Origin of the sequence: Marinobacter caseinilyticus, assembly GCF_011074955.1 — a bacterium.
GTDB classification, from domain to species: domain Bacteria; phylum Pseudomonadota; class Gammaproteobacteria; order Pseudomonadales; family Oleiphilaceae; genus Marinobacter; species Marinobacter caseinilyticus.
Genome location: NZ_WUQJ01000024.1, coordinates 1 through 56700, shown reverse-complemented (window position 1 = coordinate 56700; position 56700 = coordinate 1). Strand labels below are relative to the sequence as shown.

General features: G+C 57.7%; 54 protein-coding genes (1 of these 54 only partly in view). 25 read left to right on the top strand and 29 right to left on the bottom strand.

The features are described from left to right. The 6 genes from GRX64_RS13225 to GRX64_RS13200 all read right to left on the bottom strand — a co-directional run. Positions 1 to 756 carry the 5' portion of a substrate-binding protein gene (locus tag GRX64_RS13225; protein ID WP_166267982.1) on the bottom strand. It extends 588 nt beyond the left edge of the window, so only the first 756 of its 1344 coding nucleotides appear in the window; its start codon is at positions 754 to 756; its stop codon lies beyond the left edge, outside the window. 452 nt (positions 757 to 1208) lie between these two features. Next, entirely contained in the window at positions 1209 to 2321 is a 1113-nt protein-coding gene (gene ada / locus GRX64_RS13220; protein WP_207308805.1) for a bifunctional DNA-binding transcriptional regulator/O6-methylguanine-DNA methyltransferase Ada, read from the bottom strand. A 34-nt stretch (positions 2322 to 2355) separates the two neighbouring features. Next, positions 2356 to 2880: an O-acetyl-ADP-ribose deacetylase gene (locus GRX64_RS13215; protein ID WP_166267980.1), complete on the bottom strand. Its 525-nt coding sequence runs from the start codon at positions 2878 to 2880 to the stop codon at positions 2356 to 2358. A 185-nt stretch (positions 2881 to 3065) separates the two neighbouring features. Then, positions 3066 to 4088 carry a class I fructose-bisphosphate aldolase gene (locus GRX64_RS13210; protein WP_166267978.1) on the bottom strand — a complete coding sequence of 341 codons (1023 nt, stop codon included), beginning with the start codon at positions 4086 to 4088 and terminating at the stop codon, positions 3066 to 3068. A gap of 219 nt (positions 4089 to 4307) precedes the next feature. Continuing rightward, complete coding sequence (locus tag GRX64_RS13205) at positions 4308 to 5012, bottom strand: aspartate/glutamate racemase family protein (RefSeq protein WP_166267976.1); 705 nt, start codon at positions 5010 to 5012, stop codon at positions 4308 to 4310. A gap of 131 nt (positions 5013 to 5143) precedes the next feature. Next, a complete protein-coding gene (locus GRX64_RS13200) occupies positions 5144 to 6049 on the bottom strand; it encodes a LysR substrate-binding domain-containing protein (RefSeq protein ID WP_166267974.1) in 906 nt (301 codons plus the stop codon). A gap of 111 nt (positions 6050 to 6160) precedes the next feature. Here GRX64_RS13200 and GRX64_RS13195 point away from each other — a divergent pair, with 111 nt between their 5' ends. Continuing rightward, positions 6161 to 7030 (top strand): sterol desaturase family protein, encoded by an 870-nt coding sequence (locus GRX64_RS13195; protein ID WP_235937679.1) that lies wholly within the window; start codon positions 6161 to 6163, stop codon positions 7028 to 7030. A 194-nt stretch (positions 7031 to 7224) separates the two neighbouring features. On the opposite strand, the gene GRX64_RS13190 is transcribed toward GRX64_RS13195, so the two are convergent. Further along, a complete protein-coding gene (locus GRX64_RS13190) occupies positions 7225 to 8328 on the bottom strand; it encodes a mandelate racemase/muconate lactonizing enzyme family protein (protein ID WP_166267972.1) in 1104 nt (367 codons plus the stop codon). A 179-nt stretch (positions 8329 to 8507) separates the two neighbouring features. On the opposite strand from GRX64_RS13190, the gene GRX64_RS13185 reads away from it, so the two are divergent. Continuing rightward, positions 8508 to 9200, top strand: coding sequence for a pseudouridine synthase (locus tag GRX64_RS13185; RefSeq protein ID WP_166267970.1), 693 nt, complete (start codon positions 8508 to 8510; stop codon positions 9198 to 9200). A gap of 179 nt (positions 9201 to 9379) precedes the next feature. Here GRX64_RS13185 and GRX64_RS13180 read toward each other — a convergent pair whose 3' ends face one another. Further along, entirely contained in the window at positions 9380 to 9808 is a 429-nt protein-coding gene (locus GRX64_RS13180; protein WP_166267968.1) for a hypothetical protein, read from the bottom strand. 225 nt (positions 9809 to 10033) lie between these two features. Between GRX64_RS13180 and GRX64_RS13175 the strand changes: the two genes are divergently transcribed. Then, entirely contained in the window at positions 10034 to 10279 is a 246-nt protein-coding gene (locus GRX64_RS13175) for a hypothetical protein (protein WP_166267966.1), read from the top strand. 83 nt (positions 10280 to 10362) lie between these two features. Here GRX64_RS13175 and GRX64_RS13170 read toward each other — a convergent pair whose 3' ends face one another. Next, entirely contained in the window at positions 10363 to 11601 is a 1239-nt protein-coding gene (locus GRX64_RS13170; protein WP_166267964.1) for a cation:proton antiporter, read from the bottom strand. 120 nt (positions 11602 to 11721) lie between these two features. On the opposite strand from GRX64_RS13170, the gene GRX64_RS13165 reads away from it, so the two are divergent. The 4 genes from GRX64_RS13165 (at position 11722) to GRX64_RS13150 (ending at position 16684) form a co-directional block, all read left to right on the top strand. Next, the gene (locus GRX64_RS13165) at positions 11722 to 11901 is read left to right on the top strand and encodes a hypothetical protein (RefSeq protein WP_166267962.1); all 180 of its coding nucleotides are present in this window, start codon (positions 11722 to 11724) and stop codon (positions 11899 to 11901) included. An 83-nt stretch (positions 11902 to 11984) separates the two neighbouring features. After that, positions 11985 to 13553, top strand: a complete 1569-nt coding sequence (locus tag GRX64_RS13160) for a GNAT family N-acetyltransferase (RefSeq protein WP_166267960.1) — start codon at positions 11985 to 11987, stop codon at positions 13551 to 13553. Positions 13554 to 13682: 129 nt separating this feature from the next. Further along, positions 13683 to 14435 carry a TVP38/TMEM64 family protein gene (locus GRX64_RS13155; RefSeq protein ID WP_166267958.1) on the top strand — a complete coding sequence of 251 codons (753 nt, stop codon included), beginning with the start codon at positions 13683 to 13685 and terminating at the stop codon, positions 14433 to 14435. 5 nt (positions 14436 to 14440) lie between these two features. Continuing rightward, a complete protein-coding gene (locus tag GRX64_RS13150; protein ID WP_207308809.1) occupies positions 14441 to 16684 on the top strand; it encodes a glycoside hydrolase family 15 protein in 2244 nt (747 codons plus the stop codon). Between the two features lie 106 nt (positions 16685 to 16790). Here GRX64_RS13150 and GRX64_RS13145 read toward each other — a convergent pair whose 3' ends face one another. Then, positions 16791 to 19031 carry a YgiQ family radical SAM protein gene (locus tag GRX64_RS13145; RefSeq protein WP_166267954.1) on the bottom strand — a complete coding sequence of 747 codons (2241 nt, stop codon included), beginning with the start codon at positions 19029 to 19031 and terminating at the stop codon, positions 16791 to 16793. 340 nt (positions 19032 to 19371) lie between these two features. Here GRX64_RS13145 and GRX64_RS13140 point away from each other — a divergent pair, with 340 nt between their 5' ends. The 3 genes from GRX64_RS13140 (at position 19372) to GRX64_RS13130 (ending at position 22201) form a co-directional block, all read left to right on the top strand. Then, positions 19372 to 19770 (top strand): DUF2721 domain-containing protein, encoded by a 399-nt coding sequence (locus GRX64_RS13140; RefSeq protein WP_166267952.1) that lies wholly within the window; start codon positions 19372 to 19374, stop codon positions 19768 to 19770. A gap of 219 nt (positions 19771 to 19989) precedes the next feature. Then, positions 19990 to 21276, top strand: coding sequence for an NTP/NDP exchange transporter (locus GRX64_RS13135; protein WP_166267950.1), 1287 nt, complete (start codon positions 19990 to 19992; stop codon positions 21274 to 21276). Beyond that, on the top strand, positions 21245 to 22201 hold the full coding sequence (locus GRX64_RS13130) for an aldo/keto reductase (RefSeq protein WP_207308804.1): 957 nt from the start codon (positions 21245 to 21247) through the stop codon (positions 22199 to 22201). The genes GRX64_RS13135 and GRX64_RS13130 overlap by 32 nt, the downstream gene beginning before the upstream one ends. Positions 22202 to 22301: 100 nt before the next feature. Here the strand turns inward: GRX64_RS13130 and gabT are convergent, their stop codons facing one another. Both gabT and GRX64_RS13120 read right to left on the bottom strand, forming a co-directional pair. After that, the gene (gabT, locus tag GRX64_RS13125; protein WP_166267949.1) at positions 22302 to 23576 is read right to left on the bottom strand and encodes a 4-aminobutyrate--2-oxoglutarate transaminase; all 1275 of its coding nucleotides are present in this window, start codon (positions 23574 to 23576) and stop codon (positions 22302 to 22304) included. A 275-nt stretch (positions 23577 to 23851) separates the two neighbouring features. Then, a complete protein-coding gene (locus GRX64_RS13120; protein ID WP_166267947.1) occupies positions 23852 to 24280 on the bottom strand; it encodes an Lrp/AsnC family transcriptional regulator in 429 nt (142 codons plus the stop codon). Positions 24281 to 24443: 163 nt separating this feature from the next. On the opposite strand from GRX64_RS13120, the gene GRX64_RS13115 reads away from it, so the two are divergent. From GRX64_RS13115 to GRX64_RS13085, 7 genes are all read left to right on the top strand, one after another. After that, a complete protein-coding gene (locus tag GRX64_RS13115) occupies positions 24444 to 25664 on the top strand; it encodes an aspartate aminotransferase family protein (protein WP_166267945.1) in 1221 nt (406 codons plus the stop codon). 24 nt (positions 25665 to 25688) lie between these two features. After that, positions 25689 to 26819, top strand: coding sequence for an arginine N-succinyltransferase (gene astA / locus GRX64_RS13110; protein WP_166267943.1), 1131 nt, complete (start codon positions 25689 to 25691; stop codon positions 26817 to 26819). Continuing rightward, entirely contained in the window at positions 26806 to 27612 is an 807-nt protein-coding gene (locus tag GRX64_RS13105; protein WP_166267941.1) for a DUF1338 domain-containing protein, read from the top strand. Before astA ends, GRX64_RS13105 begins: the two co-directional genes overlap by 14 nt. A gap of 101 nt (positions 27613 to 27713) precedes the next feature. Next, positions 27714 to 28313, top strand: a complete 600-nt coding sequence (locus GRX64_RS13100; RefSeq protein ID WP_166267939.1) for a paraquat-inducible protein A — start codon at positions 27714 to 27716, stop codon at positions 28311 to 28313. Then, on the top strand, positions 28310 to 28930 hold the full coding sequence (locus tag GRX64_RS13095; protein ID WP_166267937.1) for a paraquat-inducible protein A: 621 nt from the start codon (positions 28310 to 28312) through the stop codon (positions 28928 to 28930). Before GRX64_RS13100 ends, GRX64_RS13095 begins: the two co-directional genes overlap by 4 nt. Further along, positions 28920 to 30584, top strand: a complete 1665-nt coding sequence (locus GRX64_RS13090) for a PqiB family protein (RefSeq protein WP_166267935.1) — start codon at positions 28920 to 28922, stop codon at positions 30582 to 30584. Before GRX64_RS13095 ends, GRX64_RS13090 begins: the two co-directional genes overlap by 11 nt. Then, positions 30581 to 31186, top strand: coding sequence for a PqiC family protein (locus GRX64_RS13085; RefSeq protein WP_166267933.1), 606 nt, complete (start codon positions 30581 to 30583; stop codon positions 31184 to 31186). Before GRX64_RS13090 ends, GRX64_RS13085 begins: the two co-directional genes overlap by 4 nt. 51 nt (positions 31187 to 31237) lie before the next feature. Here GRX64_RS13085 and GRX64_RS13080 read toward each other — a convergent pair whose 3' ends face one another. The 4 genes from GRX64_RS13080 to GRX64_RS13065 all read right to left on the bottom strand — a co-directional run bounded on the left by GRX64_RS13080 (position 31238) and on the right by GRX64_RS13065 (position 34781). Continuing rightward, positions 31238 to 31912, bottom strand: coding sequence for a spermidine synthase (locus GRX64_RS13080; protein ID WP_166267931.1), 675 nt, complete (start codon positions 31910 to 31912; stop codon positions 31238 to 31240). Between the two features lie 100 nt (positions 31913 to 32012). Then, the gene (locus tag GRX64_RS13075) at positions 32013 to 32672 is read right to left on the bottom strand and encodes an AbiTii domain-containing protein (protein ID WP_166267929.1); all 660 of its coding nucleotides are present in this window, start codon (positions 32670 to 32672) and stop codon (positions 32013 to 32015) included. A gap of 290 nt (positions 32673 to 32962) precedes the next feature. Further along, the gene (locus GRX64_RS13070) at positions 32963 to 33718 is read right to left on the bottom strand and encodes a sulfite exporter TauE/SafE family protein (protein WP_166267927.1); all 756 of its coding nucleotides are present in this window, start codon (positions 33716 to 33718) and stop codon (positions 32963 to 32965) included. A gap of 163 nt (positions 33719 to 33881) precedes the next feature. Then, on the bottom strand, positions 33882 to 34781 hold the full coding sequence (locus GRX64_RS13065) for a LysR family transcriptional regulator (RefSeq protein ID WP_166267925.1): 900 nt from the start codon (positions 34779 to 34781) through the stop codon (positions 33882 to 33884). A 413-nt stretch (positions 34782 to 35194) separates the two neighbouring features. Between GRX64_RS13065 and GRX64_RS13060 the strand changes: the two genes are divergently transcribed. Continuing rightward, positions 35195 to 37927: a mechanosensitive ion channel domain-containing protein gene (locus GRX64_RS13060; RefSeq protein ID WP_207308803.1), complete on the top strand. Its 2733-nt coding sequence runs from the start codon at positions 35195 to 35197 to the stop codon at positions 37925 to 37927. A 367-nt stretch (positions 37928 to 38294) separates the two neighbouring features. Here GRX64_RS13060 and GRX64_RS13055 read toward each other — a convergent pair whose 3' ends face one another. Then, on the bottom strand, positions 38295 to 38669 hold the full coding sequence (locus GRX64_RS13055) for a YajD family HNH nuclease (protein WP_166267923.1): 375 nt from the start codon (positions 38667 to 38669) through the stop codon (positions 38295 to 38297). Between the two features lie 210 nt (positions 38670 to 38879). On the opposite strand from GRX64_RS13055, the gene GRX64_RS13050 reads away from it, so the two are divergent. Then, complete coding sequence (locus GRX64_RS13050; RefSeq protein ID WP_166267921.1) at positions 38880 to 39509, top strand: LysE family translocator; 630 nt, start codon at positions 38880 to 38882, stop codon at positions 39507 to 39509. A 45-nt stretch (positions 39510 to 39554) separates the two neighbouring features. Here GRX64_RS13050 and dgt read toward each other — a convergent pair whose 3' ends face one another. The 5 genes from dgt to GRX64_RS13025 form a co-directional block, all read right to left on the bottom strand. Next, a complete protein-coding gene (gene dgt, locus GRX64_RS13045; RefSeq protein ID WP_235937678.1) occupies positions 39555 to 41105 on the bottom strand; it encodes a dGTPase in 1551 nt (516 codons plus the stop codon). Between the two features lie 127 nt (positions 41106 to 41232). Then, positions 41233 to 42033 carry an ABC transporter permease gene (locus GRX64_RS13040; protein ID WP_166267919.1) on the bottom strand — a complete coding sequence of 267 codons (801 nt, stop codon included), beginning with the start codon at positions 42031 to 42033 and terminating at the stop codon, positions 41233 to 41235. Next, on the bottom strand, positions 42033 to 42641 hold the full coding sequence (locus GRX64_RS13035) for an ABC transporter ATP-binding protein (protein WP_166267917.1): 609 nt from the start codon (positions 42639 to 42641) through the stop codon (positions 42033 to 42035). The genes GRX64_RS13040 and GRX64_RS13035 overlap by 1 nt, the downstream gene beginning before the upstream one ends. 133 nt (positions 42642 to 42774) lie before the next feature. Next, the gene (locus tag GRX64_RS13030; protein ID WP_166267915.1) at positions 42775 to 43668 is read right to left on the bottom strand and encodes a chemotaxis protein; all 894 of its coding nucleotides are present in this window, start codon (positions 43666 to 43668) and stop codon (positions 42775 to 42777) included. 177 nt (positions 43669 to 43845) lie between these two features. Continuing rightward, entirely contained in the window at positions 43846 to 44469 is a 624-nt protein-coding gene (locus GRX64_RS13025) for a flavin reductase family protein (RefSeq protein ID WP_166267913.1), read from the bottom strand. Positions 44470 to 44809: 340 nt separating this feature from the next. Between GRX64_RS13025 and GRX64_RS13020 the strand changes: the two genes are divergently transcribed. Continuing rightward, positions 44810 to 45412 carry a cysteine hydrolase family protein gene (locus tag GRX64_RS13020; RefSeq protein WP_166267911.1) on the top strand — a complete coding sequence of 201 codons (603 nt, stop codon included), beginning with the start codon at positions 44810 to 44812 and terminating at the stop codon, positions 45410 to 45412. A gap of 167 nt (positions 45413 to 45579) precedes the next feature. On the opposite strand, the gene GRX64_RS13015 is transcribed toward GRX64_RS13020, so the two are convergent. Both GRX64_RS13015 and GRX64_RS13010 read right to left on the bottom strand, forming a co-directional pair. Beyond that, positions 45580 to 45972: a DUF1499 domain-containing protein gene (locus GRX64_RS13015; protein ID WP_166267909.1), complete on the bottom strand. Its 393-nt coding sequence runs from the start codon at positions 45970 to 45972 to the stop codon at positions 45580 to 45582. A gap of 27 nt (positions 45973 to 45999) precedes the next feature. Then, on the bottom strand, positions 46000 to 46845 hold the full coding sequence (locus GRX64_RS13010) for a putative RNA methyltransferase (protein WP_166267907.1): 846 nt from the start codon (positions 46843 to 46845) through the stop codon (positions 46000 to 46002). A gap of 240 nt (positions 46846 to 47085) precedes the next feature. On the opposite strand from GRX64_RS13010, the gene GRX64_RS13005 reads away from it, so the two are divergent. Continuing rightward, positions 47086 to 47793 (top strand): crotonase/enoyl-CoA hydratase family protein, encoded by a 708-nt coding sequence (locus GRX64_RS13005; RefSeq protein ID WP_166267905.1) that lies wholly within the window; start codon positions 47086 to 47088, stop codon positions 47791 to 47793. 29 nt (positions 47794 to 47822) lie between these two features. Here GRX64_RS13005 and GRX64_RS13000 read toward each other — a convergent pair whose 3' ends face one another. From GRX64_RS13000 to GRX64_RS12990, 3 genes are all read right to left on the bottom strand, one after another. Beyond that, positions 47823 to 48716, bottom strand: coding sequence for a DMT family transporter (locus GRX64_RS13000; protein ID WP_166267903.1), 894 nt, complete (start codon positions 48714 to 48716; stop codon positions 47823 to 47825). A gap of 192 nt (positions 48717 to 48908) precedes the next feature. After that, entirely contained in the window at positions 48909 to 49826 is a 918-nt protein-coding gene (gene rarD / locus GRX64_RS12995) for an EamA family transporter RarD (RefSeq protein WP_166267901.1), read from the bottom strand. Between the two features lie 142 nt (positions 49827 to 49968). Beyond that, positions 49969 to 50112 carry a DUF3096 domain-containing protein gene (locus tag GRX64_RS12990; protein ID WP_166267899.1) on the bottom strand — a complete coding sequence of 48 codons (144 nt, stop codon included), beginning with the start codon at positions 50110 to 50112 and terminating at the stop codon, positions 49969 to 49971. Between the two features lie 552 nt (positions 50113 to 50664). Here GRX64_RS12990 and GRX64_RS12985 point away from each other — a divergent pair. After that, a complete protein-coding gene (locus tag GRX64_RS12985) occupies positions 50665 to 50961 on the top strand; it encodes a hypothetical protein (protein WP_166267897.1) in 297 nt (98 codons plus the stop codon). Positions 50962 to 51219: 258 nt separating this feature from the next. Here the strand turns inward: GRX64_RS12985 and GRX64_RS12980 are convergent, their stop codons facing one another. Next, the gene (locus GRX64_RS12980) at positions 51220 to 51990 is read right to left on the bottom strand and encodes a spermidine synthase (RefSeq protein ID WP_166267895.1); all 771 of its coding nucleotides are present in this window, start codon (positions 51988 to 51990) and stop codon (positions 51220 to 51222) included. A gap of 79 nt (positions 51991 to 52069) precedes the next feature. Next, positions 52070 to 53440 carry a diguanylate cyclase domain-containing protein gene (locus GRX64_RS12975; RefSeq protein WP_166267893.1) on the bottom strand — a complete coding sequence of 457 codons (1371 nt, stop codon included), beginning with the start codon at positions 53438 to 53440 and terminating at the stop codon, positions 52070 to 52072. A 416-nt stretch (positions 53441 to 53856) separates the two neighbouring features. On the opposite strand from GRX64_RS12975, the gene GRX64_RS12970 reads away from it, so the two are divergent. From GRX64_RS12970 to GRX64_RS12960, 3 genes are all read left to right on the top strand, one after another. Further along, positions 53857 to 54021, top strand: coding sequence for a hypothetical protein (locus GRX64_RS12970; RefSeq protein WP_166267892.1), 165 nt, complete (start codon positions 53857 to 53859; stop codon positions 54019 to 54021). Positions 54022 to 54062: 41 nt separating this feature from the next. After that, positions 54063 to 54902 (top strand): formate/nitrite transporter family protein, encoded by an 840-nt coding sequence (locus GRX64_RS12965; RefSeq protein WP_166267890.1) that lies wholly within the window; start codon positions 54063 to 54065, stop codon positions 54900 to 54902. A gap of 62 nt (positions 54903 to 54964) precedes the next feature. Continuing rightward, positions 54965 to 56686, top strand: coding sequence for a bifunctional protein-serine/threonine kinase/phosphatase (locus tag GRX64_RS12960; RefSeq protein WP_166267888.1), 1722 nt, complete (start codon positions 54965 to 54967; stop codon positions 56684 to 56686). Positions 56687 to 56700 lie beyond the last annotated feature (14 nt).

Here is a 56700-nt window from a genome sequence, read left to right as displayed (position 1 = left end):
GGAATTGGTGACGGGTGCAATGTAGGACGAGAAGTCGGTCGCTGACAACGGCGTCCGAACGGCGTTCACCGTTTCCCACCCAAGCTCTTCAGTGGCGGCAATCATGGACTGCTCCTGAGTCCAGCCCCAGGTATAGTCTGCTGTCAAATGATAGGCTTTGCGGTCGTTGCCATAGTGTTCCGACAATACCGGCGCCAGCGCCGCGGCCGACATGTAAGCGTTGAAGAAGTGTCGGAAACCGTTGGCTTTTTTATCTTTACCGGTAGTGTCGTTGGAATGGGTCAGACCTGCCATGAAGATGACACCGGCGTCCTGGCACAGAGACTGAACGGCAACCGCCACCCCGGAGGAGGAACCGCCGGTGATCATGATGGCACCGTCTTTCTCGATCATCGCTCGGGCCGACGCACGGGCGGCATCGGATTTGGTTTGGGTATCACCGGTGACGTATTCAACCTTGCGGCCCAGAATGCCGGTGCCTTTGAGCATTTGCGACGAGAACGTGCCCAGCATACCGCCGTCGCCTTCGCCATTGAGATGCTTAACGGCCAGTTTATAGGCGCGCAATTCATCGGCGCCCTCATCCGCGTAAGGGCCCGATTGAGGGACGTTGAAACCCAGTACCACGCTGCCTTTGCCAGGTTCATTGGTGAAGGCACCGGCGGTTCTGGAAAAGATGGTCGGTGCGACTAGCCCTGCCCCTAAAACAGCGCTGCCTTGCAGGAACTTTCGTCGATTCAAATAATAATTAGACATGTGCTTCTCCCGGAATTGTTCTTGTTGTTTGGTAGCTGAACACCCTTGATTATTTTTTGCCCAGATGTCACCACAACTCTAACTTTCCAGAGGTCTGACAATTTAGCAATGAAAGTTCATCGAAGTTACAATTAATGTCTAATGATTGGTGAGGATCAGGCCTCTGGAGGGTACTTAACGCCCGGAATGAGCATTTTTCGCAGTCGGATGCCCACACGGAGTGCCGGGGCCACCACCCGACAGTCAGGCCGTGATGCCCGTTTTGAGAGTATTAAAGGTTTAAAGTCTCGATCGCAGTGGCGAGAAGGCCGACCGCAGGACGCCAACGACACGGAGTAGCACCGCAGTTGACAGGGCCATAATGCGAGCAGATCCATTCCCTTGGTAGCCGCCAAAGCGCGCGTTGGCGCAGCCACGCAGGGACACCCCCAAATTGCTCACATCGGCCCGTTTTAACTCGCCTCCGCTGACGCCTTGCGCTCCCGTTCCAGCAGCATTCGTTTGCGCTCAACGCCCCAGCGGTAACCGCCCAACCCGCCGTCGCCACGAATCACCCGATGGCAGGGAATCGCCAGCGCGACCCGATTCGCGGCGCAGACATTGGCGACAGCCCGCACGGCTTTGGGCTGACCGATGGCTTCAGCCACCGCCTTGTAGGTTCTGGTTTCGCCTTTCGGTATCCGGCACAGATAATTCCATACCTTCATTTGAAACACGGTTCCCCGAATATCAGTCGGTAAATCAAGTTCAAGATCAGCATCCCTGAGATGATCGCAAAGCGCCTGCATCCAGACCCAGAACGTTTCAGATCCGCCCGCGGGCATCCTGGAGACTTCGGCGGCAGGGTATTCAGCCACCAGCCGGGTAAGCATCTCCGCCTCATCGTCACCCAACTCAACAAAGCACAAACCACGATCGGTGGCAGCCATCAACAACACGCCCAGAGGCGTCGGCGCAGTGGCATAGGAAATAGCCATATCCCGCCCGCCCGACTGGTACTGGGCCGGTGTCATACCCATATGGGTGGGGACTCGCTCATACGCCCGACTGACCGAACCAAAACCGGCATCATAAATTGCGTCGGTGACGGTGCCCGGAGACTTTAAACCCTGTTTGAACGTGCGCAACCGGCAGCCTTCGGCGTATTGCTTGGGGGTCACCCCGACAATCGACTTGAAACGACGCTGCAAGTGGTACGAACTCATGTGGGCCTGACGACCCAAATGCTCCAGCGTCAGTGACTGGCCCACGTTGGCTTCAATATACCGACACAACGCGTGCATCCGCTGCCGGAGCTCCTCGTTGGTTGAGCGCTGCTCCGGGTGACACCGCTTGCAGGGCCGCATACCGGCTTGTTCAGCTTCGGCCGGGGTGCGGTAAATCCGGATATCCTGCCGACACGGTTTACGCGCAGCGCATGATGGCCGGCAGTAGATACCGGTGGACATCACACCGTAGACGAACTGGTCATCCCAACGACGGTCCCGGTCTTGTATCGCTTGCCACTGCTGCTCTTCATTCATGCTTTGCTCGCCATTGCGGTTCGAATGTGCCCAGTATGTCATCCCGACGACCCGGCACTATCCGTTTCTTGCGGAATTATCCAAAGCGCTGGCACTGGGCCAACAGACCACGGTAAATCTTAAGATCGGCGGCTGAAAAACAGCAAAAAACAACCTCGCTCAAAGGGCTGCGATCCGTAACATGCAGCGCCACTGCGTCAATCGCAATACCGGCAGCCAGCGCGACTGGGTAGCCATAGATACCAGTACTGATGCTTGGAAAGGCAATGCTCCGGACGCCATGCTGCTCGGCAATCGTCAGGGCACGCCGGTAGCAGGACGCCAATTGGGCCGGTTCACCGCGGTTTCCACCGTGCCATACCGGACCGACGGCATGGATGATCCAGTGAGCCGGCAATCCGAAGCCCGGGGTCAGCTTGGCGTCGCCCACCTCGCATCCGCCCAGCTGCCGGCAGGCTTCAAGCAGCTCCGGGCCGGCGGCCCGATGAATGGCACCGTCCACACCACCGCCGCCCAGCAGGGATGTGTTCGCGGCATTCACCACCGCGTCGACGGCGAGGCCGGTGATATCAGCGTGTATGGCATGGACTAGGACTGACATAGGTCATGCGCTCCCTGGCCCGTTGCGGTGACTACTCCAGCGGCACCGTCGGCAGCCAGGTAGCGGACCTTTCAACACCACTTTACAGCACCACATTCAGTACGACATTCAGGATTACGCTCACCGCTGCACTTAGCGCGGACACTGGCACAATGACGCCCATAACCCTGGCGGCCGGCAACGGTTCAGGCCGTCATTTCCTGATCATCGCTGTAGGCGCCGCGTCTGGCCAGGCTGTTAAGCCGGGCGCGCTTCAGGAAGGCTTGCTGGGCTTGCTCCCGGCGCTGCGGATTACCGGCCCAAGCACTCATGGCCGGTTCCTGCAAGGCCCGGCCAAAAGACATACTCAATTGCCAGGGCGTCCGGTCACGCCTGCTATTGAGCGCATTCAGGTTGGCTGTCGCCTCCTCAGGCGTCTGGCCACCGGACAGAAAATTGATGCTGGGCACCGCGGCCGGCACGGTGCGGCGGAGAACCTGCAACGTGCGGTCCGCCACGTCGTCCGGAGACGCTTTGCCAGCCTCTTTGCCTGGTGTGACCATACTGGGTTTCAGGATCATGTGCTCTAACGCAACCCCGTGCCGGTGCAGGGCGTGAAACACCGCGTGCCACACCTGCTCGTTAACCTCGGCGGCCCGGTCCATACTGTGGCTACCGTCGATCAACACTTCCGGTTCCACAATGGGCACGATGCCCATGTCCTGACATACGGCTGCATAGCGCGCCAGCATTTCAGCGTTGGCGGTGAGCCCGAGAAGGGTTGGGTTATGGTCACTGATGGGATAGACCTCCCGCCACTTGGCAAACCGGGCGCCCTGGCTCTTATAACGCGCCAACCGATCACCGAGCCCGTCCAGACCATAGGTAATCATATCCCCCGGTGCCCCGGGCAACGGTCCTTTACCCTGGTCCACCTTGATGCCGGGAATCACCCCCTGCGAAGCCGCCAACTCACTGAGCAGCGTCCCACGGTCATCCCGCTGGCCCAGGGTTTCTTCATAAAAAATGACGCCACAGATATACTTGCCCAGCTCCGGTGTCGACAACAGCATTGACCGATACCAACGTCGATTTTCTTCCGTTGATTCAACTCCGACTGCTTCCAGCCGTTTGGTCATGGTTCCTGTGCTTTCATCGGCCGCCAAAATGCCCCGCTCGGCGTCGATCATGTCTGCGATGGTTTGCTGAAGTTCCGCATCGGTCGACATAGTCTATCCTCCCTGTTGATAAAAAAACCTCGATGACTGCTGCGTTGAACGCGATGTACAAGAACCCGTGGGGGCCAGTTTGCCGATATCAGCCTATCCCGACAGCAGGGGCGAGCCCCCGCCATGGACGGTCGGGCTCAAGGAAAAGTATAGGTAAAAGTCCGGCCATCGGCTAAGCCCTTGGTCGGACTCTCATCGTATCGCGACATAATGACAAGGTCATAGACCACCCACATCCAATGCCTGGGCAACCGCAGCGTGGGCGTGAATTCTGGTGGTATCGTACAGCGGCACATCGATGTCGCTTGGCTGCACGAGCAACGCGATTTCCGTGCACCCCAGGATCACGGCCTCTGCGCCCTGAACCCTCTGCCCCTCAATGATACTGACAATGCGCTGTCGCGATTCCTGCCGCAGGATGCCCTGACACAACTCCGAATAAATGACCTCATGGACAGTTTTCTGATCGTCCGCCGCGGGCACCGTTACCTCGATGCCATACCGTTGCTGCAGGCGGTCCTTGAAAAAGGGTTGTTCCATGGTAAACCGTGTGCCCAACAGCCCTACCCGAGTAACACCTGCTTGCTTGAGCGCCGCCGCAGTGGCGTCGACAATGTGAACGACGGGGATCTCAATGGCCGCCTGAACCTGATCGGCCACCTGGTGCATGGTGTTGGTGCAAATTAACAACAGATCCGCCCCAGCCTGTTGGACCGAGCGTGCATGCCCGGCGAGCAATTCAGCCATGCGCTGCCAGTCACCCTGGCGCTGCAGTGCCTCAATGTCGGCAAAATCCACGCTGACCATGGCGATTGGGGCCGAATGAAAGCCACCCCGATTCGCTTTTACGGCCTCATTGATAATCCGATAGTAACTCGCTGTGGACTCCCAGCTCATTCCCCCAAGTAACCCTATGGTTTTCATCGCTGCTGTCTTCCCCCTCTGTGTTGTCGTAATGCCAGTCGCTGGGTTCGATCGACACAGGCGGCCAGACCGGTGGCTCTGGGCCCGGGGCAGACGATCCTTTGCAATGAGCATAGCCGCTTCCCTGCTTGCTAGGCCAACAGCTGCATCTCGAGAAACTCTCGAAACCACAAATGCGCCCGGTCCTGCTCCAGGGCCTTGGGCCAAATAAGGTATATCGGTACTTTTGGCGTCGGTACCGGAAATGGCAGCACCTGCAGCTTCAGGCCAGGGGCCAGATGCTGGGCCAACCGCAAGGGCACGGTAGCGATTAGGTCACTGGCGCTGGCCACCGACAACAGGTTGCTGTACTGCACCACCTGGGCACCCACTTTGCGATGCCATCCGGGTCGGCCAAGGATTTGATCCAGCGGCAGGGTTCGGCGCTCATTCAGCGGCAATACCACATGCTCCGCGGCCAGAAATTCCTCCAGCGAAAGGCTGTCGCTAATCACTGGATGCGACTGACGCACAACCACCGCGAGCGATTCCTCCCCGACGACCTTCGCCTGCAGGCGATCATCCTCAGGTACCTGCGTATCCAGTGCGAAATCCGCCTCTGCATTCAGCAGGGTGCGAACCCAGCCAGCCTGCTGGGCCAGTATATGGATGCCGATGGTGGCGCTTTGGCTGCGCAAGGCCGCCATCAATGGGCCCAGCGCCAGGGTTTCAAAATAGTCCACGGCCAACAGCCGAAACGTCCGGGCCGCGGTGGCAGGATGAAAATGCTGACCGGGGTCCAGGGCGTCCGCCAATGTATGCAGGCCGGCACTGACACTCTGGTAGAGTGCCTGGGCACGAGGCGTCGGTGACAATCCGGCCCGGGATCGGGTAAACAGCGGATCACCCACTGTCAGACGCAGCCGCTGGAGTGCCGCGCTGACGGCTGGCTGGCTCATTCCCAGCCTCACCGCCGCACGAGACAGCTGGCCTTCGTCAACAACCGCGACAAAGACTGGCAACAGATTAAGGTCGACCGATCGTAAATTCAGCTTCATGGATATTATTTATACAGAACATTGATTGGTCAGAAAACCAAAACATCAGCGATCCTCTAACCCTCAGCCATCGATCCACAATTTACCCAGAATAATAAGAGGGGAACTGTCATGACATTGAACGACTTGGTCGCACTGTCGGTATTGGGCTTTATCCTGATCGCTGCCAGCTTTGAATTTCTCAGCGGCCGGAGCGCCAACGGCGCCCGCACCGCCCAGGACTGGAAAGTCGCGGGCCTGACCACCGTCTTGATGATCGCGGTCCAGCGTCCCTTGGTCCTACTCATCATCGGTGCAACGCTGAGCGTGGCGGTACCCGGGAGCGCCGGGGCTCTGGCCTGGCTTGAAGCCGAGTATTTCTGGCCAACCCTGATTGTCTTCTTCTGCCTTGAAGAGCTGATCCATGGCGCTGGTCATTACTTCGCCCACTGCCGACGCCCCGGACTCCGTTGGCTGCAGTCGGTGCAAGCCGTGTTCAAGCTCTCCCACCGCCCACACCATTTCAGTGGTGACGATGACCGGGGCCAACTCACCGTCACCCAGACCTTCACCAACGGCTGGCTGTGGTGGCTGATCATGCCGAACTTCTGGTTCCAACTGCTGGGGCTGTACCTGGGGCTGGTCGAAGTCTTTCTTTGGGCAACGGTGGCCAAAGGCCTATGGTCGGCCCATACCCACACCAATTGGAACTACGACCTGTATTTCCACAATCACCGTTGGGCATGGGTCCGCAAAACGATGTGGGCCCTGGCGCACGTTTTCACGTTTCCCACCCAGCATCACCATCACCACGCGCGGGGTCGAAACTCCGCGAAAAATGTCTGCGGCTCACTGGCACTGTTTGACTGGTTGATATTCGACACACTGGCCATCGAAACCCATCGCCCCGCGACCTACGGCTGGAAGCAGTCCGAACGCGAACAAAAAAGTGTGCTGTTCCGTTACTTCAATACCGATGTTGGCAAGTATTTGAAATCGTAGCCAAAACTCGCCATCAGACCACAAAGCACGGGCATGTCAGCGTCACCGAGGCATGACTTCCTGGTTGCCGGGCTTCCCCCCCTAGCGGCCGATTTAAAGACCCCGCCCTATTCAGCCGGATGCCGACCAATAGACCATACCAGGCGACCAATCGGGTCGGCTGTTGTGAGTCACGTCTGCCACCATGGCGCCCCCTAAACCAACACCAACACAGGGTCCCCGAGCTGGTCAAAGTCTGGCTCGACCCCCAACCCGGGACGGTCGCTTACGGCCATAGTGCCATGGGCCGTCTTCGGTGCGCCGTGGGCCAGTTGAACCGTGTTGTAATTATGCAGGTCCGTGGTGTTGAGCAGCCATTGTGGTGGGGTACTGGCGGCCAGATGCGTGTAGGCCGCCGTCGCAATGCCACTGCCCCAGGCGTCCTCGATCGTAAGGGCTACTCCGGCCGAGACACAAAGATCCCGGATCAGTCGCGACGTTGTTAAACCTCCGAATTTGCTGACTTTGAGCGCCATTGCGTCCATGGCATCGTCACGCAGGGCTCGCTGCACATCCCCAAGGTTGTTCAGGCATTCGTCCAGTTTGACTGGGTGCGCCACCCGTTGCCGGACCGACAGGCACTCCTCGTAGGTTCGGCAGGGTTGCTCCAGATAGAGATCGATGTCCGCAACCGCCCTGGAGATGGCAACCGCCTGATCCCGACGCCAGGCACCATTGGCATCGCCCATCCAGACTTCGCCAGCCTGAAAGGCAGGGGCAAGCGTCCGAAGCAATTCAATGTCCTGTTCCTCAGTCTGGCCGAGTTTGATCTGAAAATGGCGAAATCCGTTGCGCCGATGCGCCGCCACCACCTGCAATGTATCTTGCGGCGCAGCCAGCGGTACCACCCGATGCAACGGCAGGGTCGCGGTCAGCAACCCCCCCAGCAAAACATGGACCGGCAGGCCCGAGGCCTTACCAAGCAAATCCCAGCACGCAATATCAATCGCAGCCTTGGCATACGCCTGGCCATTGAGCACCTGGTCCATTTTCATCATCAGCCGGGCGGTGTGCCGGGGATCCTCGCCCAGGATCGCCGGGGCCAGTTCTCGCAAACAAGGCACCACGCCGCCAGCAAAGGCCGGCATGTAACTTGGCCCACAGGGGCAAATTTCACCATAGCCCTCAAGACCGGCATCGGTCCTGACCACGACCACCGTGCTGGTAAACAAGTGGTAAGACCTCCCGCCCGCAAAGGCATAGGCCTGGCCCACGTAGGGCAACTCAGCGGCATACACATCCAGTCCGACGATACGCATACGCTTTGCACCTCCATTTGCAGGTAGACGACACCCAATCTTGCGTTACAGCTCAACCATAGGCGCAAGGCCGCGAGAATTCACGCGCCTGCCACCACGTGGTATCGGCTTAACAACTGATTGAGTGCCCGCGATTGAGCGATACCCACGTCCCCATGCTTCTGCGATAATCGGACGCCATGAGACTCGACCGCTTCATCAGTAAACATACCGAACACAGTCATCAGACCGCCAGACTCCTGGTGGCCAGAGGTCGCGTTCGTGTCAATCAACAACAGGTGCACGACCTCCGTGCCGATATCGACCGCTTTGCAACCGTGACCCTCGACGGTGAGGTGCTGCAGGAAAACACCGCTCACTACCTGATGCTGCACAAGCCGGTGGGCTATCTCAGTGCCACCCGCGATCCTTGCCACCCCACCGTGCTGGAGCTGGTGGCCCCGGAACTTCGCCCCTGCCTGCATATTGGCGGGCGTCTGGACCGCAGCACCTCTGGCCTTTTGATCCTCACCAACGATGGTCTCTGGTCGCGCCGGCTGACTGAGCCCAAGCTCAAGGTTCCGAAGGTATACCACTTGCGAACTGCGGCTCCGATCAGTGCCGAGACCGCCCATCGCTTTGCAGAAGGTATTTATCTCAGCTACGAAGACCTCACCACCTCACCGGCACAGTTGCAGCAACTCGGCGAGCGGGAAGCTCGGCTGACCATTTATGAAGGCCGCTACCATCAGGTCAAACGCATGTTCACTGCCGTGGGAAATCGCATTGTGGCACTGCATCGGGAGCGTATGGGAAGCATTGATCTGGGTGAAGACTTATCTTCAGGCGCTTACCGTGCCTTAACGCCAATTGAGATTGCATCGGTGGGTTAAATCTTTCCGGCCAGGAAGAGCCATGTCTTCTAAACTTTTACATAACTGCACCGGCTGACAGCCGGTCGTTACTCTGGCAGTGCTTTCCTGACGTCAGGGCCCAAAGGACGAAAACACCAATGCCCTGACACTCGGTTCCCTTTCAACGTTCGGGAACCGTGTGTCAGGCCGATGGCAATTTACCAGGTTTGGCGATACTCCACGCCGCCACGGGGGCCGAGGATCACACCGAAGTACAAATCCCTGCGATCGCGGTCATGGTCCCGGTAGCGAGGCTTATCATAGCGTGTCCGCCAGTCGGAGTGGCCGTGGCGATGGCCATGGCCATGTCTGGCAGCATGTTTGCCATGTTTATAGCCGCCCTTGTGTTTATTCCCATGGCGCCACTTGCCATGATGACCCTTGCCCTGATGACCACCACGATTATCGTTGTAGCCATGCCTGGCTTGCTGCAATCGTCCTTTACCCTCATGCCCGGCGGCATGATCACGACCAGCGTTTCGCTCATACTGTGCGGTTATTTTATCGAAGGCTTTGGATTCGGCCAGTACACCGCCTGAAAGACTCAAAAGCGTAATGGCAACACCTGTCATCAGTAGGTTTTTCATAAGGCAGTCCTTGTGTGAGTACCTACCGACAAGCGTAACCGCGTGAGTGTCAACTGCTGTCTGGACCCTGTAAATTTTGTGCAAAGGCGACTCAGCCAACCACCGGAAAAGTTGTTGTAATCCAGAGCGTTTTCTTTAGAAAGTTTAATTCCCCCAAATACCGCAATTGCGACAGAGGAGGACTACACTAGAAAGTGTTACTACCCCACTCACGGAGGAACCACCATGCGCTACATTATCGCACTCGTTGTCAGTTTATTTCTGGTCGGCACGGTACAGGCCAACCAGTGCCCAGCCTTGGTTCACAAAATTGACAGCGAATTGGACAGCAGGCAGTTACCTGCGGATGCGGTCAGTGAGATAAGAGCATTGCGGGATCAGGGTGAAAAGTTGCACCAGCAAGGGAAGCACGGCGAATCCGTAGCGGTGCTCAAGCAAGCAATGGAACGCCTTGATGAGGCCTCGCAGTAGACCATCACCCGCGCAAGACCGTTCAATCGGGCAGCCTTTTCGATAGCGCTGCCCGATTGACTTATTTCGCCGGCACCGGCCAGTCAGCCCGCTGTCGAGCGCCCTAAAACCTGCTTCACCGTCAGGCCTTGAAACAGGATAGAAAACACCACCACCGCGTAGGCCATCGGCAGAATCAGATCCCGTTCCGGCCCGGCGGGCAGCGCCAAAGCCAGTGCAACTGAAATACCGCCTTTCAGGCCGCCCCAGGTTAACGCCAGAATGGAGCTGGTGGTGTGCTCCTGAAACGGCTTTAACGCCATTACCGGTAAACCTACCGCCACCAGACGCGCCAGAAGCACCAACGGGATTGCCGAAAGTCCGGCCCAGAGCACCGGCAGTTCAAAGGTGACGATCAGAACCTCGAGGCCAATCAACAAAAACAGGACAGCGTTCAGCACCTCATCAATCAACTCCCAAAAGGTGTCCAGGTGTCGCTCGGTTTTTTCGGACATCGCATAGCGCCGGCCATGGTTGCCGATCATCAGCCCTGCGACCACCACCGCCAACGGACCGGACATGTGCATCCGGCTGGCCAACGCGTAACCGCCGGCCACCAGAGCAATGGTAACCAGTATTTCGACCTGGTAATTATCAAGCCCACGCAGCAGGTGGTACCCCACCCACCCCAAAACAAACCCCAATACCAACCCGCCCACTGCCTCCTCCAGAAACAGCAGGCCGATGCTTTGGAACGTGGCCTCCCTGTCCCCCTGCGCAATGCCCAGAATGGCGATAAACATCACCACTGCGACACCGTCGTTGAACAGGGACTCACCGGCAATCTTGGTGGACAATGTTTTCGGCGCGTCGACTGATTTCAGAATGGCCAGTACCGCCACCGGGTCGGTTGGCGCCACTACAGCCCCGAACAAAAGACAATAAATAAACGGCAGCGGTATGGTAAGCCAGCCCAGCACCAGCCACATGGCGCATCCCACCAATAAGGTGGTGACCACCACACCCAGCGTTGCCAGCAATGCCACCAGCCATTTCTGATCGGCCAGATCATCGAGGTTGACGTGCAGGGCGCCGGCAAACAGCAAAAAGCTCAACAGCCCGTTCAGCAACGTCTCACCCAGATCAACCTGCGCAATCAACTGCTCCGCCCAGCGGGTCAGGTCCTGCCCGCCCAGGTAGTTGATGCCGACCAGCACCAGCGAAAATGCCAGCGAAAACGCCATCACGGCGATACTCGTTGGTAGACCGATAAACCGGGCGTTGATATAACTGAACAACGCAGAGAGGCTCAGCAAGATGGCGACGATTTCAAACAGTGTCATGTGTTCCTTCACTCAGCGGGCAGGATCGAGCCCATGATTGGACCAGATACGCCCGCCGACTTCCACCACCACAATACGCAGGGCCGGCGGGCCCCTTGATTCAGATACAGGTGATGATCCATGGCCGAGATTTTGCCGTTCCAGCGCCCTCCAAAGAAAACGCCCCGCAAGGGGCTCTGTCAACACGACTTCCACAAATGGGAGGTCTGCAAAGCCAAACAATTCGACGTCCAGCAGGGCCGTTTGGTCACGGTGTACCGCTGCCAGCGATGCCAAAAACAAAAGGTGAAGGCTCACTGAAGACCGACGCTGAAAGGCCTTGACGAGAACCGCCGTTTGCCCGAATGATCAGAGTGGCAAACCGTCACTTTGTTGAGGTCTGTATGAGCAACCCTTTCGCCAGCACCAGTGATCGTCTTATTGTCCGCAATGCCACCTTGCAGGATATCCCTGCCATCATTGCCATGAGCCTTCGGGTCTACGCCGGCACCGGCATGTACGGGTACACCGAGGGCCCGTTGATCGGCCAGATCAACACCTTTCCACAAGGCCAGTTTGTTGCCGTGTTCGGGGACAAGGTCGTGGGTTACTGCGCCACCTTCCGAATCGCCGGTTCGATTGCCCTGGCACCCCACACCTGGACCTCCATCACCGGCAACGGTTATGCCTCCCGCCATGACGTGGAAGGCGATTGGCTCTATGGCATGGAGGTGTGCGTCGATCCGGATTTTCGCGGTTACCGCATTGGCCAGCGCCTGTACAACGAGCGCAAACGGTTGTGCGAATCCCTTGACCTGCAGGGTGTGGTCTTTGCCGGGCGCCTGCCTACGCTCAGCCGACGGCTGAAAAAGTTCGAATCGGTCGACGCCTACGTCGAGGCAGTGAAGGCGAAAAAGCTACGCGACCCGGTGCTGTCGTTTCAGCTTGATAACGGCTTTGAAGTACACGACATCATTCCCCACTATCTGGACGCTGACCATGCCTCTCTCGGTTACGGCATTCATCTGGTCTGGCGCAATCCCAAGGTGCAGCAGAACGGACTCGATGACAAACGGAAGCGATACGGCAAGCGTCTCCCGGACACCGTTCGGATCGGGACCGTGCAATATCAGCAGCGACCAGTCGCCTCGTTTCAGGAATTCAGCGACATAGTGACCTATTTTGTCGACGTGGTGTCGACCTACAAAGGTGACTTTGTGGTGTTCCCGGAGCTGTTCACCTTGCAGTTGCTCTCCATCGAAGCCCCCACCGCGACACCGGCCGAGGCCATTGAGGCGGTCACCGTGTACGCAGAACCCTACAAGGCGTTGATGCGGGACCTTGCCCTGCGGCACAACATCAACATCATCGGCGGCTCGACACCGGTCCGTGACCCGGCCGGAGGCATCAATAACATGGGGTATGTGTTTCTTCGCGACGGACAGGTCTACCAGCAGGCCAAGATTCACCCGACCCCGAACGAGGCCTACTGGTGGAATATTCGCGGGGGTAACCGGGTAACGGCGATAGAAACCGATTGCGGGCCGATCGGCGTGTTGATTTGCTACGACGCCGAGTTCCCCGAATTGACCCGTCACCTGGTGGATCAGGGTACGCAAATCCTGTTCGTGCCGTTTTGTACAGATGAGCGTCAAAGTTATCTGCGCGTTCGTTACTGCTGCCAGGCCCGGGCCGTGGAGAACCAGATGTATGTGGTGCTGTCCGGCAATGTGGGCAATCTTCCGAACGTGCCGAATATGGAACTGCAATATGGTCAGAGCTGCATTCTGACGCCGTGCGATTTCCCCTTTGCCCGGGATGGCATCGCGGCGGATACCACACCGAATGTCGAGACCGTAGCCTTTGCCGATCTCCGCCCCGGCACATTGATGACCGCACGCAACAGCGGAACGGTGAAGAACCTCCACGACCGGCGACACGATTTGTACAACGTGCAGTGGCGAGGTCACTAATCCCAGCAACTCACCTTCATCGGCACCGGTCATTGAGTAAACAGCCGGGGCTGGACTACGCTGATATTACGCGTGTGACAACGTTCCCGACTGGATAAACGTCTGCGGATGTGGAGGCAGTTGATCCCGATGGCAACCAACGAGCAGGAGCAACGCTTCGACTGGAAGCACTCACCCACGCTTGCCCTTCTGGGCAGTGTGCTCGTGGTCGGCGTCATTCTCGCGATTCTCTACAGCCTGGGGATGCATCAGCAGGTGGTGAGCCTGCTGCAGTGGTTTGACGACCAGGGCGCCTGGGCGGCTGTGCTGTTCGTGCTGGTTATGGCGGCCGTGATGCTGTTGCTCCTGCCAGGCGTGCTGTTTACCACCGGCGCCGGCTTTGTTTTTGGCGTTCTGGAGGGCACCGCCTATGTCGTTGCAGGGACCGTACTCGGTGCCTCGCTGGCCTTTCTGACCGCCCGCCATGCCTTGGGTGACCGTGCCAGAACTTACCTGCTGTCCCACGCCCGGCTCAGGCTGATGAATGAGGAACTGGCTCCCCATGGCTGGAAAGTCGTGCTGCTCACACGCCTGATACCGTTTTTCCCCAGCAAAGTGTCGAACTTTGTCTTCGGCCTGACTCGTGTGTCGTTTGGTGGCTTTTTCATGGGCTGTCTGATCGGCTACATTCCATTTTCGCTGCACAATGTTTACCTGGGTTCCATTGCCGCTGACATTACCACGATGGGAGTGCGTCACACGGCCCGCACCCCTCTTGAATGGACCATTTATGGATTGGGCTTTGTGGCGACGGTGGTTGCGATCTTCTACCTCAACCGGCTTGCCAAGCGGGCACTGGCAAAATACACCCGCCACAAGACACTGTCGGAGGATCCGCCGTGAGCTGGATGAAATGGCTGCCGTGGCGGTTTGTGCTCCGCTATGCCGCCCGCAAGCACGGTTTTCTCGACCCCATTACCCTGCTGGGCCGGCTGCACAGCTTTGCACAACCCTCCGAGGTGGGGGAACCTATAGAGCTGTTACGGGCCGGCGTGGTGTTTCATGCCAGGGGATTGATCAACAGCCGGGTGATACAGCACAACCTGGACTGGGTATGGCCTTACTGGATCGAGCGTCAGTTTGACCCGGCGGATCCGTCATTTATCCCCCGGGCCTTTTCCATCACCCACGTCAATCTCAGCCACCGGAACTGGACCGCCATTGGCCACCCCGATTGCGACGAACTCCCGATTGTGGACCCGCGTGGACTGCTGACGCCGTTTTTTGACGGCTGGTCGCTGGATAGCTGGCTGCTCGCGAAAGATGGCCGCTGCCTGCTGCCCTCACGCACCGAAAACTGCAATCAACGCGCGGATTTATCCGCGGCGGCAGCCGTGATCACCGAGTCCGGGATGGACGGGCTTGAACTCAGCAGCCGGGCCTGGGTAGCGCTGGAGCACGGCCTGCCCGTTTGCAAGCTGCTGGTTCAAGCCCGTTCGGACCTGGACGCCTCTCTGGTGCTGGCGCTGCGTCCGTGCAATCCGGAGGGCATCAGTTTCATTCATCGTGTGGGTTTGTCCCCCAGCCGGGATGCGTGGGTGGTGGATGGCAAACACACCGTTGCCTTCAGTGCCCCCGCGCACCGTCACCACATGTCCGACTATCGGCATGGCGATGTCCATATTCACCTGAGCGACCGCGACGATCAGACCGACGGCGTGTGTGATGTCGGAATGGTCACCGCCGCTGCGCTGTTCAGGGTCGAACCCGGCAAAACCACCGAGCTCACCGCCACGGTGCCACTGACGGACATGCCCGCCCGGCTCAACTGTGCTGACGCGTGGCAGCAAGAGCGCCAGGGCCATGCCCGACTGGTCTGCCCCGATGCCCGATACCAGATGCTTTATGACGCCGCGGTCGCTTCCCTGATTCTGCACTCCCCGGACGACGTTTACCCCGGTCCTTTTACCTACAAACGGTTCTGGTTCCGGGATGCTGCCTTTATCATCAACGCCTTGCTGGCGACCGGCCTCACCCAACGCGCCGAACGGGCACTGGCCCGGTTCCCGGAGCGGCAAACGGCGTTCGGCTACTTTCGGTCCCAGGAGGGCGAGTGGGACGCCAACGGTGAAGTGCTTTGGGTGTTGCAACGCTATTATGAGCTGACCGGCAAGCGCCCGGACACGTTCTGGCTCGGCCCCATAAAACGGGGGGCCAACTGGATCCTGCGCAAGCGTCTGAAGAGCACGACGGACTTACCTCATGCCGGACTGTTGCCGCCAGGCTTCAGCGCCGAGCACCTGGGACCCAACGATTACTACTACTGGGACGATTTCTGGGGCATTGCCGGACTCAAAGCCGCGTCCCGATTGCTCAGCCACTCCAGTGCGAAGGACAGTCGCGCCTTTGCCGACGGAGCCGAGGATTTTACCCGGGCGGTGGACCGCAGCCTGGAACGCAGCGAGCAACGGCTAGGGCGGCTGGCGATGCCGGCCTCTCCGTACCGAAGGCTCGATGCGGGCGCGATCGGCTCACTGGCATTGGGCTACCCGGTGCAATTGTGCGAGCCGGACGATCCGCGGTTGCTTGACAGTGTCGAGTTCTTACTGGAGCGGTGTTTTGTGAAAGGCGCGTTCTATCAGGACATGATCCATTCGGGACTCAATGCCTACCTGACCCTGCACGTGGCGCAAGTGCTGTTGCGGGCGGGCGACCCAAGATACCTCGACCTGATGGACGCAGTCGCCAGGCTCGCCTCGCCGACGGGGCAATGGCCTGAAGCCATACATCCCGGCACAGGCGGCGGCTGTATGGGCGACGGCCACCATGTCTGGGCTTCGGCGGAATGGGTGATGATAATCCGCAACGGCTTTGTGCGGGAGGAAGAGGACCGCCTGGTGTTATGCAGCGGGCTGCCCGGCCGCTGGCTGGAGCAGCCCGAACCAATCCGGTATGGGCCCGCTCCCACCTGTTTTGGCCCCGTTTCCATCACCGTTACAGCCAACCAGGAGGATGGCTCAGTGCTGGTCACCTGGCAGGCAGACTGGCATCGCGAGTCGCCCCGAATCGACATACAGCTGCCCGGGTTTGACCCGGTCCGGGCTACCGACCATCAGCAAACCATCCGGTTACGGCGCCGCCCCGAGGCCTGACGGCCAAAGATTCCAACGCCTCAGGTAACGCCTGGACCACTACCAAAACCCCGGACACACCGGGGCTGTCGCACATGCGTCATTACAAGCGTCTGCGGAGCGTGGGCTAACGTGCCCGGACAGGCGGGCGGCCAGCGGACTTTGGCTTGCCACTGGCCGATGAGCGAGCTTTTGCCGGCTTGCTGCCGTCGGTTGACCTTGGCGGTAACCCCGTGTGCTGAGTCAGCAGCGGTTTGCCGCCCTTACGGCTGCCCAGCGGGGTCGAGTTCTTGCGACGTGCGCTGTGATAGCCATCGGTCTTGGGCTGCTCTTTGGGGATCAGTTGGTGTTTACCCGGACCAATCAGGTCGGCCCGCCCCATGTTCATCAAGGCGTCCTTGAGCAGTGACCAGTTCCTGGGATCATGGTAACGCAGGAACGCTTTGTGCAGGCGGCGCTGCATCGGGTCTTTGACGGTACCGACCTTTTCGGTTTTGTAAGTCACCTTGCGCAATGGGTTCCGGGCGGTGTGATACATGGTCGTGGCGGTTGCCATCGGCGACGGATAGAAGGCTTGCACCTGGTCGGCCTTGAAGCCATTACGCTTGAGCCAGAGCGCCAGGTTCAACATGTCGTCATCGGTGGTGCCGGGGTGAGCCGCGATGAAGTAGGGAATCAGGTACTGCTCCTTACCCGCTTCCTTGGTGAATTTTTCGAACATCCGCTTGAACCGGTCATAACTGCCGATACCCGGCTTCATCATCTTGCTGAGCGGGCCTTCCTCCGTATGTTCCGGGGCGATCTTCAGATAGCCACCGACATGGTGGGTCACCAGTTCGCGAACGTATTCCGGCGATTCCACGGCCAGGTCGTATCGGAGACCGGAGGCAATCAGCACCTTTTTCACACCCGGCAATTCACGAGCGGTGCGATAGAGTTCGATCAAGGCCGAGTGATCGGTGTTCAGGTTTTCACAAATGCCCGGATACACGCAGGACGGTTTGCGACAGGCAGACTCGATTTCCGGCGACTTGCAGGCAATGCGGTACATGTTCGCGGTCGGCCCGCCCAGATCCGACACCACACCGGTAAAACCGGGCACTTTGTCCCGCATCGCTTCTATCTCACGGATGATCGAATCCTGCGAGCGGTTCTGGATAATCCGGCCCTCATGCTCGGTGATTGAGCAAAAGGTACAGCCACCGAAGCAGCCACGCATGATGTTTACCGAGAATCGAATCATCTCATAAGCGGGAATACGGGCATCGCCGTAAGACGGGTGTGGCACTCGCGCGAAGGGCTGGTCAAACACATAGTCCATTTCTTCCGTGGTCAGTGGAATCGGTGGAGGTGTGAACCAGACATCGTGATCGCCGTGCTTTTGCACCAGCGCCCGAGCATTACCGGGGTTGGTTTCCTGATGCAGTACTCGGTTGGCGTGGGCATAGAGGACCGGGTCATTACGCACCTTTTCAAACGACGGCAACCGGATAACGGTGTTTTCCCGATTGACCCGGGAACTGGGCAACAACTGCACCACCACCGCTTCGTCCAGGTCAGCCGCCTGCTCGGGGCCGGCCGCCTGAGTGCTGGAGCAACTCTCAAGTTCCTGGGTGTTGACGTAGGGACTGATGATTTTGTCGACCCGCCCCGGGCGATCCACCCGGGTGGAATCCAGCTCATAGTAGCCTTCGGCGGTGTCACGACGAACAAAGGCAGTGCCGCGAATGTCGGTCAGAGTCTCCACCGCTTCACCACGGGACAGGCGTGATGCTACCTCGGCAATGGCCCGCTCAGCATTGCCGTACAGCAGGATGTCGGCACCGGCGTCGATCAGGATGGACTTGCGAACCTTGTCCTGCCAGTAGTCGTAGTGTGCAATCCGTCGCAGCGATGCCTCGATGCCCCCGAGCACTATGGGCACGTCGCCGTAGGCTTCTTTGCACCGGTGACTGTATACCAGGCTGGCTCGATCTGGCCGCTTGCCGCCCACGTCGCCCGGCGTGTAGGCATCGTCCGAGCGCACTTTGCGGTCCGCAGTGTAGCGATTGATCATCGAATCCATATTGCCGGCGGCCACCCCAAAAAACAGGTTGGGTTTGCCGAGTTTCATGAAATCCTCTTTCGAGTGCCAATCCGGTTGGGCGATGATGCCGACCCGAAACCCCTGGCCCTCAAGCAGGCGCCCGATCACTGCCATGCCAAACGACGGATGATCAACGTAGGCGTCACCGGTCACGATAATGATGTCGCAGGCGTCCCAACCCAACTGGTCCATTTCTTCCCGGCACATGGGCAAAAATGGCGATGGTCCGAAGCATTCGGCCCAGTATTTCGGGTGGTCAAAAAGGGGTTTGGCGGATTGCATAAAGGCGGCCGGAGCTCCTGATCAAAACTGAATCGGATGGGTCTTGTCGCTAGACCTTATCGATAGACCTTATTGACGGGTCTTAGTGTGAAATGGCGGCGAAGATAGCACATTTTTTAATCAAGCCGCATCTACTTTTCACCCCGCCTCTCTTGGACTGGCCACCAGAGGGGACTGATCCGAGCGTCGATCCCCCGGCCAATATTACTAACCCGGGCACAGCCCGGTCGATGTTGGTCCGTTGCCTCACGACGAACTGGCTACTGTCTGGTCCTGACCGCATCAATGGCCGTATGATGCAACGTTATTACCCCTAAACGATCACATTAAGGACGGACCTGTGACCCTAACCACGCCAGCGCTGCTGTTTCCTGCCATCTCCCTGCTCTTACTGGCCTACACCAACCGATTTCTGGTACTCGCCCAACTGATCCGACGGCTCAAACAAATGGAGCGGGAAAAGGATTACACCATCATCGCCCGCCAGATTGGCATGCTGCGCAAACGTATCATGCTGACCAAGCGCATGCAGGCCTTCGGTGTGCTCAGCTTTTTCGTGTGCACCCTGTCGATGTTTGCACTTTTCCTGGGCTGGCAATTGATGGGTGTCCTGTGCTTCGGCGCAAGCCTGATACTGCTGTCACTCTCGCTGCTGTTTTCCCTCTACGAAATTGTTATCTCCACCAATGCGATCAATGTTGAGCTGGAAGACTTTGAGCAGCGGCACCGGGCGGACTAGACCGCTCTTGCGTCTCCCTACCAGGATGGGGTTGGGCCAGCATTATATGACGAGCCGGTTGGCCGACCCGCATCAAACTGGTTAGAATGTAGCCAGCTGTTGTCCGGGTTCCACCAGCGAGCAAAACTTGAACCAATGAGCCAGTCCAGGGACGCTTTCGAGTCACAGGCTGCCACCTCCGGGCCCTCCCCGCGTGGGGATCGATGGTCACGCCTTGTGATGATTAACCGCGATGAATGGCCAGCGCTGCTGGCCAGCTTTGGCTATTTTTTCTTCTTGCTGTTCAGCTACTACATCCTGCGCCCGGTCCGCGACGAGATGGGCGTCCGTGGCGGCGTTGACAACCTCCAGTGGCTGTTCAGCGCGACATTTATTGCCATGCTGGTGGCTTCTCCCTTGTTTGCGGCACTGGCAATACGCTTTCGGCGGGCCGTGTTGTTGCCCCTAACCTACGGCCTCTTTATCGCCTGCATCATTGGCTTCTGGTTTTGGCTGCAAGCGGATATTGCCGCGGCTTGGGCGGCGCGGGTATTTTTTGTCTGGTTGTCGGTGTTCAATCTATTCGTGGTGTCGGTATTCTGGAGTTTTATGACCGACATATTCAATGACCGGCAAGCCGCCCGCCTGTTTGGCATCATCGCGGCTGGCGGCAGCGCCGGAGCCATCGTCGGGCCCGGACTCACCGGCATGCTGGCCCAGCTTATGGCTCCCCAGCACTTACTGCCCATTGCCGCCCTGGCCCTGGCCCTGACGTTACCCTGCATCTGGATCATCCAACGCAACAGAGCGGCTGAGCCCGGCCACACCCAAACAGCCAGTCAGCAAGGCGAAGCCCTGGGCGGAACACTGCTGGAAGGCGCCCAGGCCATTGCCCGTTCGCGGTACTTGCAGGGCATCTGCGCCTTCATCCTGCTCTACACCACACTCGCCACCTTTCTGTATTTCGCCCAGGCGGAGATTGTCAGCAAGGCGTTCTCGGACAGTGGTGACCGCACCTCGGTCTTCGCCGCTCTCGATTTTGCCACCAACACGCTGACCATTGGTCTGCAACTGCTGATTACCGCGCGCCTGATCCAGCGTTTCGGGCTCAATCGGACGCTGGCCCTGGTGCCGGTCATTGTCGCGATCGGCTTCGTGTGCCTGGCCGCAGCCCCGGTCCTGATAACGCTGGTGGTTTTCCAATGCCTGCGGCGCGCCGGTAATTACGCCATTGCGAAACCGGGGCGTGAAATGCTGTTCACCGTCGTGCCACGAATGGAAAAATACAAAGCCAAGAACATCATCGATACCGTCATCTATCGCGGGGGGGATGCCGTAGCCGGCTGGGCCTACACCGGACTGGCGGCCCTGGGGCTGGGTTTGACGGGCATTTCATGGGTCGCGGTACCTCTGGCGGCGCTCTGGGCCGTGATTGGGTACCGGCTTGGCCAGGGACACAGTCAACGTGCTCGCCAAGAGCACAAGGAGATAACCAATGACACACCACAAACCCAACCCCTACGCTGATTGCAGGCTGTCCCGTCGACAGCTACTGACGCTGTCCGCCGGTATCGCGCTGACCAGCCTGTGTCGCCCCTTGCTCGGGGAACCTCTGCCCGAATCGCTGGTATTCCGGGCCATTCCGTCCTCCGGCGAACGCATTCCGGTGATTGGTCTGGGCACCGCTCGCACGTTTAACGTCTCTCCGGACAATGCGACCGCCATGGCGGCACGGCGTAAAGTGCTCGACCAATTCTACCAGGGCGGCGGTCGGCTGGTGGACAGCTCCCCCATGTACGGCACGGCTGAAACGGTGGTGGGTGAACTGGCCGCGGAGCTCGGCATCGCCGATGAATTGTTTATGGCAACAAAAATCTGGACCCAGGGCCGTGAGGATGGCATCGCCCAAATGACCCGATCTCAGCGACGGATGGGCGGTGGTCCACTGGATCTGGTGCAAGTGCATAACCTGGTCGATACCGACACTCATCTGGATACGCTAAAAGCCTGGCGCAAGGAGGGCCGTATCCGTTATATCGGTGTGACGCACTATCAAACCGGCGCGTTTGACCGTTTGGCCACACTGTGTGAGCGCGAACCACTGGATTTTGTGCAGTTCAATTACAACATCCTCGAACGGGAAGCCGAGAAACGTTTACTGCCCGTGGCGCGGGACAATGGCGTTGCCACGCTGATCAATGAACCCTTTGAAAAGGGCACCCTGTTTGGCCGGGTCCGGGGCAAAGACTTGCCCGCCTGGGCCGCCGACCTGGACATCACCAGTTGGGCGCAGTTTTTCCTTAAGTTCATTGCCAGTCACCCGGCGGTCACCTGCGCCATTCCCGCCACCAGTGACCCCGGGCATGCCCGCGACAACATACAAGCCGCCCACGGCGCTATGCCGGACACGCAGCAACGGGAGCGAATGGCCGCACTGGTGCGGCAACTCTGAGTTACCCGGCAACACGACTACAACGCTATCGCTAAGATGAAGGCACAAAAAAACCCGCGACCAGGTCGCGGGTTTTGTCTACCAACTCAGCGTTAATGGATCACGCCAGTTCGCTCAGGGCTTCTTCCACAATGTTCATGCCTTCTTCCAGCACATCGTCTTCGATGGTGACTGGCATCAGGAAACGAATTGTGTTGCCGTGCATGCCACAGCTCAGCAGAATCAGGCCTTTCTCTTTGGCCTTCTTGGTCACTTCCGCAGCCATATCGGCGCGGGGTTCGCGACTGGTCTTGTCGGTCACCAGTTCAATGGCGGCCATTGCACCCAGATTGCGAACGTTGTCCACGTAGGCAAATTTTTCCTGCCACTGGGCAAACCGCTGCGCCAGTTTGTCACCCAGACGCTGGCTCTTGCCAAGGACATCCTCTTCCTTGAACACGTCCATCACCGCCAGTGCCGCGGCACAGGACACCGGGCTGCCGGTATAGGTGCCACCCAGTGAGTTCGGGCCAGAGCTGTCCATAACCTTGTCGGTGCCAACAATGGCAGAGATCGGCATGCCGTCCGCCATACTCTTGGCCATGGTCATCATGTCGGGCTCGACACCACTGTGCTCAATGGCAAACATCTTACCCGTCCGGCCAAAGCCGCTCTGCACTTCATCGACAATCATCAGGATGCCATGCTCGTCGCAGATTTCGCGAATGGCCTTCAGGAAGCTGGCAGGCGCCGGGTAGAAACCACCCTCACCCAGGACCGGCTCCAACACAATCGCGGCGGTGTCCTGCGGATCGGAATCGGTCTTCATGGTCATTTTAAGACCGCGCAGCGCCTCTTCCACGCTCACGCCGTGATAAGGCACCGGATAGGGTGCGCGGAAGACAGTCCCCGGCATCGGGCCAAAACCCGCCTGATAAGGCCGGACCTTGCCATTCATCGCCATGGTCATGAAGGTACGGCCATGGTAGCCACCGTCAAAACAGATCACGTTGGTACGGCCGGTGGCAGCGCGGGCAATCTTGACCGCGTTTTCCAGTGCTTCGGCACCGGAATTCGCCAGCATCACTTTGCCATGTCCACGGACCGGCGTGACTTCACTGAGCTTCTGAGCCAGCTTCACGTAACCTTCATAAGGCATGACGGTCTGGCAGGTATGCATCACCTTGTCCAGCTGGGCCTTCACGGCCTCAACAATCTTGGGATGGCGATGGCCAATATTCAGTACGCCAATACCTCCGGCAAAATCGATCATGCGCTTGCCATCGGCGTCCCACAGTTCCGCGTTCTTGGCGTGATCTGCAAATTGTTCGTTCGGGCTGGCTGCACCAGCGGCGACGTATTTCTCTTTCAGTGCCTGCAACTCTTTGTTGCTCATGCTCTCGTCTCCAGTGCTCATGGTTCTAAAATTAGGTACCACAGTATGGCGCTTTGGCGGCCATTTTTCCAAGGCTAAGCCCCGACCGTGACCGAAGCTGGCAACCCCAATGGTCGGAGAAAGAAGCAAAGATTACTGATATTAGTGGGTTAAAGCAGCCTGAAGGCGACAATCCCTGACTAAAGGATAATCGGCACAATTACTTAGGAACCTCGACTTGGGGAGCCTCGGAAGATCGCCTTGGGCTCCCTGCCCGAGGGGCATTCCGAGACGCCTTAGCGCCGGAACTTGGTTTCCAGCACCACCGCTGAGTTGGTTCGCTCAACGCCTTCCAGATTCCCGATTTCATCCAGCACAGCACTCAGTGCCTCCAGTGACTGGGCCTGAACGATGGCCAATAAGTCGTAGTCGCCACTCACCGAATAAAGCTGAGCCACCTGACTGAGCTGTTCCAGGGCGCTGTTGGTCCTGGCCGTCAGCTTTTGATGAACCTTGATTGAGACATGGGCTTCCACCTGGTTGGCGGAATATTCACCCCCCATCTCCAGGGAATAGCCCCGGATCACGCCGCTGGCTTCCAGACGGGCAATGCGATTCTGGACGGTCGAGCGAGAAAGATTCAGTGATCGGGCCAGGTCCGAAATGCTGACGCGGGCATTGCGGCGTAAGAGTAACAGCAGTTGCTGGTCTTGCTTGCTGATCATAATGATCATTCTTCCCGTCAATTTGCTCAATAATGACACCGTATCGTTCATTTTGGAACTGCAAAACAGCAGACGAGACCGTCATACTAGGCGTAACAATCTAATAGGCCGCGCCCGAATGCTCAGCCGCGCCCATTACCGTCACCTGCTTTAAGGTCCGCCAATGAACGTCAACCGCGCATTATTCGATGAAGTCATGGTGCCCAACTACGCGCCACCCGCCGTTATACCCGTCAAAGGCAAAGGCTCGCGGGTGTGGGATCAGGAAGGTCGTGAATACATCGATTTTGCCGGCGGCATCGCCGTTAACTGCCTGGGACACTGCCACCCTGCCCTGGTACAGGCCCTGCAGGCCCAAAGTGAGCAGCTTTGGCACCTGGCCAATGTAATGACCAATGAACCCGCCTTGCGACTGGCCAGGAAACTGACCGATGCGACCTTCGCTGAGCGGGTGTATTTTGCCAACTCGGGCACCGAAGCGAACGAGGCGGCCCTTAAACTCGCACGCCGCTATGCCTTTAACGAATTTGGTGAAGCCAAAAACGGGATCATCGCCTTTGAGCGAAGTTTTCACGGCCGGACGCTATTCGCCGTTACGGTTGGCGGCCAGAAAGCCTATTCCGACGGCTTCGGACCCAAGCCGGGCGCCATTCATCATGCAATCTACAACGATCTGGCCAGCCTTGAAGCGCTGATTTCGGACACAACCTGTGCGGTCATCATTGAACCCGTGCAAGGCGAAGGCGGCATCATTGAGGCCGACCCGACGTTTATCAAAGGCGTTCGCGAACTGTGCGACAAACACAACGCGTTGCTGATTTTTGACGAGGTGCAAACCGGCGTAGGCCGTACCGGCCACCTCTACGCGTACATGGATTGTGGCGTTACCCCGGACATTCTGACCAGCGCCAAGGCCTTGGGCGGGGGCTTCCCGGTGGCCGCAATGTTAACCACCACCGCAATAGCAAAACATCTGAGCGTCGGCACCCACGGCTCCACTTACGGTGGCAATCCACTGGCCTGCGCCGTAGCCGAGGCCACCTTTGATACCGTGAATGACCCGGCCCTGCTGGACGGTGTGCGCCAGCGCCATCAGCGCTTCCGGGACGGCCTCAACCGGATCAATGAAACGTACGGTATTTTCCGCGACATCCGTGGCAAAGGTCTGCTGATCGGTGCCGAATTGCAACCGGCGCTTGCGGGCCGCGCCAAGGAAATTCTCCAGGCAGCCACCCGGGAAGGCCTGATGTGTTTGGTGGCCGGCCCCGATGTGGTTCGGTTAGCACCGTCCCTGGTGATTCCCGACGCCGACATTGATGAGGGTCTGCTCCGCTTTGAGCGTGCTGTTGCCAGCGTTTTTGCATCAGCCGCCCAATCGGCATAAACCTACAACCGTGGAGGCGGGGCCATGATTATTCGTCCGATTGCTCACCAGGATCTGTCCGCATTGCAGCAGATTGCCGTTGAATCCGGCCCGGGGTTTACGTCGCTGGTGAATGACCTGGCGTTTCTGAGACGAAAAATCCAACACTCCATCGAGAGCTTTCAGGCCAGCGTCAGCCAACCCGGTCACGAAAGCTATCTGTTCGTGCTGGAGGACCCCGTGACAGGGGATATTATGGGCACAACGGCCATAGCGGCTTCCGTTGGCCTCGACAATCCGCTTTATCATTACCACAACAGTCAGGTGGTCCATCATTCCCGTGCGCTTGGCTTATACAGGCGCATTGACGTGCTCAACATGTGCAACCACTACACCGGCTGTTCAGAAATCTGCACGTTGTTTCTGCGTCCACAGTTTCGCCGCGCCTACGCCGGCAAGCTGCTGTCTAAAGTTCGTTTTTTATTTATGGCTCAGCATGCCCACCGGTTCGCTGAGACTGTGATCGCCGAGATGCGGGGGGTTTCATACGAGGATGGCCGGTCGCCGTTCTGGAACTGGCTGAGTGCGAATTTTGTCGATCTCGACTTTCCCACCGTCACGCAGCTGGTGGGCGCCGGCAACAACAGTTTCATTGCCGAACTCATGCCCAAATATCCGCTGTATACCCATCTGTTGAGCGATGAGGCCCAGGGCGTTATTGGCAAAGTTCACGAAAAAACCAAGCCCGCCTTGCACTTGCTGGAATCTGAAGGATTCCGGCACAAGGGCTATGTGGACCTCTTCGATGCCGGCCCAACCGTCGAAGCCGAATTGAGCCAGATTCGCACCGTCGCTGACTCTATCGAATGTCAGGTCCAGGCCGTTAGCCCGGACATGCCGGTGCTACACTGTCGGAAGACGGGTACTCAAGGCGGTGTGCTGGCGATAGCCAACACCGGGGTCAATGATTTCCGTGCCAGTGTCACGGACCAGGCCATCTACCTCCCTCAACACAACTTGCTGCAAGTACCGGCTGATCTCGCGCTTGCCCTCGGCCTGAAGAACGGCGGCACAGCGCGCATCATTCAACTGGCGGCGGCCAAAACCAGTGCCATCCCGGGCGCCAATGAAGCGTCGGGCAATCAACAACAGGAGTTACAGTATGCACACCGATAGAGACGCGCTGTTCCAGCATCTGTGGGACAACTACCTGGAGGTGACCCCTTCAGCCACCGAAATCCACCGCATTCTGGGCGGCACCCAAGGCAGTGAAATTGTCAACGACCACATTGCCTTACGCACCTTTAACCTCGAAAAGGTCAATCTTGAGAAACTGGCCGCGCACTTTCTTGCGCTCGGCTACACCGAAGGTGGCGAATACCATTTTGAGGCCAAGAAGCTCTACGCCAAACATTACGAGCACCCGGACCCGACCGCACCCAAGGTCTTTATCTCCGAGCTGCTGGTCGACCAATTTTCACCCGAGCTGCAAGCCATTGTTCACGAGCTGGTGGATCAGATCAGCCCGAACGCTGTGACGGCGGATAATTTTCTGTACTCCGGCACCCACTGGCAGGTCGATTATGGCACTTACAAAAAGCTGCTCGCTGAAAGTGAATACGCGGCCTGGCTGGCTGCCTGGGGTTATCGTGCCAATCACTTTACAGTCAGCGTAAACCAACTGGTGAAATTCAAGACTGTCGAGGAAGTGAATCAGGTTCTCAAGGCCGAGGGATATACCGTGAACAGCTCCGGCGGTGAGATTAAAGGTTCGCCGGAAGAGCTGCTGGAGCAGTCATCCACCATGGCTGACCGGGCCGAGGTCGCGTTTAAAGACCAAACCGTCGCCATACCCAGCTGTTTTTACGAGTTTGCCAAGCGCTACCCCAAGACCGATGGCGAATTGTACACGGGTTTTGTGGCTGCCTCTGCGGATAAAATCTTTGAAAGCACCGACGCCGGTATGTAAACCGCCTCATCGTCACGGGCCACAACTGGACAAGGGAGAGCCTTTGTCCCAAGCTAAAATTGCTTGAACTCGATTGACTGAGAGGCAAGGACAGGCCCCCGATGAGTGATCCGGTCAACCTCATTATTTGCGAGTACTGCGACTCCGTCTATCACCGGCCAATACTCTCTCGCTTCCAGAAAGCCCAGTGCCAGCGCTGCGGCGCGGTCATCGCCCGCCACCACTGGCTGTCCATCGATCAGTGCCTGGCACTCAGCGTGACCGCCGGACTGCTGATGGCGTACCTCAGCGTTTACCCGATTCTATTAATCCACGTTCAGGGCCAGACTCAGTCAGCAACTCTGCTTGAGTCTGCGCTTGCACTCGCCCAGGGGCCTGTCAGTCTCATGGCCGTGGCTGTTGCCTGCGCGGTATTGCTGGTACCCGCGCTGCAAATCAGTTTGCTGGTGTGGGTGCTGACCTACGCCCGCTACCGGCGGCGGGCACCGTACTTTAATCATTGCATGCAGGCGCTCAACAGGCTTCGTCACTGGAGTATGCTGGAGGTTTTTCTCCTGGGGGCGCTGGTCAGTGTGATCAAGCTCAGCGGGCGGCTGCAAGTCGTACCGACGGCCGGTCTGTTTGCCCTGGCCGCGCTCAGCGTGTTGATCATTGGCCTCGCCGGACGTGATTTGCGTCGGCTCTGGAACGAAGTGCCATGACCCCCCCATCCGCGCAGACCCTGGGGTTATGCCTCTGCCACCGCTGTCGGCTGGCCTGTTCTCTGGCCACCCACCCTCACCATTGCCCCCGCTGTGGTGACGCCTTGCATTTTCGCAAACCCCGGGCGGTTTCCCGCACCTGGGCACTGATGCTGGCGGCCCTGGTGCTATACGCGCCAGCCAACTTACTGCCCATCATGCACACCCAGGCGTTGCAAAAAGACACCTCGGTCACCATTCTGAGCGGCGTGGTGGAATTGTGGCAAACCGGGGCCTGGGACATTGCTGTAATCATCTTTGTGGCCAGTATCGGTGTACCGGTAACCAAATTTCTCGTGTTAACGCTGTTGCTCATTACCGTTCAGCGCGGCAATCGCCGGTCCCGTCGGGAGCGAACCTTGCTCTACCGGGCGCTTGAGCTGATCGGCTATTGGTCTATGCTTGATGTATTCGTCGCCGCCCTGCTATCCGCGCTGGTTCAGTTTGGCCTGTTTGGGGCCATCGAACCCCGGATTGGCATACTTTTTTTCGGCCTGGTCGTGGTGCTGACCATGCTGGCGACGCAAAGTTTTGATCCGCGCCTGATATGGGACAGCCCTGATCACCATGACCGCTAGCGACAAGGACAGCCAGCCAGCAGAAGCCGACGTGCGGTCCCGTCCCCTCGGGCTGTCGCTGGTATGGTTGGTGCCAATCGTGGCCACCATTGTGGGCCTATCGATGCTGTTCAAAGCCTGGCAGGAAACCGGCCCGACCATCAGGATTTCGTTTCAGACCGCGGGCAGTCTCACCGCGGAAAAATCACCCATCAAATACCGTAACGTTGTCATTGGCGAGGTAGCCGATGTCAAGCTCAGCAGCGACCATGGCCAGGTTATTGTGACAGCCAAACTGAACCGGGAAGCCGTAGATTTCACCCGGCAGGATTCACGTTACTGGGTGGTGCGGCCACGCATCGGCACCGAGGGCATCTCCGGCCTGGACACGTTGCTGTCAGGCGGTTTCATAGCCGCCGATCCCGGTACCTCAGCGCATCGCACGGAAAGCTTTACCGGACTCGAATCGCCGCCGCCTGTGACCTACGGCGAGCCCGGCAAGCGTTTTGTGGTGAAGGCAGAGGATCTGGGATCACTGGATATCGGCTCGCCCATTTATTACCGCAAGGTCCGGGTCGGTCAGTTGGTGTCTTATGAACTGGATCACTCTGGCGACAGCGTTAACATGGATGTCTTCGTGTCTGCCCCCAATGACCGGTTTGTCACGGCCGATACCCGATTCTGGAATGCCAGTGGTATTCGCATAGGTGTCAGTGCCGACGGCGTCGAATTCGATGCCGAATCGTTGGTCTCCGTGGTTACAGGAGGGATTGCCTTTGCGACACCCCCAGACGGCCAGGCAGAACCCGCCGAGACCGACACCTCATTCAGGCTCTACCCGACGCAGGAAGCCGCACTCACCCCCGACAAAGGCCCGGCGCAGATCATTCGGATGCATTTTGGCCATTCTCTGCGGGGCTTACGGGAAGGCGCGCAGGTCGATTTTAAAGGCAAGAAAATCGGCGAAGTGACCGAAATATCCCTGGATTACGACCCTGTCACCGAAACGTTTCCCGTCATCGTCGATGCAAAAGTCTACCCCCAGTTAATCGGCGACGCTTATGACAAATTACTCAGGACGCAAACCATCGATGTCGGCGACAACCAGCAGAGCCTTACCCAGGCGCTGTTCCATCAATTTGTTCGGCAGGGTCTGCACGCCGAGGCACGCCAAAACAATCTGCTGACCGGGCAGCTCTATGTCGCGTTGGCGTTCGTTCCCGGGGCAGGTACCGACGTCGTGGCCGATAAAAATGCAGGGGCCGTGGTGGAGATTCCCACCCAGTTCACCAGCTTCGACAAAATCCAGGACCAGCTCACTGACATTGTCGACCGATTAAGCCAGATTCCGTTTGATCGCATTGCTGACAACCTGAATGGCAGTCTGGAAGAACTTAAGCAGACGTTGACATCCATCAACCGCGACACCCTGCCGTCAACGCGCAACACCTTACAAGGGATAGATATTCTGGTGAACGAAATGAGCGCGACTCTGCAAGCCGCCACGGCCACATTTGCCTACGACTCGCCGGAACGGCAACGCATTGGCCATACATTGAATGAACTGGAGCGCATGTCGCGCTCCGTTCGTGACCTGTCGGATTACCTCCGCCGACACCCGGAAGCACTGATTCGTGGACGCAAGGAACACAACACAGGGACCTTACGCCCATGACGATCCCCGACCTCGCCTCATCAGGAAACCGCCTCCGCGGCAACCGCTCTGCACTTCTGGTGATTGGGCTGACGGTAATGATCGGGCTATCGGGGTGCAGCAGCCCACAGGTCCGCTACCATACACTGATGCCGTTGTCGTCACCGGCATCCGGCCGGGACAACGTCCCCATTGCCGTGACAGACGTCACCGTTCCGCCACAGGTTAATCGCCGGGAATTGGTGGTGCGCCAGAATGCCAGCCATTTGATCGTGCTGGAATCCGACTGGTGGGGCGCGTTTCTGGCCGACGAAATTCAAAGTGTACTGGACACCTATCTGGTGCAGTCAGAGCCGGGCCCCGACACCATCAGGGCCGCGGTTGCCATCACGCGCTTTGACTCGGTACCGGGGGAATACGCATTGATCGAGGCACGCGTTCAACTGACACGGCATGACGGTGAGCGTCTTCATCACATCACTTGCCGTGTGTGGGCGCGACAAGCGGCGGCGTTTAATCTGGATGCGTTGGTGAGGGCACATCAGCAGAACCTGATCACGCTGGCGCAAGCGATGCGCACCGCCGCCGACGGTTCCTCGTCAGGCGACTGGAAATGCCCGTGAGCTCACTGCCACCCGTTAACAAGCCACTTATCGGACCCGCTACCAGATCAGCTACCAAGCCAGCCAGATTACGTGACGGGCACCTTTGCCCGGTCGGTGTGCCCGCACCGTGACCGCCTCCACGGCAAAGCCCATTTTGCGCAACCGTTCGGTGAAGTCATGATCCTGCCCGGCCGACCAGTAAGCCAGGATGCCCTCGGGACGCAGGGCCGACTGGGCAGCCGCAATACCGGCGGAGGAGTAAATCCAGTCATTTTCTTTGCGAGTCAGGCCTTCCGGGCCGTTGTCGACGTCCAGCAGAATAGCGTCATAGCGGCCGTCCGACTCTTGCAGCAACAGGCCAACATCGCCAAGGTGAACCTTGGCCCGCGGATCCCGTAGCGGATTGCCTGCCGCCGCACCCAATGCACCCCGGTTCCACTCAACCACTTCCGGCACCAATTCCGCGACCGTCACTTGTGCATCCCCACCGAGTGACTCAAGCGCAGCCGCCAGCGTAAAGCCCATGCCCAACCCACCGATCAGCACATGTGGCTCGGGGTTGCCGGCAATACGCTCACAGGCCAGGGTCGCAAGCGCATCTTCGGAGCCGTGTAGCCGACTGTTCATAAGCTCGCCGGTACTACCGGCAATTTTAATCGAGAACTCGTCGTTACGCTGCAGCAGTTTCAATTCGGTCCCGCGACCCGGAATCGTAGCGGTGCCAATCAGTTCAAAACGGGCCATGAGACCTCAGGCGTGGAAAAGGGAAGCCGGATCTTAACGCGCTGAGCCAAGGAGGAGCCAGCAGTTTAAGGAATGATCCGGCGACGGCCTACTTGTCTGGCTAATTCCCGAACACACGCTCAAAAAAGCCGGGCGCTCGAACCTGGGGTATTGGGAGACTTTCAGACTCCAGCAGGGCTTGCTGCCAAAACCGCTCCGGATCGTCCAGGTGCGCTGCCTTCTCCCTTTCCTCATTGCTGAATGAATTATGCGCGCCACTGAACCCGAGTTCGATGAGTTCGCGACTCCATAAGTAAATCGTGGAGCGGATGGCCGTCAAAAGCTTTGAATAGCTTTCCCGGCTGATGGTCAACGCAAGTTCCGCGCTGAGATTAATCTGGGCTTGCAGTTGTTGCATCTGTTCAGGCTGGAAGGCAATCTGCTTGCCGCTGCCTTTCTTGCAGCTCAGACAGATTTTTTCCAACGCCTTAACGCCTTCGTTTATGTCAAGATGACCGTGTTCGAGGTTTTGTTTTTCGTTCACTGGGGCTGGAATCCAGCCATATTGCGGAGAACGGGCAACAATGTGGCCGGGAATATCACAGCGATAGGCTGGTAATGCGACGCTCTCAGGGTAACCATCAAACTCTGTTCTTAACCAGGCGGCCATCTTACGCTGGCGAAACATCATGGCCAGCGTAATCGCCGCTGGCATTATTTCAACCAGCGAATCGGTGGCATCCTTGGTTCTGCTTTCCAGATCATCAACGGGTGCTTCCATTACTAGTTCTCCTTGCGTAGTGCCAATCGCAGGATGCTGGGTTGCCGCATTCGGGCGCTTGGCTTTTTTATTGTTGGCAAGGCCGGCGTATCGTCGTGACCGTTTTACCGAACGGATACCGTGACAGACAGCGCCACCTTGATCAAAAAATAGGCGCATCCGGACGATTGATCAATTATAAAAACGTTGCTGCTCGGTTACGTTTGGTAAAGGGCAAGCCGGGCTCGTATCCCTGCGACAGGTTTGCCCCCTGCTTCACTGTTCCTGCAGGCGCAGAAGCACCAGAGACGCTAAACCACGCTGGTGAAAAACAAGCCCTTTACGACCAGCCCGGCGCCTGAAATCATCAGCAAGACCCGACAGATACGCGTGAAGGTATCGCCGCCAATCCGTTGCTGAATACCATGCCCCAACTGCACCCCCAGCCACGCCGCCGGCAATAAGAGGACGGACACCAACAACAATCGCAACTCCCAGAATCCATTCAGGCTGTAGGGAATAACCTTGGTCAGATTCATGACGCCAAACAACACAGCGGCCGTCCCCAGCCATTGCAGTTTTGGCAGGTTTCGACCCAGAAAATAGACATTGATCGGCGGGCCACCTGCGTGAATCAACGTACTGGTCACCCCGGAGACGGTTCCCCAAAACCACCCGGCTTGCTGGAATCGCTGCAGCGAACTGGATATCCATTGCCAACTGGCAAACACGATTGAAATAACGCCAGTGATCAGTTCCAGCGCCGCTGTCGATAACATCCCCATGACCGATCCGCCCAAGGCAATTCCGACAAACGCAGCAGGCACCAAGTGTTTCAGCGTCGCCAGCGAGGCGTGCTTGCGATACAGGTGAATGGTTCTGATGTCCATGAACAGCAAAACCGGCAGCATGATGACCGCAGCCAACGGCAACGGAACAGCAAACGCCAGAAGCGGCACGGCAACCACACCCGCGCCGCCGGCAAAGCCGGACTTGGAAATGCCGGTGAGGATCACACCGATGCCCGCCAGCAGCCAGAACAGAAGCGTGTCGAAAGGGGCAGGCATGATAGGACGACCTTGTATGGCAAAGGTGAGTGAAGCAGGGAATGAGCGCGCCATCATCCTGATAGACTGGCGCGGCGTTGTCTATCAGCCGATCGGGTAATGCTGTGAGTGGGCCGGCGTGGGCATGGTTCTTAGCGCGCGGGGCGCGACCAGGCAGTCTCCCTTAACGGACATCCAGGCCCTGAAGGAATGGCCAGCGTGGGTCTTGGTAAAAAGCGTCGGCAAGAAAGGACATCAGCACCTTGATTCTGGCCATGTGCCGCAAGTCGGCATGAGTCAGCAACCAAAGCCCGCTCTGGGGCGTCGTCGACAATGCCAGCAAAGGTTTCAGGCCAGGCTTGGCCTGATCCATGGGCAACACCGCCAGACCAAGCCCGACTTCGGCAAACCGGGCAATGGCATTGAGACTGCCGCCCCGCACCACCACTTGGCGATCTGGCACCTGGCCCATTACCCAGCGATAGCCCGGGAGATGCAATAAAGAAGCCTCCGGTCCGACCCAGGGATAGCGGCAGGCACTGACCAGGTTATCGGGCGTCCCCAATGTCTCTATCAAACCGGGCGATCCAAAAACAGCCCAGCCGATATCGGTAAGTTTACGCCCCACCAGATGATCCGGCGGCGCAGCAGTGGTGCGCAGCGCGACATCCGCCTCTCGTCGATTCAGTTCCAGATCGGCATTGGAGACCAGAACACTGACCTGGATCTCTGGAAACTGGCGATGAAACTCCACCAGATAGTGAGGCAGGAAATCGTAAACCAAGGTTTCCGGGGCCGTGAGTCGCACTTCGCCCCGCAGGGTGATGTCGGCGCTACCCAGAAGCCGTTCCGATTGAAAGACTTCCGCCTCCATGCGCTCGGCGTGAGCCAGCAGGCCCTGACCCTCCGGCGTTAACTTATAGCCCGTGGGCAAGCGTTCAAACAACTGGCAGTTGAGCTGGCCTTCAAGCTGGTTGAGCCGTCGGCAGACAGTGCTGTGGTTAATACCCAACCGATCGGCCGCTCCCGTGAGCGAACCCGCGCGGGCAATCATCAAAAAATTCGGCAGCAGTCCCCAGTCCATGGCGTTGCACTTTCCCAAACTCTACACGCAATATATGCCACTCCTTTTGCCCCGGCACAAGCTCAAAGTTGCTGCATCCCGGCGCTTTCCCGCAGGCATGCTAATTCTCTGTCGAACCGGAGCACCAACCACCCAAAATTATCAATAACGCCCCTGGCGAAACGTCCCGTCGTAAAGGACCCCGTCAGACAGGACATCACCGCGTTAAATGCGACCCGTGCGGCATTGACCGCATCTACGACAAGCATTCACAGGCATTGAGTCGTCTTGTGGATTAAACGTGCTGCCTGGATCGAACCTCCGATAGCCCTTAGAATCGAGCTTCGCTGACAATCGCAGCACCGATCACGCACTCATAAGCTGCATTTTCCAGCTAAACTGATGCATTGGCCGTATTTGGGACGCTCTAATTTATGTTGATTTGCACGCAGGGTATTACTCTTTCCCGCGCTACTCTGTGGTTATTCGCACTGTTATTGCTGTCCATGCTCGCGGCGCCAGTGTTGGCAGCGGAGTTGACAGAGGAGCCGGCCCAGAAGCCAGAAGAGGCACCGGCAAAAATGTCGGCGGCCGATAGCGAAAAGCCCACCCCCCAAGCCTCTCTCCCCGCCGTCCAGCCAGAGATCAAAGAAGAAATATCAACGCCCTTGAACGTCGACCTGCCATCGGCCTCCACTGCGGGCATTCGCCAGCAGATTCAATCCCTCAGGACCGCCGTCGATCAGCGCCTCAGTGCCCTCGAAGCCAGCCGTGGACGGCTGTCGTACGCCGAAACCTTGCTGAATCGGCTGAACGATGAGTACCAGAGTTTTGAGCTTCGGTTGGAACGCGCCGGCCTGAACCTCACCGATGAATACGCGTCACTGCTACGGCAAAGGCTGAACAGACTCGAGCGACAAAGCATCGCCGACAGCCTGACCGCCGGCATCAATGAAAAGCTATCCGCCGCCCGCGAGGCGCAACTTCGGCTTGAGGAGTTCGAAGCAATCGTGACCCCGGAACAGGACCCCCAGGGACAGTTGCGCCGCAAACGTGCCGACCTGTTACGCCAATTGCATAAGGGCATTACCCAGCATATCGATGTGCTCAACGAATACTTCAATACCGTGGGGGCGCTCCAACTGCGGGTCGAAGCCTACAAAAAACTGTTGCTGCAACGCCTCTTCTGGCTGCCAAGCACTGCGCCTGTGAGCTGGGATACCTTTGCCCAGCTTTACCGTGCGGCTGTATGGGCCTTTGCCCCACAGCAATGGAGTGCGCTGATCGACAGTATCAAACCATCCGTCCTGGAGCGCCGCCTCCGGATCACCTTGCTGGTGGCTGTACTTTTGCTCCTGCTGTACAAACGCCGAACCCTCTGTGAGCGCCTGATCGAGACCGGCGCCTCTGTCGGCAACGTTCGTCACGACCGCTTTGCTTCGACCGTTTTCGCCTTGGGGTACAGTTTGCTGCTCGCTGTGCCTGGCGTCCTCGTTCTGGCCACAACGTCATTGATGCTGATGGAGGGCAGTGACTTTATCGCTGCGTTGTCCAAAGGTATGACGGTGGCGGCCTTTATTTTGTTCCTGTTAAGTCTAGTGCATCAGGTCGCCCGCAAAAATGGCCTGGGCGAACGCCATTTCAAATGGAACGCCACCACCCTGGAAGCCATCCGGCGTGAAATTCCCATTTTGCTGATGGTCTTGATCCCGATCGCCATCCTATCGCCAGCCATGGCGACCGAACAGGGGGCTCAATACCAGAACAGTCTCGGCCGCACACTCTTTACCGTTGCATCCATTGCCCTGGCGGTCTTTGCCCACCGTATTATGGGCGCCGTACGCACCCACCATATTGGCCAATTCACCCTGAAATCGTTACATGGCATTGCGGTTGCCACACCTCTTCTGCTCGCGGTTGCATCCTGGCTGGGGTATCACTACACCGCGGTGCAGCTGGAACGAAATCTGTTCGTCAGCCTCTGCTGGCTGGCGTTTATCATCTTGCTTTACTACCTCGGGTTGCGGGAATTGTCGGTGCGCGAACGCCGAATGACGCTGGAACGCTTGCGAGAACAGCGGGCTGCGGACCGGAAACTGGCGGAAGCCAGAGAGTCTGCGGAATTCTCGGGCGAAGGTCTGCCACAGGCACTGGACATGCCCGAAATGGATTTGAAGGATATTAACCTGCAAAGCACGTCGCTGCTGCGCATGATCGCGTTTGCCTTGGCGATTGCTGGCCTCTGGGCATTGTGGGCAGAGGTTATTCCAGCACTTCAGCTGTTTGATAATATGACCCTCTGGACCATCACCACCGGTCTTGAAGGTGGCGATCCGCTGCCAATTACGCTTGGGGATCTGCTTTTGAGTCTGATTCTTGCAACAGCCACCCTGTTGGCGGCCCGAAACCTGCCCGGCACACTGGAAGTGATGATTCTGAGCCGGATGAATCTCGAACCCGGCTCTGGGTATGCTGTGACGACCATGGTTAAATACCTGATTGTCATTATCGGTGTAACGGCCTCGCTTGCCGTTCTCGGCTTGCAGTGGTCCAAGCTGCAATGGCTGATAGCGGCGCTCGGGGTTGGACTGGGTTTTGGTCTGCAGGAAATCGTGGCGAATTTTGTGTCCGGTATCATTCTGCTGTTTGAGCGCCCGATCCGGGTGGGCGACACCGTCACCATTGACGGTATCACCGGCACGGTTTCACGTATCCGAATTCGCGCCACCACGCTGGTTGACTGGGACCGTAAAGAGCAGATCATACCCAACAAAACCCTGGTCACTCAGGATCTGACCAACTGGACTCTGTCGGATCCCATTACCCGGGTCATTATCAAAGTCGGGGTTGCCTATGGCTCTGATGTGGATGCCGTGCAGGATATCCTGGTGGGTGTGGCAGAAGCCAACGACCGGGTGGTAAGCGATCCTGCCCCCGCCGTTTTTTGCGTCGGGCTTGGTGACAGCAGCATTGATTTCGAGATTCGGGCGTTTATCGACGACGTGCTCGACTACATGCCCCTGTCTCACGAACTGCATGCCGCCATTACCACAGCCCTGCGCGACGCCGGTATCCAGATTCCCTTTCCCCAACGGGACATTCATGTGCGCACAATGATCGAGCCGCACCCGAGCACTGAACAAATGGCAACCAAAACGAAAACCTGAGGCATGAGCAGAATCTGACACGGTCGCTCCGACGGGCATCCGTACTTATCCTGCTATGCTGATCGGGTGTCCGTGATACGATTCTGACACCTGCCAAACCGCGTCAGTATTTCGCGGTGGCGGTAGGCCAGCGAGACAGAACAGACTCTGGCTCAGGGTAACGATGGGTTGGGAGTAAAGCGCATGAGCAAAGAACAGAAGAGCATTAAAGAATCCAAGAAGAAACCGGCGTTAACCGCGAAAGAAAAGAAAGTGGCCAAACGCGAAAAAAAATCGTCACAAGGCTGAGCGGTCGACACCTACTGCCCTGACGCCGCTTGCGCAATCTCTATGACATCACGCGCAAGCGGTCTCTCACGTTGTCTGCCTAAGATTTTTTCTGGTCCAGCGCCTCTTTAAGACCAGCAAACGGGTTATGGGTGGCCGCCTGTCGTTTTGACTCGCTGCCGCCGCCATACCGTACGAACGATTCGAACTTGCTGTGCTCCTCGTCATGACAATACAGGCAGAGCAGTTCCCAATTACTGCCATCCGGCGGGTTGTCATCATGGTCATGATTGACATGATGCACCGTCAGTTCACTCAGATTGGCGCGGGTAAACGTTCGGGCGCAGCGGCCACAGACCCAGGGATACAGTTTGAGTGCGCGCTCCCGGTAGCCTTTTTCGCGCTGGGCAATATAGTCTCGCTGGGCGTCCAGCACCTGGTCCAGTTTTCGCCTGTCGGTACTGTCTTTAGTCATGGGTCATGGTCTCTGCTGGCGGTGGTTCAGCCGTTAGCCGATGTCAGTTTCAGTGTACTGCGCCAATAGTGTGATTGAAAAATGCTTTCGAGCCATGTTGAATAATAACTTACCGATCGCTGCGTGGGGGCTCAGGTGCCTTTTGATCCGGTCGCATCCGATCCATTTGCATCGTCCGATTTCCGTCACCCTTGGCATGAGTGTTTAAGCGTGTTATCTCTCAACTTGCAGCTGTTGTCTGCCTTTATTCCGACTTTTTTCGTGGTTTCCATTACGCCGGGCATGTGCATGACCCTGGCGCTGTCTCTGGGTATTACCATTGGGGTAAAGCGAGCACTCTGGATGATGGCGGGCGAGCTTGTGGGCGTTGCAGTCGTTGCGACGGCGGCGGCGGTTGGCGTCGCAACCTTTATGCTCAAATACCCGACCGCGTTCACTCTCTTCAAATACGCCGGAGGGCTCTATCTGGCCTGGCTGGGCCTCCAGCTTTGGCGTTCCCGGGGCAAGATGGCGATGCCAGAGGATGACACGGCGTCTGTAAGTACGTCCCGGCTCCAGCTTGCGACCCAGGGCTTTGTGACGGCGATCGCCAACCCCAAGGGCTGGGCATTTTTTATCGCGCTGTTGCCACCGTTCATTGACAGCACACTGCCCATCGGGCCCCAGCTGACGGCGTTGATCCTCATCATTCTGGGCTTGGAGTTTGTGTGCCTGCAACTGTATGCCCATGGCGGACGACAATTGCGTCAGGCGTTGCGCCAGGGCGGCGGCGTTCGGGTCATTAACCGTGTGGCGGGCAGTTTGATGGTGCTGGTGGGCGCCTGGCTGGCCTTCGGCTGACGCGTTGTCACCACGCGGCAACCTGCGGCACGGTGGACCTATCGATTAAATCTGGCCGTCCATCACGGACAGCGCCCGAAATTCGTCGAGGGCAAACTGGTCGGTCATGCCGCTGATCATATCCTGCAACAAGCGACACCGACAGTAACGTTCCCACACGTTGGGCGCGCCACCGGATGGCAGCGCGTCTTTTAACGTCAGATACGCGTTCACGTGCTTCTTGGGCAGACGTTTGTAGAGCCGGCTCTCCACCAGCAGGCCTTTCTGTTCACCGGCGAGCAGGCGTTCGAAGTCGGCCATGGACAGTGTCAGCAATGGCTTATAATGATCCAGCAGGCCGGTAATAATCCGGTAGCCCTGCAGTTCCAGTGTTTCGACTTCCGGCACCGAAAACACCCGCTCAACTGCCACCTGTTTAAACGTTGCGATCACGCTGTGGCACGGTGAATCGTCTTCCAGCAAGGCACGGTTCAGGCGGCCGTGATACACCTGCTCAATATGATCGATAAATGCCTGAGCGGCATGGTTAACCAGCGGATGGATCAACCCCACTCTTAGCCAGACAAAGAATTCATGCTCCTGACTGATCGCCTCCCGCCCCGCACACGCCAGCGCCTCATCGACAATGTCACCAAACGATTTCGCTACGCCAGACCCGGCAAACAGCGCGTCGTTGCCGTCTTTCGGCCGCGACGCCAGGAACGTTGCCTTCAGCGCGTCCGCCAGAACCGGGTAGGTCATCAGGCCCTTGTCGACACCGTCTTCCAGATCCGCCAGACAATAAGAAATATCGTCTGCGGCTTCCATCACATAGGCCAGTGGGTGCCGGTGCCCCGGGGCCATGGCCAGCGCCTGCTGCATGGAAGCCACAAACGCGGACTCGGAGAAGTAGTAGCCGGGTTTTTTCTGCAGGTAGGCCAGCGGCGCCTCCCGGTCCGGTTTTGGCTCGGTGGCCGGCCGGGTGTATTTGAAGACAGCGGCCGCCTGAACAAACGTCAGGTTCAATTTTTGCAAATGGCTGATCAGGCGAATGGCCTGGGCGTTGCCTTCAAAACATTGCAGTTCCAGCACCAGCTTTGAGGTCAGTGCGTCTCCCGCCCCGTCGTCCTGAAATGGCGTGAGTTCCCGAACGTGTTCTGCAAACCAGCGCGACAGGGCCGCCTCACCAAAATGGCCAAACGGCGGATTACCAATGTCATGCATCAGGCAGGCCATTTCCACCAGGGTTTCGGTCGCGTGATCCAAGCCCGCCAACCCAAAGTCGGCAGCCCTGGGGCCAAGCTTGCGGAATATCGTGCGGGCGATAAAGCGGCCGGTCTGTTGAACTTCCAGGGAATGGGTTAACCGGCTGCGGACGGCGGCGTTGCGCTCCAGCGGGAAGACCTGTGTTTTCTGCTGCAGGCGTCGCACGGCCGCCGAATTGATGATGCGCCCGCGGTCACTTTCCAACTGGTCTTCCAGTTTCTGGATACCACAGTGCAGCAGGCTGTACTGATCCACCCCTTCTTCGCTTGCCTGCCGGTTGTAAGGCCGCTGTATGGAAAAGCGATTGGAAAAGTCTATGTCCTGTTTCTCACCCATCAGGTGTTCCGCCATCAATTGTGCCGCTCCAAAGTGGTCCGCCCTACCGTGTTTAACTGCGGAGTGTATATTACGTTGTCATCGTTCTGACGCCCAATACGGACCCGCTATCGTTCAAGTGTTTTGCGGGCCCCCGACGCCATCACGAAGGCTCCAGCAACCGGTCCAGGCGCAGACGCTGGCGATCGTCGAACAGCCGGCGGCTGCCCCATGTCACCGCCATCAAAGCGCCCGAACCGGTGCCTATGGCAATCGTCAGCATAATCAAAATCTGGTACTTCACGGCCACTGACGGGGGACTGCCAGCGAGGATCTGCCCGGTCATCATGCCGGGCAAACTGACAATGCCGGCCGCCGCCATGGCATTGATCGACGGAATCATGCCACTGCGCATAGCCTCACGACGGATATCCCCTACTGCCTCCCGCCAGGTCTGCCCTAACATCAACCGATTCTCAATCACGCTGCGCTGCCGCCACACCGACTCGGTCAACCGGTCGAGACTCAAGGCCACACCGTTCATGGTATTGCCAAGCATCATGCCCAGCAATGGAATGGCGTATTGTGGGGCATACCAGGGCTCCGGCCCAATCACCACAATCAGAGTCAGTACCGTCACGGTGAAGGACGACAAAAACATTGCCCCGGTACCGATACCAAACGCCCAGCCGCCGGTCAGTTTGCGCTGCTGCCTGGACATCACCTCCCGGCCCGCCACCAGCAGCATCACGGTCGCCATCAACGCAATCCAACCGAAGCCGGAAACGGCAAACAGCGCTTCCAGCACCAGGCCAATCAAGGACAACTGAATCACGGTTCGGATGGCTGCAATCAACAAACCACGGGTAATGCCCAGGCGGCCCAGATGAACGAACACCGCCAACACCAGGATCATTGAGGCCGCCAGGGCCAGCTTCCACCACGCCAGGTCAATGACTTCCATTACTGCGCCTCCAGCGATGAGCCACTCAGGCGAAAATGACGCTGGGCCACCCGTTGAATCTGATCCGGTGTGTGCGCCACCCAAAGCACCGGCAGTTGGCGCTCGCGAACAGCGGCAAGCAACCAGCGCTCCATCGCCGCCACCGATTCCTGGTCCAGATTGGCCGTTGGTTCGTCAAGCAGCAGCGCCGCTGGCCTCCGCGCCATGGCACGCAACAAGGCCAAACGCTGTTTCTCCCCGGAAGAGAGCCGGCTGACCGACCACCCCATGACATCAGGCTCAAAGCCCAGCTCTGCCAGCCCGTCCATCACCGTTGCAACGGGGAAGTGATCTTCCACTCGCTCGGCCCACCACTGGCTCTCGGCCGGCACCAACATGACTTGCTGGCGCCAGAGGTGGGCTGGCGTGGCGCTTTGTTCAGTCTCGCCAAGCCAGACCCGACCGGCGTGCACGTCCAAATCCGCGATGGCGCGAAGCAAACGGCTTTTGCCGCTGCCTGACCGCCCGGACAGGCAAACCACCTCGGTCGGCGGGATCGTCAATGTGATATCGGACAATGCCCCGACCGCCACCTGCTCCAGGCGCAAGCTGCCGAAAGATTCCCTCATGATGCGGACACTCACTCCAGATCAAGGTGACGAACAGACGCCCACTATCGGCCCTAACAGACCCTGTACCGGCCCCTGCAGTGGCCAGAGCTCAGCCCATATCCACCCAGGGTATCCGATACCGGCATTCTCCTCAGGATCCACGCCGCTGCTCAGCGCCCCGAAGCATAGCCTGCAGCAGCTCGTCGGCATCAAACTTGGTGAGCGCCTCATTGGCGCCGACCTGTCGCGCGTAGCTAACACTCATTTCGCTGTTCAGTGACGTATGCAGGATGATGTAAGGTTGTTGCAGCGCAGCATTGTCTCGCATTGTGAACGCCAGTTCGTAACCATCCAGCCCGGGCATTTCAATATCACTGACCAGAATATCAATATCCTGCTGATTTCTAGCTGACGACAGCATGATGTCCAGAGCGTCACGGCCATTGGTCGTGACTTGATAGGGAATGCCTTTGCCGTCCAATACATCCGACAGCTGTTTTCGAGCCACCTGGGAGTCATCCACCAACAGAATTCGCAAGGCTTTCAGAACCTCCCGCTGAACATCCGTCAACACCACGTTTTGGGCGTCAACCGCACTCGGGTATACCAGGGACAGCAGCAATTCCACATCCAGCAGTTGAACGATGGCGCCCTCCACGTGGATGAGGCCAGTCAAAAACGCCCGATTACCCAAAGCGGCCGGCGGCGGCATGACGTTCTTCCAGTCTTCTTCCACAATCCGGTTAATACTCCGGACCGCAAAGCCAATTTCCTTGCGCTGGATGTCCGTAATTATAATCGAGCTGTTCTGCTTTTCTTCTTCGCTGAGCGGCGGGTACCCGACCGCTGCCGCCATATCGATCACCGGCACGGCCGACCCGCGAAACATTCGGGTTCCCATGACCGAAGCGTGGCTGTAAGGCAACTGGCTCAAACGCGAGTACCGCACAATCTCCCGGATTTTCAACGTGCCAATGGCAAACTGTTTCTGGCCATACAGGCCAAAGAGTAAGAGCTTTTGGGCGTGATTACTTCGGGTCGGCATGAACGTCCGCGCTCCTGTTGGTTAGACCTGGTAAGACATAATGCGGCTGCGGTGACCGGGTAAAGCCTGAAGATGTTTTATAACAGCCAATCGGCACTGGCGTCCGGCCACGGTTTCGACACCGTCAACCAGCCCCGCGCGACCGGTTGGCTGCGCCGCTCACACACCGTTGCCACGCTAGCGGGTCGGTCGGTGCATCTGGAACCGCTGGTCGGCTGACACCGCAAAATAATCCGCCGGTCCACCGCCACGCATAATCGGTTCGGCGGCGGCGGTATCATAGATGCCGTCTTTAAGCAGGTGCTGAGCGATATGCACGCCCACCACCTCGCCAAACACCATCCAGGTGTCAACCACTTGACCGTCTGCGCCTGCAAGCTGCAGCACTTGTGTCACCCTGCACTCAAAAGCCACCGGGCTTTCGGCCACGTGGGGTGCCGAGATAACCCGGGACGGTTTCGGTGTGAGTCCGGCCAGGGCAAATTCGTCAACACCGGCCGCCACCATAGCGCTGGTCTCGTTCATCGCTTGTGCAAGCGGGCGCGTCGCCAGGTTCCAGCAGAACTCGCCCGTCGCTTCAATGTTGCGGACCGAATCCTTGTAACCAACGCTGGAGAAGCCAACGATCGGTGGATGGTAGTTGAACGCGTTAAAGAAACTGTAGGGTGCGAGATTCAGCACCCCTTCTTGATCCTGAGACGAGATCCAGCCGATCGGACGAGGCGCAACCATCGCATTGAACGGGTCGTGGGCCAATCCGTGACCCTGGACGGGCTCATAAAAATAGCTACTGTCAGACATTGTGTTTCCCCAAACGCGGTGGTGGGCCAGTTCAATCGAGGCCGGTTCATCATGGCATACAGCGCCGCACGGATGTTAAAGCTTGTGTGTGAGAGGCTCTCCGGTCAGCTTCCCGCCCTCAAAGCTTACCCAAATCCGAGGCAAACAGTATAGGCAACATTAGGCAGGCTGTTGGCGGCAAGACCACCAAGATTTCAGGAAGTAAGGCAAGGGCCGCATCGCCCGCGTGGAATCCGCTCGCCGGATGGACGATAAAAATACATCTTTCGTCCTATTCCAGGGGTCCCAGCCCCTGTGGTCAACTCACCTGTTACCCCTAATTCTGCAACGGAGAATCACCATGGCCACCGCATCCGAAACCCTGCGCGACCTCAATGGCTTGGGTCATCAACCCTGCCACCTCTCGGACTCGGCACTCATTATGATCGATTGCCAAAACACCTACCGCGAGGGCGTCATGCAGCTTGAGGGCGTTGAGGAAGCGCTCGGGGAAGCCAAAAAACTGCTGGAAAAAGCCCGGGCGTCAGGGATCCCCATTTTTCACATTCGCCATGATGGCGGTGAAGGCTCCCCATACGACGTGAACGCCCGAATCGGCGCCATCACCGACGACGTCGCACCCAAAGACGGTGAACCGGTCATCACCAAAAACTACCCGAATTCATTCGTCGCCACCGACCTCCATGAACAACTGCAAGCCAAGGGCGTCAAGAACATCGTACTGGCCGGTTTCATGACCCACATGTGTGTGAACTCGACGGCCCACGGTGGCTTCAACCTGGGATACGCCCCAACCGTCGTTGCCAGCGCAACCGCAACCCGTCCACTTGAGACCGTCAAAGGTAAGGTACTGTCTGCGCAAGCGGTTCACGAAGGCGCACTGGCATCGACCCGTGATCTGTACGCCGCCGTGGTGGATTCGGTGGATGACCTGCCGCTGTAACGAATCGGTATCAGCCGCCGCACAGCTCCCTGACCCAGCCGCGCTGACGCGGCCTGGATTCTGTGTGAGTCGCTTATCTTGTTTTTAAAACGGCACAGGCCTCTGGGACATTGGGGGCGCGACAGGGCCGGATGGGCGCCTGACATCGCGCCCGTTCCGGTGCTTGTTCAAACGCCCTCAAACTGCCGTCGAATGCTTTCCACCCGCTTTCTGTTAACTCCCATATCCGAGAACCCCAGCCGGGATGCGGAGCGTACCTGGACGCACTGACGGTCTGGCTGGCAATAGAATTCCAGGTCGTCCACAAAGCCCAGCCGCTTTGACCGGCACTCGAAATACAGGTAACCCTCCGTTTCATCAATGAGCTGACTGCCTGGCTGAGCATTGACGATGCCTTTAAGCCGGCTCATGGCTTGTTGCGGAGAACCACGGTAGGCCAACGGCTTTATGTGGTGACGACGCGTTTCCGACTGGCTGCTGACACAGTTTGGCTTTGACGGACAGGCAGCAAGCTGTCGATCCCGAACCCCAATGATTGTTGGTCTCTTTCCTGCGAACATAGCACTCTCCCTTCCTTGATTGATGATCTACAACGCCAGCGCCAAGCGCTTCAGTCTTACATCCACGGTGACCACCAGAGCATCCAGCGCGGCGGCTTTCTCACGACCCTCGGCCTTGGCCCGGTATAGATGTGGCGTCATTGCCAGCAGGTCGGCAATTTGCTCCGGATGGTCAAGTGCCAGCGGGTAGCGAATCGTTTCTGTCGACAGGACCCGGAAGCCCTCCGGAGCCTCTTCGGTCGGCGCCCGGGCCACGGTAACACTGGAATAGATAATTTCGCGCAATTCCCGCAAGTGATCCGGCCCTGCATCTACCTGCACCAGCTCTCCACCCGGTTTGAGTACCCGAGCAAATTCAGCATAAACCGGAAAACCAAACAGACACAAAATCCGATCCAGTGATGCCGACTGTATGGGCAGATTCGCATTGCTGCCGACGACCCAGGCCGCATGCTGGTTCTGTTTTGCCGCTGCGAGCACCGCCCATTTAGAGATGTCCAGCCCAAGCAATGCCAGCGTTTGAGTTTCAGTGGTGGCCGCCGCCAACTGGCGCAGGTAATAGCCTTCTCCACAGCCCGCATCGAGACAGCTGAGCGTCGTATTGGCCGCCAGTTCGCTGACTATCGTTCGGCTCACGGCCTCCGCAATGGGCTGATAATACCCCGCAGCCAGAAACCGTTGGCGTGCCGCCACCATCTGTTTGCTGTCGCCCGGGGCCAGGGATTTCTTCTTCTGCACCGGTAACAGGTGGGTATAGCCCTGCCGGGCAATATCGAAACTGTGGCCGGCCTCGCAGCGCCAGACCGCACCATCGCGATAGAGAACACCGCCATCCAGAGGACAGGCCAGCGACGCAAAGGGAGAGATCGTCATAACAAAAAGTCCAAGTATCCAACGCGGTGAATGCGCTATCACGATCCACCTCGGGCCCACAGTGCGGGACGTCAGCGCAACTGAAAACAGAACCACAGGCCGCGTAAGGTAGCAAAATTGGGGGCCAGTTTACCCAGCTTTCCTTGGCCGGGGAATGTTGTTGACCAGAGCCGTCGATGTTCCGGGCCGTGCCAACTACAATAATATCGATTCGTCACCCACTTGAATAAGGATTGGACCATGAGTGAGCTCGTCAATTACCAATTCACCGATGGCATTGCCACCCTCGTAATGGACGATGGCAAAGCCAATGTCATGAGCGTCGCCATGCTGAAGGCACTCAACGGGGCCCTGAATCAAGCGGAGGCCGACCGGGCCGTGGTGATCCTGACCGGCCGTGAAAGCATTTTTTCCGGTGGTTTCGATTTGGCGGTGTTTAAGCGGGACAAAGCCGAACTGGTCGAAATGCTTGAGGCCGGCGCCCAGTTGAGCGAACGTTTGATGACATTTCCTCGCCCGGTCATAGCGGCCTGTAATGGACACGCGGTCGCCATGGGCGCCTTTCTATTGCTGAGCACCGATATTCGGATCGGGGTCGATCAGGGCGCTAAATTCCACGTCAATGAGCTGATTGTAGGACTGACCGTCCCTAAGGTGTTTGTTGAAGTGTGCCGTCAACGTCTGTCACCGGCGCATCTGACGCAAGCCGTATGCACTGCGGAACCCTATTCACCGCAGATGGCCCTGGAGGCGGGATTTTTAGACCAGCTTACTCCGGCCGACACGCTGCAAACAGAGGCCCGCTCCCGGGCCGAGCGATTGCTGAAGCTTGATGCCGCCGCCTTTCAAGCAACCAAATCCCGCGTCCGGCGCCCAGCGCTTGAGGCCATGCGACAAGCCTTTGATGAAGATTTGATTGGCTGGCAACAACAGTTTCTGGATCACTAGTGTCCAGCACCGCCATTTCCGGCGGCGCGTTAATCGGCGGCGGGTTTACGCTGGGTCACGACCAGTGCCACACCGGTGATCGACAGCGCTCCGCCACACATGGCCAGCACACCCAACCGCTCATCAAACAACACGAATGCTTCCAGCGCCGTCACCGGGGGCACCAGATAGAACAGGCTGGCAACCTGCGAGGCGGCGCCCCGGCGTATCAACAGCATTAACAGCAGGATCGCGCCAATGGACACCCCCATGACCAACCAGGCCATGGAAAGCTGCAACTGAATATCCCAGACCACATTACGGGACTCCAGGGCGAAGGCGCCGATGGCAAAGAAGGTAGCGGCGGCGCAATACTGAATAAACGCGCCGCTGAGCAATTCAATACGCTCGCCGTGGCGCTTTTGGTACACCGTGCCCACGGAAATGCCGACCAGGGACAGTGCGGCCCACCACAAAGTCCACAGCGGAAAGCCATCCACCCCGGCGGCGGTGCCCATTTTTTCCAGTAACACCAGACTCACCCCGACCAGACCGAGGGATAACCCGACCCACTGACGCCCGCCGACCGACTCGCGCAGGATCAGCATCGCCGCCAGTGCGGTCACCAGCGGCTGTAATCCCACGATCAGTGAAATCACACCAGAGGGCATACCGCCGCTGATGGCATAGTAAACCCCGCCCAGATAACAGCCGTGCACCAGGACGCCCGTGACGGCGGTATGACAGACCCCTTGCCAGGACGGCCAGGTTGCTTTCATTACCCAGACAAGAATCCCCAGCAGCACCAACGTGAACAGCATCCGGTAAAGCAGCAAAGTAAAGGGTTCAGCATAGGGCAAGCCATACTTCGCGCCGATAAAACCTGTGCTCCAGAGCCAGACAAACAAGGCCGGCACAAAATAGGTTGAGAATGCGGATCGCACGAAATACTCCCTTTGGCGTGTGTACAACAGAAAATACGGCACCGCATTTTGCAATAGGCCCGTCGAGTGACCGGTCAGGCCAGTGCCACAACGTACCGGACTACCGACGGCATCCAGACCAGGACACTGTCGTGCAGCCCGGGTGAACCCTATCGACGGCGCAGACGACAATCCAAAGACTTGGGCCGGCCATTAAACGCCAGCTTTGGCCACACCCGCGGTCGGCTCCACCCGGCGCGATCGCCAGGCGGACCAGGAATACAATGCCAGCGCCGTCCAGATCATGGCAAAGCTGGCCAGTTGAACGTGGCTCAGCGGCTCATGAAACACCAGCAAGGCTATCAAGAACTGCATGGTGGGGTTGATGTACATCAGAAAGCCCACTGTGGATAGCCGCAAGCGTCGGGCGGCACCGGCGAAGGCCAGCAGTGGCAAAGCGGTGACAACACCGCTGGTCACCAGCAACACTGTGGTGATGGTCTCCGCGCTGAAATGAGAAGCACCGGCGGCATCCAGCCAGGCCAGAGCCATCAGTCCAACCGGCAACAGCAGCAAGGTTTCGACAAACAGCCCGGACAGCCCATCCAGCGCCACCTGCTTGCGCAACAATCCGTAGGTGCCAAAGCTGAGCGCCAGCACCAGACTGATCCAGGGTGCGCTGCCCAATAGTGCCAGTTGAATCAAAATACCCACGCCCGCCAACACGACGGCGATACCCTGCAGCCGCGCCATTTGCTCCCGCAAGACCAGCATGCCGAGCGCCACATTCACCAAAGGCGTCAAAAAGTAACCAAGACTGGCTTGCAATACCTGCCGGGTTTCAACCGAGTAGATATAGATTCCCCAGTTGATTGCGATCAGTACCGCGCACCCAAGGACACGACCCAACTTTTTCGGATGTAACAGCGCCGTTTTTACCGGCAACCACCGCCGTAAAAATGTAATCACTACGGCCAGGAAAATACTCGACCAAATGATCCGGTGAATGAGTATTTCGTAGGCTGGCACGCCCTCAAACAGAGCGAAAAAAAGCGGAAAGCAGCCCCACATCGTGTAAGCGCCCAGGCCATAGGCGACGCCCTTGGCAGCTTCCGGGATAGCAGGCTTCATAGTGGTCTCGACAGTGGTTTCGCAGGCAAAGACCGGTAACGTAACACAGCGGGGAAACGAATAACCGGGACAGTTCGATCGCTTCGAACCGGTACAGATTCAACAAGACCCCGGCCAAGACACCACCGGGGCCACACTGATTTTAGAGGCCGCGACCCAGCAGTCCCAGCACACCCAAAGCAATCAGATACCCTGCCACGATGTAATTCAGCAAGCGCGGGAAAACCAGAATGCCAATGCCCGCACCCAGGCTGATTAATGGTGCCAGTTCAAGATGAAGCGTCATAGCATGTCTCTCCGTACCATAAACGATGAAATAGACGGCCAAGATGACCGCAGCCATGACCATACCAGATTCCGGTTGTGACCGGTCTGGCAAAAAACGCTAGGAGGGTGGTTCGGGGTAAACGTCCGCCACCACTCAACCAGTGATCCTGCCGTCCAGCGCGCTGGTGCGTGTGCAAAATCCAAGATTCTGATTAATCTGTTAAAAGCAGGATCAGGGACCTATTTTTTAGACGAATGAGGACGTTGTACCGACGAGATCACCATCAAGCTGAGAAGGCATGGCAATCACAGTCCGGTGTGACTTGCGATTGAATCCCTCGTTCAAGGGCCGGCGAATCCTACCGGGCGCGAATACGACGAACATTCCGAAAATTTCGGTCACCCTGGTGAAACTATAGGCCGTTTAAAGACGTACCCTCTTCAGAATACTTCATGCTCTGTTACGTCATCCCCCGTGTGCCTATGCAGCAACCGGAATATCACCACAGTGCAAAACGCGGATACCAGGACGACGTTGTGACCACGTCCGGTTCCTGAAGAGGAAAAATCAATGACACCTGTAGCGCTTACTGAAAAAGCTGTCCGCAAAGCGAGAAACCGTCTCAATGCCACTATTTCTGCTGAAAAAATGGCCGGGGTGCCTCACGCAAAAAGTACTCAAGCAATCACTGACCCAGTAATCACCCCATTTTTGATGGCCATGGAAGCCGAAGGCTATGAACCGCAGAAGAACTCAGCAGGCGCCCCACTCATTGAGCGCTGCGATGCCTGCAATAAAAGCCGCCGGTTTACATTCACAGGCGCGCCAACGGGTGAATTTAAGTTGTGCGCTGATTGCCGGAACTAAAAAGGACTATTGCGACAACCGGAACCCGTGGCCATTGCGCCTCACTTATCAGGGGGCTGCGATCTTGTAGGCAATTCTTAGTGGTCATGCTTCCACTCATCCGGTCTTTTTGAACACTCTGGAGTTGCCAAACAGCAGCGGCTCCATCAGGTCCACACGGCCATTAAGCGATCTGCCGATGGCCGTTTGTGATCAGAATGAGCGGGGATCGCTAAACATCGGGCGTGGCCAGGTGGTATCAGGGCGCGACGCATTGGCTTACCGCTCGGTTGACCCCCACTCTCCCAATCTCACCACCTTGGCCATCATCCCCGCCCAATCGATGGGCAGCCGTTTTTCGAGTTCCAGCAGATGAGGGTCGCTTGGGTGCAACGGGGCAAACGGTTGCTTGCTGCCAAAAAGGACGGTGTTATTGGTCTTGCTTTTGAACCGGAGCAATACCGCAAATTGCCCTTGCAGCTCCCGGAACAACGCACCGTTTTCATCAGGCGGCCGGTGGTAATTGATCGCCAGCCAGCCACGGGGAGACAAGGCCCGGCTGCACTGTTTAATGAATAATCGCTGGGCTTGCGCCGGACTCATTCGGTCCGAGTTGTAAAGGTCCGCCAGAATAAGGTCGGTGCTGGCCTCGGGCACTGCGGCCAGCTCCTGACGGGCATCGCCAATGGTCACGCGAATGTGGGCTGTTTCCGGCAAGCTGAAGTATTCCCGCGCCACATCCACAACGCCCTCCCTGAGTTCAATGGCGTGAACGTCGCATGTCGGGAGTAAGTGGTGCAACGCACTCGCCAACACACCTCCGCCCAAGCCAAGAACGGTCACACTCCGGGGTTCGGCAAACGCCACGGGCAGCATCATGGCGCGATTGTATTCATGCACGGGAAGGTAAGGTTTTCGGCGATCAATCTTGCTTTGCTCAAAAACAGAGTCGAAGCTAAGAACGCGATGCTTGCGGTAGTCAATGACCTGAATGGGCCCCAGGGCATCGCGACCGTGATGAATGATTTCACCGTAAAAAAAACGATTCATGTGAGCAACCTTTCCTGGCCTGTGGACCACGCCTGGAGTGCTCAGGCGCAGTCAATCCAAAGCAAGTGAGTCATGTCGGTCAGACTGAATTTTGGGCATCAAGCGTTAAGCTGTACTGACTGCCACCTCTGCGCTTGGCTTCATACATCGCCTCGTCCGCAAACCGGATCAACTGCTTGCTGTCTTCGCCATGGTCCGGGTATATGGCAATACCCAGGCTGCTCTTGACTTGGAGAGTGATACCGTCCACCACAAAAGGAGGCGAAAAGCAGTCGAGCACTTTCTTCGCGACCATAATCGCGTCTTCCCAATGGCCAATATTATCCAGCAAGACAATAAATTCATCCCCGCCCATTCGGCCAATGGTATCGGAAGCCCGCACGCAACTTCCCAGGCGGTCAGCGACTTCACACAGCAAACCATCCCCCACCGTATGACCAAAGGTATCATTCACTTCCTTGAATTTATCCAGATCCAGGAAAATAATCGCCAGTTGGGTAGCGTCTCTCTGCGCTCGCATCAGCGATGTCATCAATCGATCCTGAAACAAGGTCCGGTTCGGCAGGTTGGTGAGCTGGTCGTGCTGGGCCATGTGCGCCAACCGAGCGTTCGTTTGCTCCCGTTGAACGGATGCTGCCACTTGATTGGCAGCAAACAGCAGTAACTCCCGATCCTGCTCGGTGTAGTGCAGGTCACCGGCAAAGCACTGAATCACCAGGGCGCCAATCGTGTCATTGTCAACCGTCAGTGGCACGGCCAGAATTTCCTGGCAACACGCCTCCGACAAGCCCAGCGTTGCAAGCAGTTGGCTCGCACTGTCGCGTGTGAGCAAGATCGGTTTACCGGAACGAACAACCTCCAGGCACAGCGAACTGGGTGGCATCGCCGAGAGTGCGGAAGAGTAGCGAGCATCGAACTCGCAGTAAGGAAACATCAGGTAATTGTTCTGGCCTTCGCTCAAGGCAATCAAAAAGCTGTGAACGGGTAATATTGCCTTGATGACCTGGTGCACACCCACATAAAGTTGCGGCAGATCTGTGACCGTATGGGCGATGCGCGAAATATCATAAAGTGCGAATTTGGTCGCTTCGGCCGCTTTTCGTTTGGTCACGTCACGGGCGACAGCGATACGGACCTGTTCATGCGCCAGCCATCGGGCTGACCACATCACATGAACAACATGCCCTTCTTTGTGCAGGTACCGATTCTCATAATCGGATTCCAGACTACCGTTATTGATGTGTTCGACAACCAGCCGGGTTTTCGCCCGGTCATCCGGGTGCATAAGCTCGAACGCTGACCGGCCGATCATTTCCTCCGGCTTATATCCGAATATCCGCTCACAAGCCGCGCTGACAAACAGGAATTCCCCTTCAATATCGACGACGCACACCGCATCCAGCAGCAGATCCATCAAATAATCGTAAGGGATAACAGGCTTGTTTTTCATAACTTCGTAAATCGAGGCGTGTCCGGTTTCGCTTACTATACGATGAGTGCGGCAGGCAGGCGAGCCCAAATCCTCTGCGTGCGCCGCCGGGCGGTTTAAGCGCGCTCAACCACGGCACAATGGGCACTGTCATGACCTGCCCCGACGTACCAAGTCACCGTTCTTCTGACACTCTGTGGCCTGAAATACCCAAAACTCCTGTTGCCACCGGATCGATTTCGCACCCTGCGCTCTCCCGGAGCAAAGACCGTTTTCGCTGCATTGTTTTGAAGCACAGATGCCCATGCAACACTAACCGCCCATCCGCGGGGTTACACCGGCACGATCAAGAAAACCTCCAAGCACATGAAATAAAAGTATATTTTAAATATTTAGCCGTATAGGCACGGCGCTTGCATAGGCTTTGGTGATTCTTGATGAATGATCGTCCCGGCCAGCGTGGGCCTCGTAACACTGAATACACTCAGGACAACGGCGTCCTCACTTACCTGCAAGTCAGGGAGAGTGGGCATGCCGTTTTTTTATGTCTCGCCCGCGACCCGTGGGGTCAGTCGACCGAAGCCTGCACGGCACTGGCCTGAAACCAGTCATTAAAACGTTATCGTTGCTTGAGGAAATGCATATGTCTTATCTAGTACCTGCGGAGTTTGTCACGAAAATGGTGGACGCCGGTGAATCCAAGGTTCACATGTCGACACGGGATACCCTGATCCGGGCTTACATGGCTGGTGCCATTCTGGCACTGGCCGCCGTCTTTGCGATCACGATCGCGGTTCAAACCGGCGTCTTTCTGATCGGCGCCATTCTGTTCCCGGTCGGTTTCTGCATGCTTTACCTGATGGGCTTTGACCTCCTGACCGGGGTATTTGTCCTGACGCCCCTGGCCTTACTGGATAAGCGCCCCGGTGTCACACCCAAGGCTATATTGCGGAACTGGGGCCTGGTCTTTGTCGGTAATTTTGCCGGTGCGTTAACGGTTGCCTTCATGATGGCCTTTGTTTTCACCTACGGCTTCAACATTGAGCCAGGTGCGGTGGGTGAGAAGATCGCCGGCGTCGGTGAAGCCCGGACCCTGGGTTACGCCGAATACGGCGGTGCCGGCTGGTTCACCATCTTTATCCGCGGCATGCTGTGTAACTGGATGGTGTCGATGGGCGTCGTCGGTGCGATGATCTCAACTTCCGTGAGCGGCAAGGTAATCGCCATGTGGATGCCCATTATGCTGTTCTTCTTCATGGGCTTTGAGCACTCCGTGGTCAACATGTTCCTGTTCCCCTCTGGCATTATCATGGGTGGTAACTTTTCGGTGATGGATTACCTGGTCTGGAACGAGATTCCAACCGTGCTGGGGAACCTGGTCGGCGGTCTGGCCTTCACCGGTCTTACGCTGTACACCACCCACGTTCGCACCGCAGCCAAGCGCAAAGTAGCCAGCAGCTCTGCACAGAGCGTGTCTGCCTGATGAATTGACACCCGAACCCCAGCCAGCGCTTGTTGGCTGGGGTTTTTTGTGGGACGGAAACTATGAGCGGTCACCTGAAAGTATCCATTGGGCAGTATTCTGACAGAGGCCGCAAGGCGGTTAATCAGGACTTCCACGGCTGCTGCATCCCTACCGGCGCCCAATTGGGTCTGAAAGGGGTCGCCATTGCCATGGCAGACGGTATAAGTTCCAGTGATGTCAGCGATGTTGCCAGTGAAACCGCAGTGACAACGTTTCTGGACGACTATTTCTGCACCTCCGATGCCTGGTCGGTCAAACATTCGGTACAACGTGTTCTGACCGCCACCAATGCCTGGTTGCATTCCCAAACCCGGAGCAGCCCCTACCGTTGCAACAAAGACAAAGGCTATGTCTGCACCCTGAGCGCCCTGGTGATCAAGTCCACCACGGCGTACCTGTTTCATGTGGGTGATACACGCATCTATCGAATGCAGGGCGATGGTCTCGAACAGCTCACCCACGATCACCGGTTGTGGGTCTCCCAGGAGAAGAGTTATCTGAGTCGCGCCATGGGCGTTGATTCGCTGCTGGAACTGGATCATCAGTCGCTACCCGTCAACACCGGGGATATCTTCATCCTCGCCACCGATGGTGTCTACGAGCACATTGACGCCCACTTTATTATCAGCACGATCCACGACCACCTGGCAGACCTGGATGAAGCCGCCAGACGCATTGTTGACCGGGCCTATCAGGGCGGCAGCGATGATAACCTCAGCATTCAGATTGTCCGCGTTGACAACGTCCCCCACCAAACGTCCAACGAACTTCACCGGCAGATGGATCAGTTACCCTTCCCGCCCCTTCTGGAACCCCGGGCCCGCTTCGACGGCTATACGATTATTCGGGAAGTGCACGCCACCAGCCGCAGCCACGTCTACCTGGCGAAAGATGAAGAAACCAATACTCAGGTCATCTTGAAAACGCCGTCGATCGACCTCCGGGCCGATCAGCACTACCTTGAGCGTTTCCTGATGGAAGAATGGATTGCCAGACGGGTTAACAGCGTTCACGTGCTCAGAGCAGGATTACAGACGCGTCAGCGCAATTACCTCTATACCGCCACCGAATTCATTGAGGGGCAAACCCTGAAGCAATGGTTAAACGACAATCCCAAACCGGACCTTGAAACCGTGCGAGGCCTGATTGAGCAAGTGGCCAAAGGGCTGTATGCACTGCATCGGATGGAAATACTGCATCAGGACCTCAAGCCTGACAACCTCATGATCGATACCGCTGGCACGGTCAAAATTATCGACTTTGGTTCGGCCCGGGTCGCGGGTCTGGTGGAGGCCGCCACTGGCGATGAGACAGCGGATATTCCGGGCACCGCCCTCTATATGGCCCCAGAATATTTTATGGGCGAGTTCGGGTCATCGCGTTCGGACCTGTACTCATTGGGCGTTCTCACTTACCACATGCTATCCGGTCGATTCCCCTACGATACCCAGGTGGCGAAAGCCCGAACCGCGGCAGCCCAAAGACGTCTGACCTACCGTTCGGTACTGGACGAGGAACGGGAAATCCCGGCCTGGATGGATGAAACGCTCAAACAGGCCGTCCACCCCAACCCGGAAAAACGCTATCAGGAATTGTCGGAGTTCATCTTTGACCTGCGCCAACCCAATCAGACGTTCCTCAATAAAACCCGTTCGCCGCTGCTGGAGCGGAACCCGGTTGCCGTTTGGCAAGGTATCTCGACTATCCTGGCCGGGATCATCCTGATTTTGCTCATTCAGTGATACCGGCGCCCGGC

What these genes read in the sequence shown, in the direction of transcription:
- ada (WP_207308805.1), bottom strand. Translation starts at nt 2,321, where the DNA reads ATGACATACTGGGCACATTCGAACCGCAATGGCGAGCAAAGCATGAAT.
- GRX64_RS13215 (WP_166267980.1), bottom strand. Translation starts at nt 2,880, where the DNA reads ATGTCAGTCCTAGTCCATGCCATACACGCTGATATCACCGGCCTCGCC.
- GRX64_RS13210 (WP_166267978.1), bottom strand. Translation starts at nt 4,088, where the DNA reads ATGTCGACCGATGCGGAACTTCAGCAAACCATCGCAGACATGATCGAC.
- GRX64_RS13205 (WP_166267976.1), bottom strand. Translation starts at nt 5,012, where the DNA reads ATGAAAACCATAGGGTTACTTGGGGGAATGAGCTGGGAGTCCACAGCG.
- GRX64_RS13200 (WP_166267974.1), bottom strand. Translation starts at nt 6,049, where the DNA reads ATGAAGCTGAATTTACGATCGGTCGACCTTAATCTGTTGCCAGTCTTT.
- GRX64_RS13195 (WP_235937679.1), top strand. Translation starts at nt 6,161, where the DNA reads ATGACATTGAACGACTTGGTCGCACTGTCGGTATTGGGCTTTATCCTG.
- GRX64_RS13190 (WP_166267972.1), bottom strand. Translation starts at nt 8,328, where the DNA reads ATGCGTATCGTCGGACTGGATGTGTATGCCGCTGAGTTGCCCTACGTG.
- GRX64_RS13185 (WP_166267970.1), top strand. Translation starts at nt 8,508, where the DNA reads ATGAGACTCGACCGCTTCATCAGTAAACATACCGAACACAGTCATCAG.
- GRX64_RS13180 (WP_166267968.1), bottom strand. Translation starts at nt 9,808, where the DNA reads ATGAAAAACCTACTGATGACAGGTGTTGCCATTACGCTTTTGAGTCTT.
- GRX64_RS13175 (WP_166267966.1), top strand. Translation starts at nt 10,034, where the DNA reads ATGCGCTACATTATCGCACTCGTTGTCAGTTTATTTCTGGTCGGCACG.
- GRX64_RS13170 (WP_166267964.1), bottom strand. Translation starts at nt 11,601, where the DNA reads ATGACACTGTTTGAAATCGTCGCCATCTTGCTGAGCCTCTCTGCGTTG.
- GRX64_RS13165 (WP_166267962.1), top strand. Translation starts at nt 11,722, where the DNA reads ATGGCCGAGATTTTGCCGTTCCAGCGCCCTCCAAAGAAAACGCCCCGC.
- GRX64_RS13160 (WP_166267960.1), top strand. Translation starts at nt 11,985, where the DNA reads ATGAGCAACCCTTTCGCCAGCACCAGTGATCGTCTTATTGTCCGCAAT.
- GRX64_RS13155 (WP_166267958.1), top strand. Translation starts at nt 13,683, where the DNA reads ATGGCAACCAACGAGCAGGAGCAACGCTTCGACTGGAAGCACTCACCC.
- GRX64_RS13150 (WP_207308809.1), top strand. Translation starts at nt 14,441, where the DNA reads ATGAAATGGCTGCCGTGGCGGTTTGTGCTCCGCTATGCCGCCCGCAAG.
- GRX64_RS13145 (WP_166267954.1), bottom strand. Translation starts at nt 19,031, where the DNA reads ATGCAATCCGCCAAACCCCTTTTTGACCACCCGAAATACTGGGCCGAA.
- GRX64_RS13135 (WP_166267950.1), top strand. Translation starts at nt 19,990, where the DNA reads ATGATTAACCGCGATGAATGGCCAGCGCTGCTGGCCAGCTTTGGCTAT.
- GRX64_RS13130 (WP_207308804.1), top strand. Translation starts at nt 21,245, where the DNA reads ATGACACACCACAAACCCAACCCCTACGCTGATTGCAGGCTGTCCCGT.
- gabT (WP_166267949.1), bottom strand. Translation starts at nt 23,576, where the DNA reads ATGAGCAACAAAGAGTTGCAGGCACTGAAAGAGAAATACGTCGCCGCT.
- GRX64_RS13120 (WP_166267947.1), bottom strand. Translation starts at nt 24,280, where the DNA reads ATGATCAGCAAGCAAGACCAGCAACTGCTGTTACTCTTACGCCGCAAT.
- GRX64_RS13115 (WP_166267945.1), top strand. Translation starts at nt 24,444, where the DNA reads ATGAACGTCAACCGCGCATTATTCGATGAAGTCATGGTGCCCAACTAC.
- astA (WP_166267943.1), top strand. Translation starts at nt 25,689, where the DNA reads ATGATTATTCGTCCGATTGCTCACCAGGATCTGTCCGCATTGCAGCAG.
- GRX64_RS13105 (WP_166267941.1), top strand. Translation starts at nt 26,806, where the DNA reads ATGCACACCGATAGAGACGCGCTGTTCCAGCATCTGTGGGACAACTAC.
- GRX64_RS13100 (WP_166267939.1), top strand. Translation starts at nt 27,714, where the DNA reads ATGAGTGATCCGGTCAACCTCATTATTTGCGAGTACTGCGACTCCGTC.
- GRX64_RS13095 (WP_166267937.1), top strand. Translation starts at nt 28,310, where the DNA reads ATGACCCCCCCATCCGCGCAGACCCTGGGGTTATGCCTCTGCCACCGC.
- GRX64_RS13090 (WP_166267935.1), top strand. Translation starts at nt 28,920, where the DNA reads ATGACCGCTAGCGACAAGGACAGCCAGCCAGCAGAAGCCGACGTGCGG.
- GRX64_RS13085 (WP_166267933.1), top strand. Translation starts at nt 30,581, where the DNA reads ATGACGATCCCCGACCTCGCCTCATCAGGAAACCGCCTCCGCGGCAAC.
- GRX64_RS13080 (WP_166267931.1), bottom strand. Translation starts at nt 31,912, where the DNA reads ATGGCCCGTTTTGAACTGATTGGCACCGCTACGATTCCGGGTCGCGGG.
- GRX64_RS13075 (WP_166267929.1), bottom strand. Translation starts at nt 32,672, where the DNA reads ATGGAAGCACCCGTTGATGATCTGGAAAGCAGAACCAAGGATGCCACC.
- GRX64_RS13070 (WP_166267927.1), bottom strand. Translation starts at nt 33,718, where the DNA reads ATGCCTGCCCCTTTCGACACGCTTCTGTTCTGGCTGCTGGCGGGCATC.
- GRX64_RS13065 (WP_166267925.1), bottom strand. Translation starts at nt 34,781, where the DNA reads ATGGACTGGGGACTGCTGCCGAATTTTTTGATGATTGCCCGCGCGGGT.
- GRX64_RS13060 (WP_207308803.1), top strand. Translation starts at nt 35,195, where the DNA reads ATGTTGATTTGCACGCAGGGTATTACTCTTTCCCGCGCTACTCTGTGG.
- GRX64_RS13055 (WP_166267923.1), bottom strand. Translation starts at nt 38,669, where the DNA reads ATGACTAAAGACAGTACCGACAGGCGAAAACTGGACCAGGTGCTGGAC.
- dgt (WP_235937678.1), bottom strand. Translation starts at nt 41,105, where the DNA reads ATGGCGGAACACCTGATGGGTGAGAAACAGGACATAGACTTTTCCAAT.
- GRX64_RS13040 (WP_166267919.1), bottom strand. Translation starts at nt 42,033, where the DNA reads ATGGAAGTCATTGACCTGGCGTGGTGGAAGCTGGCCCTGGCGGCCTCA.
- GRX64_RS13035 (WP_166267917.1), bottom strand. Translation starts at nt 42,641, where the DNA reads ATGAGGGAATCTTTCGGCAGCTTGCGCCTGGAGCAGGTGGCGGTCGGG.
- GRX64_RS13030 (WP_166267915.1), bottom strand. Translation starts at nt 43,668, where the DNA reads ATGCCGACCCGAAGTAATCACGCCCAAAAGCTCTTACTCTTTGGCCTG.
- GRX64_RS13025 (WP_166267913.1), bottom strand. Translation starts at nt 44,469, where the DNA reads ATGTCTGACAGTAGCTATTTTTATGAGCCCGTCCAGGGTCACGGATTG.
- GRX64_RS13020 (WP_166267911.1), top strand. Translation starts at nt 44,810, where the DNA reads ATGGCCACCGCATCCGAAACCCTGCGCGACCTCAATGGCTTGGGTCAT.
- GRX64_RS13015 (WP_166267909.1), bottom strand. Translation starts at nt 45,972, where the DNA reads ATGTTCGCAGGAAAGAGACCAACAATCATTGGGGTTCGGGATCGACAG.
- GRX64_RS13010 (WP_166267907.1), bottom strand. Translation starts at nt 46,845, where the DNA reads ATGACGATCTCTCCCTTTGCGTCGCTGGCCTGTCCTCTGGATGGCGGT.
- GRX64_RS13005 (WP_166267905.1), top strand. Translation starts at nt 47,086, where the DNA reads ATGAGTGAGCTCGTCAATTACCAATTCACCGATGGCATTGCCACCCTC.
- rarD (WP_166267901.1), bottom strand. Translation starts at nt 49,826, where the DNA reads ATGAAGCCTGCTATCCCGGAAGCTGCCAAGGGCGTCGCCTATGGCCTG.
- GRX64_RS12990 (WP_166267899.1), bottom strand. Translation starts at nt 50,112, where the DNA reads ATGACGCTTCATCTTGAACTGGCACCATTAATCAGCCTGGGTGCGGGC.
- GRX64_RS12985 (WP_166267897.1), top strand. Translation starts at nt 50,665, where the DNA reads ATGACACCTGTAGCGCTTACTGAAAAAGCTGTCCGCAAAGCGAGAAAC.
- GRX64_RS12980 (WP_166267895.1), bottom strand. Translation starts at nt 51,990, where the DNA reads ATGAATCGTTTTTTTTACGGTGAAATCATTCATCACGGTCGCGATGCC.
- GRX64_RS12975 (WP_166267893.1), bottom strand. Translation starts at nt 53,440, where the DNA reads ATGAAAAACAAGCCTGTTATCCCTTACGATTATTTGATGGATCTGCTG.
- GRX64_RS12970 (WP_166267892.1), top strand. Translation starts at nt 53,857, where the DNA reads ATGAATGATCGTCCCGGCCAGCGTGGGCCTCGTAACACTGAATACACT.
- GRX64_RS12965 (WP_166267890.1), top strand. Translation starts at nt 54,063, where the DNA reads ATGTCTTATCTAGTACCTGCGGAGTTTGTCACGAAAATGGTGGACGCC.
- GRX64_RS12960 (WP_166267888.1), top strand. Translation starts at nt 54,965, where the DNA reads ATGAGCGGTCACCTGAAAGTATCCATTGGGCAGTATTCTGACAGAGGC.